The following is a 57,671-nucleotide window of genomic DNA, read 5'->3' on the forward strand; positions in this document are numbered from 1 at the left end:
GAACATCCTGCCCGCCTATCTGGATCGTTGCATATACGATATGGGAGTTCTGCAGCTGGGAGGCTATGTCTCCTCCGTATTTGGCATAGTATTTACCGGCCTCTTCCCTGAGTTCTTTTTCCAGAACTTCGGGAGGAGTGACCGTAAAGTTATTTAAGGGTTTGAATAGTTCACTATCGGGTATATCGGAATATTTCTGGCTAAGGGTGGAAAGTCCCTGCTGTATTTCCGAAGCGGCGGATTGGGCTTGGGAATAAGCCTCTTGGGCTTGTTGGGCGGCTTCGGATAAAGGAACGGCGGCTTCGGTAAGTTTCTGGTTTACCTTATCGGTGACTCCGCTGGCATCGGCTGCATTTTTGGCCAATTCGGATGCCTTGGGAGTCTGGAAGGAGTTTTTGTCCATCTGACTCATAATGTATTAATTTATAGATTACTACTAAAAATAGAAAACAGTATGAGGTAAATTTACTAATAAATTTTATACGATAACCTAAAGTAAAATAATTTTATATTTTTTTAACAAAAATAGTTAGTAATCAGCATGTATTTAAATAAAAAAGTCACTAAAATAATTAGTAACTTTTTTATTTAAATATGGAAAAAATCATTGCCCCCAGACTTCACGGGAAATATCTTGTATGAGTTTCAGTTTTTGCCATTGTTCTTCTTCGGTCAGGCAATTTCCTTCTTCCGTTGAAGCAAATCCACACTGCGGACTCAGGCTTAGACGGCTTAAATCCACATATTTACCGGCTTCATTTATTCTTTCAATAATTTCTTCTTTATTTTCTAATTGAGGTCTTTTACTGGTAACTAATCCTAAAACAACTTTTTTATCTTCAGGAACATATTGTAAAGGCTCAAAATCTCCGGAACGTTCATCGTCAAATTCCAGGAAAAAAGTATTTACATTTTCGCCTGCAAAGAGATGATCGGCAACCGCTGCATATCCTCCGGAAGCAGCCCAGGTGGAATGGTAATTACCCCGGCATACATGGGTGGATATTTCCAAATCAGAAGGCAAATCTTTTATAGCTTCATTATTTACCTGTAAATATATTTGTTTAAGATCGTCTACATTGTAGTTGCTTCCTGCCATGGTAGACCAGAAATTCTGATCGCACAACATACCCCAGGTACAGTCATCTAATTTTAAGTCCCTGCAACCCAATTCGTAAAAAGCTAAAATAGCCTCTCTGTATGCACGGGAAATATCCTGGTATAATTCTTCGCGTTGAGGATAGAACAGAGTAACCCTTTCTTCATTTTTTCCCCGTAAAAGTTCTGCAAGAAATTGTGCCGGTGCCGGAATACTTTGTCTGGCCTGATACCCTTCTCCTGCTGCTTGTTTTAAAAAACGGAATTCATGAAGGAAAGGATGTTCCGGTGTAAAACGAATTTTGCCGGTAAGGCGGGCCGAATCATCACGGGTTTCTTCTCCCTGAAAAAGATATCCCTGTCCTATATGATGATGCTCTACTCCTTCAAAACCCCAGAAAAAATCCAAATGCCAATAACTCCTTCTGAATTCTCCGTCACTGATATGGGTAAAACCGAGTTCTTTTTGTTTATTAATAATTTTCAGGATTTCTTCATCCTCCAGAGCCCGAAGTTCTTCCGGACTGATTTTTCCCTGGGCTAACTGTTCTCTCGCCTCTTTTAATCGTTGCGGACGTAAAAAACTTCCTACCGTATCACATTTGGGCAAATGATGAGCTTTATCTGTCATTTATTTAAGTATTTTATTCTTTACAAATTTATATATACTAATAAATAATATTACATAAATTATAAAAATTGAAATAATTATCTTAAAATATGTAAAAACACCAATTATTATACTTTTAATAAGTATATTTACCTTTTTAAAAAGAATATTTTTCTATGGAACATCTGGATTTAACGGATTTAAAGCTGCTAAGGATTTTACAAAACAATTCCAAACTCACCATTAAAGAGCTGGCAAAGGAAGTTAATCTGTCTCCTTCACCGGTTTTTGAAAGGATAAAAAGACTGGAACAGGAGGGGTATATAAAAAAATATATAGCTCTTCTGGATGCAGATAAGCTAAATAAAGGTTTTACTGTCTTTTGCCAAATAAAATTGAAACAACATGACCGTATTTTAGGAAATACTTTCGTAGAAGATATCAGTTTGATTGATGAGGTTACCGAATGTTACAACATATCCGGAGATTTTGATTTTTTACTGAAGGTACAGGTGCGAGACATGAAGCATTATCAGGATTTTGTATTTAATAAGCTCGGAGGGGTACATTCAATAGGAAGCACACACAGTACTTTTGTCATGGCAGAGATTAAAAATTCGTATGTCATAGATATTTAAGAATGTTTTTGTTTTCTTATCTGCCGGCAATCAACTCATTGGCATCCTCTGTTCCGTCATACCATTCTTTATGCCGTTGCCCCCATTGATCCAGCTGTTCTAAAATGGGAGTAAGCTCATGGCCGATATCGGTCAGCTCATACTCAACCCTGGGCGGAACTTCTGCGTATACTGTTCTTTTTACTAGTTTATTCGCTTCCATCTTTCGAAGCTGAAGAGTGAGCATGCGCTCGGTTATCTCTGGAATCGCCCTTCTGAGTTCACTGAAACGCATTTTACCTTCGGATAAAAAACAACAAATAGACAAAACCCAGCGACCTTCGATAAGGCTGATGGCATACATAGTAATACAGTTTTTTAACAATCTGCTTTTATTTTCATAGTTGGTTGAAGTTTGTTTAATTTTACCCATTACTTACATTTTTGTTAGTACCATACATTTAAACGCTAATATATAAAATAAGAGGAAGCTTTTCTATTTTTGAAAAAAATAAAAAATGAAAACACTTATTATAGTCGGACACCCGGATCTTAATCATTCCGTTATCAATACAAGATGGATAGAAGAATTAAAAAAATATCCGGAAGAGTTTACGGTACACAGTTTATATGAAGCTTATCCTAAGGGAACTGCCATTGAGGTTGAAAAAGAACAACAATTGATTGAAGAACACGGAACTCTCATTCTTCAATATCCGTTATATTGGTTTAATTGTCCTGCTTTGCTAAAAAAATGGATGGATGACGTATTTACCTATGGATGGGCTTATGGTTCCAAAGGAGATAAAATGAAAGGCCGAAAAATAGCATTGTCTATTTCAGCCGGAATGCGCACTGATGATTTTACGAAAAACGGAAAGTATGGTTACACCCTTGAGGATCTCATAGGACCGTTTAAAATGTCTGCGTTATATATGCATTCTGATTTTAAAGGCTTTCATTGTTTATACGGAGCAGAAGAGGCTGTGGAAAATACAACTCTGGAAGAAAACAGTAAGGAATATATTTCTTTTATTCGCTCGCTGTAATGAGTTATTGGTCCTAACAAAACATTCCCTGAACGGAGAATGTTTTGTTATATTTCTTATCAAAAAATCTATTTGAATATTTGATCGAGATTCATACCTCCATAATTTCCAGAACTCATCATTAAAAAGACACAATTGGATTTGTCCATTTCGCATAAATAGTTTTGCAAAGATGCAGACTCTGTAAAAACCATAAGATCTGGTCTGCCAAAAGATTCCCGGATAAATTCCGTTGAAATGGGCTGCATCCGTTTAATCTTCAAAGCTTCCTCACTGTAAAAAACTAGTGCCTGATCTGCTGCGTCTAACGAATTTTTATATTGCAATAAAAATTCCGGATTCAGAGAACTGTATGTGTGAAGCTCCAGACAGGCTACCAATTTTTTATTCGAATAATTTTCCTTTACTGCTTTCACAGTGGCTGAAACTTTAGAAGGTGCATGCGCAAAATCTTTGTAAACCAGATAATTCTGATTTTCATAAATTTTTTCCAGTCTTCTGGAAGCTCCTTTGAATGAAATAATTGCTTCATAAAATTCCTCGTCCCAAACTCCCAACTGATTACAAATTAAACGGGCTCCTTCCAAATTTAAGATGTTATGTCTTCCGAACACCGATAGCCTTACTTCGCCTTCATGAGTTTGCAGAAAAACCTGTTCATCACGGATGGTGTATTCGGGCGTGTGATAAGGAAACTTTTTTAAATAGTTTTCTGACTTCTCCACTACTTCAACCACCTCTTGATCTTCCTGATTGTATATAAGCGCTCCGCCCGGGCTGATACTGTTTACAAAGTCTGTAAACTGCTGCTTATAAGAATCAAAGGTAGGAAATACATTAATATGATCCCAGGCAATACCGCTAATTAAGGCTATGTTGGGTTGGTATAAGAGAAATTTGGATCTGCGATCTATTGGAGAAGAAAGGTATTCGTCTCCTTCCAAAATTATAAATTCATTATCATGAGTAAGTTTAACCATAGTATCAAAACCTTCAAGCTGAGCACCTACCATATAATCAACTTCTTTGTGGTGATAGTTCAACACATGAAGAATCATGGAAGTTATGGTGGTTTTTCCGTGAGAGCCCGCAATTACTACCCGGGTTTTGTTTTTGGATTGCTCATAAAGAAATTCTGGATAAGAATATATTTTTATTCCCAATTCCTGTGCTTTTATTAATTCAGTATTATCCTCATGTGCATGCATTCCTAAAATAACAGCGTCTAAATCCGAAGTTATTTTTTCCGGAAACCATCCCATTTTTTCAGGTAATATTCCATGATTTTCAAGTCTTGACCGGGACGGTTCGAAAATGGCATCGTCGGAACCGGTAATCTGATATCCTTTATTTACCAAAGCCAAGGCTAAATTGTGCATTGCACTTCCTCCTATGGCTATAAAATGTATTTTCATTTTCTTACTAAATTTAGGTTTTTATACTTTAATGCTTGCTTTTCAATTAAATTCCAGGATAAATATCCCAAGATGTAGGAGATAATGATGGTTAAAACAATTAATATTTCTACCTGAAGTATATTAAAAAAGTAAATTAAAGATTGTTGAACTAAGAAGGAATAGATATACACTCCATAAGAAATATCTGTTTTATTTAAAAATGAAAAGGCCGGAGTTAATAATGAGCCGAATGGAATAATAACTAATGGTAAAAATATATGGGACATCAATTTCAAATTGTCAATAAATAATGCTATTAAAAAGAAAGAAACACCTATACTAATTAATATATAATTCCTTTTTTTATTGGTAATATCTATGAAATTAAATAAAGCTCCCATAATAAAGAAAGAAAGAAATTCAATAAATTTGCCAACATTAAAAGCATGTATTTGTTTATGATAAAAGGATGGGTTTTTTATTAAAATAAAATATAATAGAATAAGTAACAAGGTAGTTAATATGTATAATAAAAACTTAGATCGCCTAAAAAAATAAAATGGCAATAAAATTAAATAACAGCCAAACTCATGAATTAAAGTCCATAAAGAACCGTTTACTGAACCAGGATATGGATTTGTTGAAAAAAAACCTGAAATATTAGTTTTTAAATAAATCAGGGATAGTCCATTCGGTACATAATATAATATTGTTCTGGAATGAAAATAAGGCTCTTCACCTTGATAAACAAAATATCCGAATAAAAAGGTGAGTATTAATACAACTGCTAGTGCAGGATATATTCTAAGTATTCGATTCCATAAATATCGAAAAACAGAATTACTTCTATTAAAACTTTTAAAAATTAAATATCCACTAATAATAAAAAAACCATTGAGCCCTATGTAAGATAATTCAACTCCTAAAATTTTATGAAAAATTTCAGGGATTTTTAATAAATTATAACTATGAGTAATTAATACTAGGCTAGCAAACAGAAGTCTAAGAAAATTAAAATTATTTTTATGCATTATTTCATATTAAAAAATTACATTTCAAAGAAAGGCCTTGTTTTTTCTTCTTCTCTTTGTGCTTCCAGCTCCTCAACGGTTTTAACTTTTAAAAATTTGGGATCCTGTTCTATAGCATTCATAATTTTATCCAAAATGACATTTGCATTCTCATTGTCGTAATCAACTTCCAAGGGTTCCTTAAAAGTCATTTTAGGCTCTACTCCTCTTTTCTTAACCAATAATCCTTTTTTATCAAAAGCTCTTCTAAATCCATCAATAACTACCGGGATTACAATTGGTTTATTCTTTTTTATAATTTTAGCGGCTCCTTTTCTTCCGGGAGACCAGGGAGTGGTCGTTCCCTGTGGAAAGGTAATTACCCAGCCACTATCCAATGCTTTTATAATATTATCAATTTCAGACATATCCACCATGCGGTTCACTGATTTACCTGCATCACGCCAGGTTCTCTTTACTGTAATAGCTCCTGCCAAAGCAAACAATTTCGCCAGCATTCCTTTGTTCATGGTTTCTTTAGCAGCTACATAATACAAATCAATCTTTGGATCCAAAAGATATACCGGATTCTTTATAGTGTCTTTGTATCCGTGTTTTACGGAACAAAATACATGATACATGGCAAAAACATCTGCAAAATAAGTCTGATGATTGGATACAAACAACACATTGGTATCTGGCAAATTCTCCAGATGTTCCGTTCCTTTAATTTTTAACTTATTAAATCCGTTAAACCTATTGTATGAAATAAGCCCGAAAGTAAATATTAAAAACCTTTTAAGAAAGAACCAATGCCCGAATGCGTCTCTAAAAATTCTTTTTCTCTTCTTTTTATTTTCTGTCTCCATTTTTCAAATTTAAAAACCTGTAAATATATCACTTTTTAACAAAACTCTAAACTCATTTAATATCATCGCTGTGGCTCCCCATATTTCAAGATTGTTATATATAAAAGCCGGAACGGTATTATTGTATTTGCTTTTCATTACTATAGAAGTATGATATAAAAACTGACTGATATCTATTTCGTATACTTGCTGCACTTCTTTTTTATCTGGTAAAAACTCTATTTTCTTTTCATGGTAGATTGCAATATAAGGGTGAACGTAAAAATTACTCGGGGGTATATACAATGGAGTCATTTTTTTTACAATTTCCATTTTTTCTTTGATAAGTCCAAGTTCTTCAAAGGTTTCACGAAGGGCAGCATCTGCCTGAGTTAAATCATCCTTCTCCCGTTTTCCTCCGGGAAGTCCTATCTGCCCGGAATGCACCCCTTCGTAAACTGTACGTAAAATTAACGGAAAATATAGTCGTTCACTTTTTTCATATACTACAATTAATACAGATGCACTGCGTGGATTTTCAGCCTCTATTTGAACAGGGGTATAACTCTTCCTGTACGGTGGTGAAAGTTCATTATGGGCTTTGCTACCGGGAAGAATATCTACAGCTTGTAATTTATCTTTAACTTTTAAAAAATTCATGTTTTCATTTGAGTGCGTTAAAATCAGGCTGAATCCCTAACCATTTCTCCAATGTATTGCTGAATTTTCTTTTTAAATCGTCATTCATTTTATTAATCCGTGCCGTTGCATGATCTGCACCCTTAATTTCCAGTAGTATTGAATTGGTTTTTGGCGACGGTATTACCTTGGTAGCACTCCAGGTATCTATTCCTCCATAAATGTAAATGATATTGTCTGCTTTTGTTTCCAGCCATTTCTTTAATCCTGTATTTATTTTTTCCGAATATACCAGTTTTCCGGCATTTTTAGGAGCAAAAACAGCTGACGGATTTGTCCTATATTGCCGTATAACTGATGCAAACGGTTGAATATTATATCCGTAATACCCCATTTCTGTAGCAGCCTGATAATAATGGGGCGCTAATTCTTCAATTTCTTTATCACTAAAAAAACTTATATTAGATTTTTTTAATAAATAATCCACAGCAATGGCTATATCCGGATTCTCTGGAATCTCAGCACATGAGGAACCCCACTGCCAAAAAGAAAAAGAATATTCTAAAACAGCTAATTCGTAGGCTTTCTCAATGGATCCAACGTAATCAAATTTAAGTCCTCTGACCTCTGCGTATACCTTAATATATTTAACTGCTTCCTCTTCATTTGAGAACATATAAGTCTGAAAATCTTTTATCTTCTGTCTGCATTCGGAAGTTCCCACTTCGTCGAGAAATTTATATATCCGTGGATCTTCCAATGAATAATTAATCGGAGCCACATAGGGAACAGATACATCAACGTCATCCGGGAAAAAATACCGGTAGTATATAGTTGTCTGCCCTCCCTTGCTTATTCCGGTACTTATCCATTTTCCTTTATACATTTTTTTGAAAATTTGATTAATATGATGCAGATCGTGAGTGGCATTGTATAAGTTAAGATATTTCCAGTCAAAATGCAGGGAATCAGGAACAGATTCACCAAAATAACGATGTTCAATGTTGATGTCATTGGAATGAGTAATCTGTTGCAACTCATTTTTTCTGTCATACATATCGTACCCTTGCGTTTCCATTACTACGGGATTATTAAAACCTGTATGGGTATAGATTACCTTCTGGTAAAAAGATCCTTTTCCCGGATTTTTCCAATCTAAAGGTTGTTTTATTTTTAATTCATACTTTATCGGATATTCATTTTCCATGCTCAATTTTTTAAAAGATACCTCCTGCTGTCCGGATAAGAATTCCTGTATTATTTTGTCATCAGTAGTCTGAGCCCCTACCATGTAGGTTATTAACCCTATTAAAACCAATACCCATTTACTTTTCATCTTTTTCATTTCAAAATTTAACAAGTTAAAATTAAGCGTATTATTTTGTTTATTAAAATTACATAATATTAAATATATCTAAATCTTAATTAAATTTTTTTTTATTGCTGATTAGGTTTCCTGAAAATTATTTTTCATAAACCTCTTAAATAAACTGAAGGTAAAAAGTAATTTACAGGTCTTTATCTATTAATTTCTTAAATGTCAATAAAATTTATAGTTTTGCAACTATTTATTAATTACCAATGAAAAAAATTCAATATTTACGGCCGTTGTTCGTTTTCGTTCTTTGTTCATTACTTATAACAACCCTCAGCAGGTTTATTTTGTTTATAATATTTAAGGATAGGGTTACCCAAACAGAAAATTACGGTTTGATTTTTCCCATCGGTATTCATATGGATCTGATTCTGATATCGTATTTATGTATGATTCCTGCACTCATTTTGTCTTTGTGCCCTACAAAATATCTTCATTATTTCAACAAATTTTTATCCGGTTATTTTTTGATTTTTCTATTTCTATTTTTTTTTATGGAAATAACCACTCCGGATTTTATAGAACAATATGATACCCGTCCCAACAAACTATTTTTAGATTACCTGATATATCCGCAAGAGGTAATAACCATGCTTATTAAAGGCCGGCTGATGACCGTAATTATAGTACTACTTTCCAGTATACTGCTACTATACCTTGGAATAAAAAAAGGTCGAAAATTGTTTGTTATACCAGAATCTTCTTATAAGATAAGAATTATTTTATTTCCTTTCCTTGTATTTTTTCTTGTGTGGGGAGCTCGTGGAAGTCTAACAAGTATAAGGCCTTTATCTCCGAGTAGTTCCGTTTTTTCCAACGACCAATTGACAAATACATTATCTCTTAATTCTTTATATACTGTGGTATATGCTGCTTATGGGCTTAAAAATGAAGCCAATGTGTTAAAAATGTATGGAAAAATGGAAGAAAAAGAAGCATATCAAAGAGTGAAAAAATACATGAATGCACCGGAATCTTCTTTCACGGATCCTAGACTTCCTTTTCTTCATAGTCAGGTATCTAGTGAGGTGGAAACTCCTCCATATAACCTGGTCATTTTTTTACAGGAAAGTCTGGGTGCTGAGTTTGTAGGCTGTTTAGGAGGAATGCCTCTGACACCTGAACTGGATAAACTTTCCCATGAAGGAATGCTTTTTACCCATTTATATAGTACAGGAACCCGAAGCGTAAGAGGTATAGAGGCTGTTGTAACAGGCTTTTTACCCTCACCGTCTGAAAGTGTTGTTAAACTTGGAAATTCTCAAAGGGACTTTTTTACCCTAGCCGATTTATTTGGCCGTAAGGGTTATGAAACCAGCTTTATTTATGGAGGTAAATCTGATTTTGATAATATGGCTTCTTTTTTTAACGGCAACGGATTTAAGACGATAATTGACGAACCAGTATTTGATAAAAACAAAAGTCGCTATGCTTTTAAAGGAACTTGGGGATATTCTGATGAAGACCTGATAAGTAAAGCCAACGAGTATTTTAAATCATTGGATAAAAAGCCTTTCTTTTCATTAATTTTTTCGAGTTCCAACCATGATCCTTTTGAATTTCCTGATGGAAGAATTCAATTATATGAAAAACCGAAAAATACAGTTCATAATGCTATTAAATATGCTGATTTTGCTATTGGTAAATTTTTTGAGCTGGCAAAAAAAGAAGAATATTACAAGAATACGGTTTTTGTGGTCATTGCCGATCATAACACCAGAACTTACGGCCCGAACCTTGTACCTATTCACAAATTTCATATTCCTGCCTTACTCATCGGTCCCAATGTTCCCAAGCATACTACCTATGATAAATTATGCAGCCAGATAGATATACCTCCTACTCTTCTGGATTATATAGGTATGGATGTTGTAAACCCAATGCCTGGAAGAAATTTGCGCAGTCTTCCGAAAGATATTCCTGGAAGAAGCATTATGCAATTTCATGATATAAATGCATTTCGGGTTGAAAACCAGGTAGTCATATTGCAACCCAATAAAGAACCTCTTCAATTTGAGATAAAAAATGATACTACTTTTATTCCTGTTGCTTTAAATAAAGATCTGGCAAAAGATGCGCTTGCTCACGTAGTATCCGCATATTATTTATATAAGGATAAAAAATACAGACTTCCTGAAGGAAAAAAATAAATCTGATAAATAAAAAACTCCGGATTTAATTTCCGGAGTTTTTTTTATAGATTATAGTTTTTTTATAATTCCAAAGCTTTTCTTACATTATTGTTCATCAATAATTCTTCAGGATTTTCAATCGCTTCTTTTACAGCAACTAAAAAGCCTACAGATTCTCTTCCGTCAATAATTCTGTGATCGTAAGATAAGGCAAGATACATCATAGGTGCAATAGTAATCTGTTTGTTTTTTACTACCGGTCTTTCTACAATATTGTGCATTCCTAATATGGCACTTTGCGGTGGGTTTAGTATCGGTGTAGACATCATAGATCCAAAAACTCCTCCGTTAGTAATGGTGAAAGTTCCGCCTGTCATTTCGTCTACGGTTATTTTTCCATCTCTTACTTTAATAGCCAAATCTTTGATGTTTTGCTCCACGCCTCTGAAAGTCATAGTTTCCGCGTTTCTTAAAACCGGAACCATTAACCCTTTAGGTCCTGAAACGGCTACACTGATATCCTGAAAATCATAGGATATTTTATAATCTCCGTCAATCATAGAATTTACATCCGGATACATTTGTAAAGCACGTACTACGGCAAGCGTAAAGAATGACATAAATCCAAGTCCTACTCCGTGTTTTGTTTTGAATTCATCTTTAAATTCATTTCTTAAGCGGAAAATTTCACTCATATCCACTTCATTAAAAGTGGTAAGCATAGCTGTTTCATTTTTTACATAAACCAAACGTTCTGCCACTTTTCTTCTCAAAACAGACAGTTTAGATGATTGAGAGGAACGAACTCCGCTTCCTGCAGGGGTTCCCATTGAAGGAACTGCTGCATTAATTGCATCTTCCTTAGTTATTCTTCCTTCTTTACCGGTTCCTGAAATAGATGCGGCAGGAATGTTTCTTTCTTCTAATATTTTTTTTGCTGCAGGAGAAGCCGTTCCTGTTGCATAAGTGGGCTGCGGTTTAGGTTCTGCCTGAGGTACCGGTTTTACAGGTTCTGGTACCGGAGTGGTTTGAGCAATTTCCTGTTTTGGCTGCTGAGGTTCCGAACTTGCCGGTTTTGCTGCATCCGTATCGATTAAACATACTACCTGACCTATCTGAACCGTGTCTCCTTCTTGTGCCTTTAAAGTAATAGTTCCGCTTGCTTCTGCCGGTAAATCCAACGTAGCTTTATCTGAATCAACTTCAGCAATAGCCTGATCTTTTTCCACATAATCTCCATCTTTTACTAACCAGGTAGCAATTTCGACTTCTGTTATCGATTCTCCCGGAGAGGGAACTTTCATTTCAAGTATCATAGAATACGTATTTTTTTGGTTTATTTTATATTTTCAAAAACTGTGTTTATCAATGCATGTTGAATTTTATCATATCTTTCGTGTGATCCCGGAGATGGAGAGCCACTAGCTGAAGGGCATACAACATCTATATCGAATTTTCGGAATTCTTTCAATATATACCACCAGGCTCCCATATTTTCAGGTTCTTCCTGAGCCCAGATAAATTCTTTTTTGTTTTCGTATTTATCTAAAATCTGGTAGATTTTTTCCCAATGCAATGGATATAATTGTTCCAGTCTAACCAATGCTACTCTTTCTTCGTTCAGTTCTTCTCTTTTTTTAAGTAATTCATAGTACAATTTACCTGAACAGAAGACTAATCGTGTTACTTTATCTGTTTGAGCCGTTGAATCATCAATTAATTCCTGGAAACTTCCCTGTGACAGTTCCTCAAGTGATGAAACCACTTTAGGATGTCTAAGAAGACTTTTTGGTGTAAAGACAATTAATGGCTTTCTGTAGTTTGTTTTCAATTGTCTTCTTATGGCATGGAAGAAGTTTGCCGGAGTGGTAGAATTTACCATATACATATTGCCATTGGCACATAATGGAAGAAATCTTTCAATTCTTGCTGAGGAATGTTCTGCTCCCTGCCCCTCAAATCCGTGAGGTAAAAGCATAACCAATCCGTTCTGCATTTTCCATTTATCTTCAGCAGCTGATATGTACTGATCTATTACAATCTGAGCTCCATTGACAAAATCACCAAACTGAGCTTCCCAAATAGTCAATGAATAAGGAGTAGTCATAGCATAACCATATTCGAATCCTAAAACTCCATATTCTGAAAGTAAGGAATTATAGGCATAAAATTTAGCTTTGGTGTCAAGCTGATTCAATGTTATGATTTCTTCTTCTGTATCTTCTGTTTTAATTACCGCATGGCGATGGGAAAAAGTTCCTCGTTCCACATCTTCTCCGGATAACCTGATTGTATGTCCTTCGGTTAAAAGTGTTCCATAAGCGAGTAATTCAGCCATACCCCAATCAATTGCATTGGTAACTTCCACCATATCTCTACGCTGTTTTAATAACCTTTGTATTTTATTGAACAGGTTTTTTCCCGGAGGTACTTCGGTTATGGTTCTGGCTATTTCTCTTAGCTTATCTTCTGGATAAGTGGTATCAACAGTTGTTAAAAGCTCATCTGCACCAACCCTGTCAAATGTTTTCCACTCCTGTTGCATGAATAATTCAACAGTAGCCTTATCTATTCCTTTAGAATCCTCAAGACTTCGATCCAATAAAACTCTGTATTCTTCATCACTTTCAGCAATCATTTGCGGAGTGATCACTTCTTCTTTTTCAAGCTGGGTCCTGTAAATTTCTCTGGGATTCGGATGTTTAGCTATCGTTTTGTAAAGTTGCGGCTGGGTAAATCTTGGTTCATCCCCTTCATTATGTCCGTATTTTCTATATCCCAACAAATCAATAAATACATCTTTATTGAATTTGTTTCTGTAATCGCAAGCAAACCTAACTGCATGAATTACAGCTTCTGCATCGTCTGCATTCACATGAAGCACCGGAGACAATACGGTTTTGGCTACATCGGTACAATAGGTACTTGAACGAGCATCCAGATAATTAGTTGTAAAGCCTACCTGATTATTTACTATGATATGAATGGTACCTCCGGTGGTATATCCGTCGAGACTCATCATCTGAAGTACCTCGTACACGATGCCCTGTCCTGCTATAGCGGCATCACCATGTATCAGAATAGGTAGTACTTTTCCGTAGTTTTCATTATAATCGTGGTCGGTCTTTGCCCTTGCAATTCCTTCAACCACAGCGTCTACTGTTTCAAGGTGCGAAGGATTAGGAGCCAGACTTATTTTTACAGTTTTTCCTTTTTTAGTATTGTAGTTATTGCATGAACCTAAATGATATTTTACATCTCCTGAAAAAATAGTTTCTATGTAATCTTTTCCTTCAAATTCTGTAAATATCTGAGAGTAGGATTTATTAAATATATTGGCCAATACATTAAGTCTTCCTCTGTGAGCCATTCCTATGACTATTTCTTCTACTCCCAACTCAGAAGAATGATTTATAATTTCATCGAGTGCCGGAATAAGACTTTCACCTCCTTCCAATGAAAATCTTTTCTGTCCTACAAATTTTGTGTGTAAAAAACTTTCAAAAGCAACTGCATGTGAAAGTTTTTTTAATATTCTTTTCTTTTCGTCAACATTTAGAATAGCATGGTTATAATTTTTTCTCAACCAATTTTCAATCCATGCCATCTCTTCCGGCTTACGGACATATGCATATTCAATTCCTATAGAATCACAATAGATTCTATTTAAAAAATCAATAACTTCCTGCAGAGTATAAACACCTTCCAGACCCAGTATTTTACCATTTACAGACATAGTTAAATCAGACTTTGAAAGTCCGAAATTTTCTATATCCAAAGTCGGTGTGTAAGATCTTCTTTGTCTTACGGGATTAGTCTTTGTAAAAAGATGTCCCCGGGTTCTATATCCGTTAACAAGATCTATGACTTTAAATTCTTTAATGATATTTTCTGAAATTCCTTCAGTATTTACCTGAGCTGAGCTTTTGTCTGTTTCGATTAGGGATTTGCCGTTGTAGGTTTGATTTGCAAAATCGAATCCTTGAAAAAAACTTCTCCAGCTGGGTTCTACACTATCTGGATATTTCAAATATTTTTGATACAATTCTTCAATATATTCGGAATGAATTGCATTTAAAAATGAAAATCGGTCCATTTTATTTTTTATTACTTTTAATGGTGTATTTTATTTTATGTCTAGCTTCAAATCTACTAATTTTGTAATAACCTGCAAAAGAAATCTGGAATATATTATAAGCAACACTCTAACAACTGCTTATACTATCAAAGCTGTTTATTTGTCTTCTGCAAAGCTTATAATAAGCAAAATTATTTCCTTCTATTTAATAATTATCTTTTACTTTGGATACATTTATGTGTTTTTTGTTATTATTTGGTTACGATTTTTTTTTGTTATTTTCATTTTGATCCGATTAGATATTTTGTTATCGAAATTTTTAATTGCTCACTTACAAGCAATAAGTTTACATTTATAAGCCTGGATATTGGTATTATTTAAAATATTCTGCTTAGCTTATGAACAGGTTTAAATAATGTAGATTTATTATTTAAAAAATATATAATATCTTTGGGGGCTTAAAAAAACTTCTTCTATGGGTATCAGATTTAAGAATACCAAAGCTTTTCTTAAGAAAATAAGAATTTCATCTTTCAATAATATTTCCCTGTTTGAAATATTGTCTATTTATTTTCATGGAATTACCAGGGGGTCACTGGGTGTACGTGCAGCGGCAGCTTCGTGGAGTATTTTTATGAGTATGTTTCCTTTTATGATTTTCTTTTTACTGTTTATCAGCTACTTACCTTATTATGAAGAAATACAGCATCTTATCTATGATTTTTTACTGAAAAAATTATTGCCTCCTCATATTTTTACTGTTGTTAATACTTATATGAACGATAGGTTCAACCTTGTTAATAATCAACTGAACAGACCTAATACTTTATTACTTGTCTTTTCCGTTTTATTGTTTATCTTTTTATCGTCCAATGGCATACGTTCATTAATCAGAGGCTTTAAATCCATTAATCATAAAGAGCCTATCGAGTTTAAAGGAGTTCGTTCTTTTGTATTGAGTATATTTATTGTACTTTTCTTTTCGGTGTTTTTATTTTTATCTTTACTTTTGATTTATGTAACTGAATTTGTATTTCGCCTTTTTCAACATTCCATTTCATTCAATGCATTCGAATATCGTATAATTATAAATCTGCTAAACTTTTTCTTATCCTTATTTATATTCTTTATTGGAATTTGTTTCCTGTATTACCTTGGAAGGACGACTAAAATAAGCTTTAGAGGAGTAATGCCCGGTGCTTTTTTAACTACTGTATTATTTACTTTGACGACTTACCTTTTTGGTTATTACATTGCCAATTTTACTCGCTTTAATGTTTTATACGGCTCAATAGGCTCTGTGCTTATGATTATGCTGTGGGTAAATATTTCAGTAACGTTTACTCTTGCAGGCTATGAATTAAACATAGCATTGCAAAAGGCTAAATACAAAAATTCTTCTCAAGCGGAAATTAAAAACTTATGAAACTAATATATTCAGGGCCTGAGGTAATATTGATATTTTCAGCTCCTGTGTATCCAGAGCCATATATTCTCCATCTAGTTGTATAAAACCATTACTTGATGTTTTAACATTTAAGTGATTTGTTTTGAAATAACTTTGTTTTTTGCTAAAATTTTTCTTCACTACAAAACCCAATCCTATGGATAAAAATTTAAACCATGAACATTTTTTAACTAAATTAACATCAAGCAAACCATCTTTAAGTGATGCTTGGGGTGCAATTGTAAAATCGTAACCCATACAATTACTATTTGAAATATTCAATAACATGGCTTTGCCTTCAAAATTGAATACGTCAGAATTTAAAATCAAATGAACTGGTTTAAACTGAAATATACTTAAAAAAACGCATTTAAGATATCCTATTAATTGCCTTTGTTTCTGATTTGAATAAACCTTAACTGCCTCAGCATCGAAACCTATTCCTGTATTACTGAAAAAGAAATATTCATTTAAACATCCCACGTCAATTTTTTCAATTATCATTTTGGAATTCAGAATAAGCTGCAATGCTTTTTCATAATTTAAAGGCAGTTTTAAATGCCTGGCCAAGCCATTTCCTGATCCGATGGGTACAATTGCCAATGGGATATCTTTGTTAACTAAAGCTGAGGCTACTTCGTTAAATGTTCCATCTCCTCCACAGCTAACAATCAGATCAGCTCCTTCATTATACGATTTTATGGCAAAATCGTGAGCATCATTTTTTTTCTCAGTTAATTTAATTTCAATATTATAGTCGTAAAAAAGTTTTCGAATACTTTTTTCTACTTCTTTTCCTTTTCCTCCTCCCGAAATGGGATTTACAATAAAATGAATTTTTTTAACTTTCATTTCTATATTTCAGTGGTAATTTTTAATTTTTTTATCATTTCCAGTGGATTTGTTGCATTAAATACTGCACTTCCTGCGACCAATACATCAGCTCCTGCTTCTGCCAGCTGATGTGCATTGTCTAAATTTACTCCTCCATCTACCTGTATCAGTGCTTTTGAATTTTTTTTGATAATTAATTCCTTTGTCAACGATATTTTATTATACGTATTCTGAATAAACTTTTGTCCTCCAAACCCGGGATTAACACTCATGACTAAAACCAAATCCAAATCTTCAATTATATCTTCCAGAAGATGCACATTTGTATGCGGATTTAATGCTACCCCTGCTTTCATACCTGCATTTTTTATTTCCTGAACTGTACGATGTAAATGAATACATGCTTCGTAATGTACGGTAAGGTAGTCTGCTCCCAGATTTTTAAAAGTTTCAATATAGGGATCGGGATTTACAATCATTAAATGTACATCCTTAATTTTTTCGGCTTTTTTGTTAACTGCATCAAGGATAGGAAATCCAAAAGATATGTTAGGAACGAAGACACCATCCATAACATCTATGTGAAACCATCCGGCATCACTTTTGTTAATCATTTCAATATCTTTATTCAGGTTTCCGAAATCTGCGGATAGTATAGAAGGTGCAATAATAGCCATAATTTTAGTTTTATTAAATTGTTAACAAAGTTAAGAATAATGTAATTTTTATCTTCTATTTAATTTAATGTTTTTATATTGACAAAGTTCATGTTGAATCTGGGCAAAAAATAAATTTTTAAATAAATGCATTGAGCATCGTAATTTCCTGATAGGAAATTAACTATATGAATTATTCAATGTTAATTAACTTATATATTTTTTATTTAAAAAAACTAAACGTAACAACATTTGTGCCATGAATTATTTTATATATAACTACATATCTTTAATCTTATTAAGGAATTTATACATCTTCAAAAGATAAAAAGTTAATATTTGTAAATTTGCATATAAGATTTTTGTTATGGAATTATTTATAAAAAATATGGTTTGTAACCGATGTATTCTGGTAGTTAAGAATTTAACAGAGGAATTAGATTTAGCAGTTCTCAAGGTTGAAATGGGTAAAATTACACTAAAAGAAAAACTGGACAAAAACAAAACTAGTCTATTAAAAAATCATCTTGAAGAACTAGGTTTTGAATTGTTGGATGACAATCAGCAAAAACTTATTGAAAAAATTAAAACTTTAATCATAAATCATATTCAAAATCTTAAAGATATAAATATAAATTTTTCTGAACTTATATCTCAAAGCCTTGCTAAGGATTATTCATATTTAAGTAAATTATTTTCTGCAACTGAAGGATTAACTATTGAACATTATACAATATTACAAAAAATAGAGAAGGTGAAAGAGTTACTTACTTATGATGAACTTACTTTATCTGAAATTTCTTATCAATTGGGATACAGCAGTGTTGCACATTTATCTTCACAATTCAAAAAAGTTACCGGACTTACTCCGTCTCAATTTAAATCTCAGGGTATTAAACTGAGAAAACCCTTAGATAAAATCTAGTTTTCCATAGACTTCCTTATATTTTAATTTTATAACATCAGGCATTATTTAGTTTAAAAAAGTAAATAAGGTAAGACAAACTGTAATTCGTATAAAATATTTAGTTGGATTATAGTGACCTTTGCTTTATAAATAAAAAACAATATAATGAAGGATTCTAAAGATATTATAGTACTTACAGGTGCCGGGCAATTGGGAATGGCTATTGTAAGAAGAATGGGATATGGTTATAAAATATTTATAGCCGACTGGAAATTTGAGAATGCAGTATCTATATCTCAAATTTTAACAGAAGCAGGATTTGATGCTGTTCCTTTTAAAACAGATATTTCTTCGAGAAAATCTATTTCCGAACTTATCTCTGCTGCTCAGAAAGAAGGAAATATTGCCATGCTCATAAATGCTGCAGGTGTATCTCCAAGCCAATCCACTATTGAGCATATATTAGAGGTTGATTTATACGGAACAGCTGTACTACTGGAGGAATTTGGTAAAGTTATAAAAAAAGGAGGATCTGCTATTACTATTTCTAGTCAGTCCGGATACAGAATGCCTGCCTTAACCGCTGAAGAAGATAAATTATTAGCAACTACTCCTGCAGAAAGTTTATTTACCCTAGAACTTCTACAAACTAAAAATATAAAAAATACTCTACACGCCTATCAAATAGCTAAAAGGTGTAACGTAAAAAGAGTAGCAGCTGAAGCAGTAATATGGGGGAAACGTGGAGCCCGGATAAATTCAATATCACCAGGCATCATTGTAACACCTTTGGCTTTGGATGAATTTAACGGGCCCAGAGGAGACTTTTATAAAAATATGTTTGCGCAATCACCGGCAGGTCGTCCCGGAACAGCTGATGAGGTAGCCAACGTTGCTGAATTGCTTTTAAGCAGTAAAGGTGCTTTTATTACAGGTGCTGATTTTTTAATAGACGGAGGTGCTACGGCTTCTTATTTCTATGGTTCTCTTCAAACTGATAATCTTTGATATGAATTTATTGAAAACATTTCATTATGCTTATGTTATTATCTTTTGCTGCTGCATGATTATGGGTGTTATCATTGGACTGGTAATGAGCTGCGCGGGTATTTATTATGTTCCTGTAAGTAACGAACTAGGTGTGTCCAAGGCTGATTTTGGTTTATATATGACTTTTGTATATGCATTTTCTTTCTTTATGCTTTCTGTAGCAGGCCGGATGATGGATAGATTTAGTGTGAGATGGATTTTAACTTTGAGTTCCGCTATGATAGGCCTGACTTACCTGGCAATGTCTCAATTTAACCATATCTGGCAATTTTATATTTCAGGTGGTGTATTAGGTATTGCCTTATCTTTTTTGCTATATTTAAGTTATCCTGTGTTAATTAATCGATGGTTTATATCAGGAATCAGTTTTTATATAGGTTTGTGCAGTGCTGCCTCCGGAATCGGAGGAGTACTCTTTAACTTACTTATCGGTCATTATATTGAAATTTATGGCTGGAGAACAGCTTATTTAATATCCGGACTACTCATATTAGTAGTGGTTACTCCCCTATTAGGTTTCTTATTAAGAGATTATCCTGCGGATAAAGGCCTAAACCCTTATGGGAAAACTAATATTATTAACAAAAAACCTGAAACAGGAATTATGTATCATACAGCCATACAATCAAAGGCTTTTTACCTTATATTTTTGTTTGCATTTTTAATGATTGCCGTATCCTCTCTTAATTTATTTATTCCTGCTTATGTAATTTCCATCGGCTATTCTTTGAAGCAGTCTACACAGGCTGCATCCTCTATTATGTTAGGAGTAACTCTTGGGAAAATAATATTAGGGTATTTAAACGATAAAAGTGTTATTCTGGGTATATTTTTATCCATAAGCCTGGGTATTCTAGGTTTAGTTATATTAATTCTTAGCAAAGACATTGTGGAAATGATGCTAACCGGAGCTTTCTTATTCGGCTGGGCGTATGCAGGCGTCACTGTTGAAACTGCTATTTTAGTTCGCTCTGTTTTCGGATCGAAAGAGTATGCCAAAATATTTTCACATATATCTATTTCTTTAGCATTAGGCGGAACTATCATGTCAGGAGCCTGGGGTTATCTTGCCGAAACAATAGGGTTTAAAATATTATTGGGTGTTGGAATATCCTGTTTACTATTGTCCGGAATACTCGGTTGGCACGCTCTGAGTTATAAAAAATTCTAAATCAACAGATTCATAAAACTTAACTGTAAAAATAAAAATCCTGATTATTTTATTATTAAATTTTATCATATTTTAATCTTGGTATTAACATGCAATTAAACATAAAAAATAAAAATATTCAGCTGGAAGAAGCTATTAAACAATCTATAAGACAGCTTATACACTCAATGGTTCAAAATGATTTAAACACTATAGATAAGCTGTTGGATAAAGATTTTACCTTAACACACATAACAGGATATGTTCAGTCTAAATCGGAATGGTTAGATAATATGAGAAGCGAAAAAATGAAATATTACTCGTCTAAAGAAACGGAACTTTATCTTAAAATAAATTATAATAAGGCGATTGTTCTTATACGAAATTATATTGATGCTAATATTGGGGGAAGTAGAAAAAACTGGCGTTTACAACAAAAATTTGAGTTAGATAATCATGATACCTCATGGATTATCACAAAATCCGTAGCATCATTATTTTAAAAAACTATAGTAATATTTCCAGTTTATGTTGTCGTACTTCCCGCAAATAGTAATCAATTTAGATACTTTTTAAAATATGCTGTCCTTCCTCCCATACTCCGTACCCTGAAGCTACATTAATATGCCCTGCGTTTCCTACGGATCGTAGTTCACTTCCCCAGCATTTAGCAAAATAAGAAGCTCGTTCTACACTTACCCAAGGATCGTCTGTACTATAGACCACAACTGTCTTAAAATTAATTTTTTCTAACGGCATAGGTGTAAAGCCATTAGCAGGAAAAGTATATGCCGGATTTTCAATATCACTGGGTGCCACCAACAATGCTCCTTTAATAGTTTTCTTAAATCTTTTAGCCCAATGTGCAATCGTTGCACATCCTAGACTATGTCCTATCAAAACTATTTCGTGCTTATCATAATAAGGTTGCAGTTTTTTTTCAATAGTATTGATCCAATCTTCACATTCCGGGCTATCCCAATCCTTTTGTTCAATCCTTATCATAGACTCAGAAGATTTTTCAAAATATGTTTGCCAGTGTTCCGTATCAGATCCGCCTAATCCAGGAATATTAAAATAAATGATCATGATTGTATTTTTGGTAAATCTACATATAAATTTGTAAAAATTAGTTTATTTTTATTCGAGCGTTTTAGAGATTTTATCCAGATTAAGGCTTCGAGCCATAGAATCAAATATATCCTTATATGTTCCTCCATGTGCATAAACCTCTTCATGTGTTCCCTTCTCCACTACTTTTCCACCTTTCATTACATAAATACAGTCTGAATCAATAATCTGTGACAAGCTATGAGAAATTATAATCACGGTCCTGTTTTTCTTTATAGCATCTAAACTATTTTTTATTTGTTCGGTAGAAATAGCATCTAAACTGGCGGTAGGTTCATCTAAAAAAATTATAGGCGGATTTTTTAAAAACATACGTGCAATGGCAATTCTTTGCTGCTGCCCCCCTGACAGAGACAATGCTGGTGAATCGTAACCTTGAGGAAGTTCCGTTATCTGATCATGAATATATGCTTTCTTTGCGGCATTAACCATATCTTCCTGCCCTGCATCCGGATTACCATATAAAATATTTTCGGCTATAGTTCCATTAAAAATATGATTTTTCTGAAGCACAAGTCCTATATTATCTCTTAAAAAGGCAGTGTCGTATTCTTCTAATGGTATGCCATCTAATAAAATTTTACCTTTAGTCGGTTCATAGAATTTATCGAGTAAATTTATTACCGTACTTTTACCGGCTCCCGATAGTCCTACCAATGCCGTAATTTTATTAGGATAAATTTCCATATTTACTGTATGTAATGCCGGTGTTCCATCAGGATATTTAAAACTTACATTGACAAGCTCGAACTTTCCAGTAATTTTTTCAGGTTTATAGGTTCCACTTTTTTCTATCTGATCATCCGCTTTTAATATTTCAAAAAAACCTTCAGAATAAATTAATGCATCATTCATTTCATCATATATACGGTGTAACTGTCTTATTGGTGCTGATACATTGTTAAAAAGCAAAATATGAAACATGATAGCACCAATGGTCATATCACCATTCAGCACCAGATAGGCTGTCAGAATAATGATAAGAACTATTCCAATTTGTTCTACAAAACTTTTTAAACCATCAAAAATGAAACTGATTTTCCGTGTTTTTAATTGAGCACCTGTTAAATCATTTTGAAGAATCAACTGCTTGTCAGCTTCTTTATTTTCTCTTACAAATGATTTAATTACGGATATGGATTCAAATATGCTTAAAATACCCTGGCTTTTATTTTCCCTGAATTTTCTAATACTTCTTCTTGCACCACTCAACTTCTGAGCCTGCCTGCGTGTTACAAAAAAATACACCGGAATAATACTCAACCCCACCAGCCCTACATAAAAATTTGCGTTAAACATCATTAGCAAAGCCACTAATGAACTGGCAAAGAGTGGTAGTATATCAATAAAAAAATTCTGAATCATCCGGGTTAGGCTTTCAATTCCCCTATCGATACGAATTTGTAATTTTCCGGATTCATTTCCTCCAGATGAAAAAAAAGCAAGTTTGTAAGTTAGTACCTTTTCCACCACAGTTTGAGCCAGATCTTTAGATACATATATCCTTAATTTTTCACCATAATATTTTTGACCAAACTGAATAAGTGTATTGAGTATCTCTTTACTTAATAAGATTAATGAAATTAATGCTAAAAGTTGTACTCCTTCTTTAACTCCTTTGTGCTGATCTACTAAACTATTTATATGATCTACGGTATACCGCAATACCCAGGCATTTACCTGTGCTGTCAGAGAACCTGCTAATGTAAGAATCAAAGTAAATACAACGAGCCAGCGATAAGGATAAACAAAAGGTCGTATATTTTTGAAAAGTTCTGTTAGTGTCATTTATTTAGTTTTTATCCCAATTTCCGATTACAAGAACAAAATTCTTGTAATTGCAAATAATTTTATTATAAAAACAAATAATATACCAGTACACTAATTGGTATATAAAATATTTCTGACACTGTTTTTTTTTACATTATTCTGATTTATAGCTCTGTAGTAGATATAGTAACTGCTTTCAGCACATTTTTATCCATGCTGTTTTTATAAAAATATAAATAATTAAATGTATTTTCATTTAGGAATATAAGAATATAATATTCAATACCTCCAACATTTTCCTTAACCCACTCAGGTTTATATTGTACTAACTTTTCCTGACATTCCTGAAACGTAGACTGATTTAATATTAATCCGTAAGATAACCCTCCTACCGGGTCTTCTACTTCGTTGGGTGCAACTATACCTACATATTGTTGTTCTTCCGGAAGGGGTACAAAAACTAATATCACACCGGAATCAAAAATCCAACGAAAAAAATAATTCTTATCTTCTTCGGAATATATCTTTTCATATTGTTCGCCATATTTAGCGGAAAGATTTTGCAAAGTGGTGGGAAAATCTATGCCTTTCTGTTGTTTTTCGGTGTTTTTACTTTCTGAAGAAGCATTTTGTGCTTGTGTAGTTGTTATTCCCAGAAAAAAAACTATAAGTAAAATAAATTTATTTTTCATAATATATGTAAATCATCAATAAGCAACAAAGCTACTTAAATCTGATTTACTTATACCTATTATTTTAAATTTGTTTATGGTAATTGAAAGTTTGATGAATGTTCCTTACCAGCCAAAAAAGATCATTCCTACCGCACAAAGTGTTACTACGGCTCCTCCTATTGCTGATGAATATCTTTCGAGAAAATCTGTCTGCAACAATGAATATCCATATAATCCTAAAAATACGATAACAAGCATTGTTAAAACTGTGGTAAATGTAAATACAGTAATGATCCAAACTATTTCATAAACAGAATGTGAAACTCCGGAATAAAAGAGTAAAGGTATAATTGGTTCACTCGGCCCCATCACAAAAATAGCAAACAAAATCCATGGAGTTACTTTAATTCTTTTGCCTGGCACTACTGTTTCTCCGTGCTTATGAGTATAGACGTATATATCGTCCCCCTCATATACATCAAAATGTTTATGTGGACGGTTAGTGTATGCTTTGTAAAGTCCCCAGATTAAATAAAATACTCCTAATATCAATAGTCCCCAGGAAGCGATTGATCCTCTTATTTCCTGAAATCCATCCAAACGGGAAATCTGCCATCCTAAAATAACACCAAGAAGTCCGATGAGGACAGAACTCAAAACATGCCCTAATCCACATAATACTGTCCAAAAGGCTGTTTTATATAAACTCCAGTTCCTGGCTTTTGACAATACGATGAAGGGTAAATAATGATCTGGACCTGAAGCTGTGTGTACCAGGCTTATCGTTATTGTTGTTACTAATAGGGAGAGTAAATCCGGACTCATATTAATGTGTTTGTTTTTTATGACTATTGATTTTCTATGTAATGTTCTAGTTTTTTGAATAAAGTATAAATTAACTCTGCTTCATTTCCTAAAATTCTGATAACAAAACCCCAATCTCCGGGTTCGGTTATACCCAATACTATTTCTTTCTCATCTTCCAGCATTTGCCGAACATGATTCATTTTTGTTTTGTTATTTTCTGAACCCGTATGTATATGCATCCAAGTGGCCTGATGGGTATAGTGTTCTAACATACCTAATGAATCTAGCTGCATAACTTCCGGCTCCATATAAAGGTTATCTTTCAAAATCAATTTGTTTTGAAAATAAATTTCAGTAAGATTTCTGAATTTTCTAAACTGAAATATTTCTCCGGAATATTTTCTTCCACAGGTTATGATTTCACTGTAGGTGAAGGTTGTATCCTGTTCTAAAAATACTCTGGTAAATGATTCATAAACTGAATTTTTATGAGGAACTACCGGATGTGGTATATAGCTAAATTGAGCTCCTGTATCCAAACAAACATCAACGGTCTGTTTAGCTCCGTTAATCATTTGAAACAATCGTTGATATGACTGTGTTTCTAAACGTAATCTGGCTTTTTTCTCCAGGTTTATTTTTATCTGATAATTATCCTGATCCAAAATTCCCGGAGAGGAACTCATCATCATAAGGGAAAGAATATTCCGTGCTTGATATCTGCTTAAATCCGCAATTTTAAACGGAGGTGTAAAGTACATATCTTTCAGATAGGACTTTCCGGCTTCGTTTCCTACCGTTATTTCTAGCTCGTTAATCATCAACAACAGGAAACTTTAATGTAATAAAGGAGGTTCGTCACTATCTTCCAGTAATGCATATTTTTTTATCCAGCCAATTACGGAATCCAGACCTTCACAGCTCATCAGATTAGTAAATACAAAAGGGGCCCCATTTCTCATTTTTCGTGAATCTCTTTCCATAACACCTAGATCTGCATGAACATATGGAGCTAAATCTATTTTATTAATGACCAGCAAATCTGACCGTGTAATGCCAGGTCCTCCTTTTCTTGGAATTTTATCCCCTTCGGCAACATCTATAACGAAAATACTAACATCCGCTAAATCGGGACTGAAAGTTGCGGACAAATTATCTCCACCGCTTTCAATAAAGATAATCTCTAAATCCGGAAAACGTTCCAGCAATTCTTCAATCGCCTCCAGATTCATACTGGCATCTTCCCGAATTGCGGTATGAGGACAGCCTCCGGTTTCTACACCAATAATCCTCTCTTTTACAAGAAGGCTGTTATGGGTTAAAAATTCTGCATCTTCCTGAGTGTAGATATCATTGGTTATCACCCCTATGCTGTAAATATCTGCCAGTTGACGAGTCAATCTCTCTAATAATGCTGTTTTCCCTGATCCCACAGGACCTGCTATTCCTATTTTAATGTATTTTCTTGGTTCCATTTTTTTAATTTACTGAATTGAGAGCTGTCAACTATTTTAAGACATATACAACCGTGAATATAAATTTTCATGCTGCATACAGCGAATATCAAGTCCTGCGTTGCAGATACCTAATAAAGATTTGTCTAAATGCAATACTTTTTCCTTCGTTTTTTCTATTATTTCCTGAAGTTTGAAAAGAATTTCCTGACCTGCCAGCTGACTTAAGGGTACTAATTTGACTGTATTTGTAATCATAGATGAGGTAGTACTGTATAAAAAAGCATGTAATGCTTCCTGAACAGGTATATTGAATTCATTAGCATATAAAGCAAAAACTACAGGGTATTGACCATCAGCCAGTTTTTTATTAATAGCTTCTCGATAGGCATTTAACAGGTCTGAACTTACTAATGGTTCGAAAACCTTAAGTGTCCGAATTCCTAATTTACGACCTGCCTGACGTATTTCCCGAGGAGTTTTAAAGGCCGTACATTCCTGATCCAGTCTAAGAATTTCCTCAAAATTATTATTTTCAGCTGCTTCGTATACCAGCCTTACAAAAAAAAGATCATTATAGAGCCAGTTATGTTCAATCATGCTTTTGATAAATTCATAGGCTGAAGTATTATCTTTTACTATATTCTGTTGAACGTATGTTTCCAGACCATTTGAATGTGAATATCCACCTATAGGCAAGGTAGGATCACACAATTGTAAAAGAATACCCAGGTATGAATTCATTTATTATTTATTTGACGACAAGTTTATTATTTTTGATAGAATGGATGTTCCTATTCCTCCTGAATGGCTATGGGGCTGCACAGTGGAGTTAAGTATACAGGTAAGTTTTTCCTTTGTTTTTTCAGGACGATATTCTTTTACCTGTAACCATCTGAATATGGGTTCTTCATAAGGTATTAGTACAGATTCTTGCTGAATAAACAGGGGAAGATGTTTATTTCCTATTTCGTAGCAAACACTCCCCATCTCTAAGAGGGTCTTTGGGACTATTTTAATTGCATCGCAAGGTAAAATATTCACGATAACAGCATTTTCAGAATCTATTTTTAAAATATCTCCTTCTTTTAATCTTAGTCCTTCTTTCAACAATCGCAGAGATATTTCTCTTCCCTGCTCGGTTTTTTTCCTAAGAATTTTCTTACCTGCTTCAAACCATTCAATATTAAAAAAATCTATATTTTTAGTATGGATATCTATATCATTACTGTTTCCTATTATTTTATCTATTATAACCATTTATATATAGAATAAGTGTTTAAAATAAAAAATAACGTTGTCCGAGTGCTACTTCTTTTAATGGTTCACAGGTAATTAGCCGACCTTCTACTTTTACTTCATAGTTTTCCGGATTTACCTCTATCTCAGGAGTTTTATCATTATGAATTAAATCCTTTTTTGAAATTGACCGGCAGTTTTTGACAGGTAGTACCATTTTTTGAAGACCGTATTTTTTAATAATTCCGTTTTCAGTGGATGCCTGAGATACAAAGGTTATGGAAGTCCGGGTCAATGCTTTTCCGTAGGCGCCAAACATATTCCTGTATAATACAGGTTGTGGTGTGGGAATGGATGCATTGGGGTCGCCCATTCTTGCAGCCACTATGCAGCCTCCTTTTATAATAATTTCGGGCTTAACTCCAAAAAAAGCAGGTTTCCATAAAACCAAATCTGCAAATTTACCCGTTTCCACGGAACCTATATATTCGGATATTCCTTGCGCTATTGCAGGATTTATCGTGTATTTAGCAATATATCTTTTGGCTCTGAAATTATCATTTCCATTTTTTTCATCTTCTGGTAAAAAACTTCTTTGTTTTTTCATCTTATCTGCTGTCTGCCAGGTTCTTATTATTACTTCTCCTACTCTCCCCATAGCCTGTGCATCCGAACTCATGATACTGAAGACCCCCATATCGTGAAGTATGTCTTCTGCAGCGATAGTTTCCGGTCTTATGCGTGAATCTGCAAATGCGACATCTTCGGGTATTTTTTTACTTAAGTGATGGCATACCATGAGCATATCTAAATGTTCATCAATGGTATTCACCGTATAAGGCCTCGTAGGATTAGTTGATGCCGGTAAAACGTTAGGATACATGGCTATTTTAATTATATCGGGAGCATGTCCACCTCCTGCTCCTTCGGTATGAAAGGTATGAATAACTCTGCCTGCTATTGCATTGACCGTATCCTCCAGAAATCCTGTTTCATTAAGTGTGTCTGTATGAATGGCTACTTGTACATCGTATTTATCTGCAACTTTTAGTGCTGCATCTATAACTGCCGGAGTAGCTCCCCAGTCTTCATGTATCTTTAAGCCTAAAGCTCCGGCTTTAACCTGCTCTTCCAACGGTTCTTCGGAAGAGCAATTACCTTTTCCGAAGAAACCTAAATTCATAGGGAAAGCTTCTGCTGACTGCAACATTTTCTCAAGATTCCATTGCCCGGGAGTAGCGGTTGTTGCATTAGTACCATCAGCCGGACCGGTTCCTCCTCCAATCATCGTTGTTACTCCGCTGTATAGCGCATGTTCAATTTGTTGAGGGCATATAAAATGTATGTGGGTATCTATTCCTCCTGCCGTAACAATCAAACCTTCTCCACCATGAACTTCTGTAGAAGCTCCTATTACCATATCCGGATGTACACCATCCATAATATCCGGATTTCCGGCCTTACCTATTGCTTTAATTTTTCCGTCTTTAATTCCTAAATCTGCTTTATAAATACCTGAATGATCTAATATGATCACATTGGTAATTAACAAATCTAAAACATGTGCTTCTCTTGTAGCGTTTGCAGACTGAGCCATACCGTCTCGAACCGTCTTCCCTCCTCCAAATTTGTTCTCGTCACCATATACAGTATAGTCTTTTTCAATTTCTATAATTAAATCCGTATCAGCCAACCGTATTTTATCTCCAACTGTCGGACCAAACATATCTGCATATTTGGCTTTGTTTATTTTTAAGCTCATTCTCGGCTGTTTTTAAATTTTTCTTCTTCCATCTTATGCATACTTTTCTTTTTTTGAGAATCTGTTGTTGTATCACCATCCACCAGATTGTTATGTCCAAAGGCATATTTACGTCCGCCATATTCTACCAGCTCAACCTTTTTTCCTTCTCCCGGTTCAAAACGTACAGCAGTCCCCGCAGCTATATTCAGACGTTTACCGAAGGCTTTTTCTCTATCAAAACTCAGGGCTTTGTTAGTTTCAAAAAAATGACAATGCGAGCCTACCTGTACCGGCCTGTCTCCGGTATTTATAATTTTCAGAATTACGGTTTCTCTGTTTTTATTACATTCAATATCACCGTCTTTAATAAAATATTCTCCTGGTATCATAATTGGATATTAATTTCTGATGGGTAAATGCACGGTCACTAATTTGGTTCCATCCGGAAAAGTTGCTTCGATCTGAATTTCAGTAATCATTTCTGCAATTCCTTCCATTACATCTTCTTTTTTTAAAAGTGTTGCTCCATATTGCATTAGTTCGGCTACGGATTTTCCGTCTCTAGCTGCTTCCAGCAAATGACTAGAAATATAAGCCACCGACTCCGGATAATTAAGTTTTAAACCTCTACTTTTTCTCTTATATGCCAATTCTCCTGCCAGATGCAACAGTAATTTTTCTGTTTCTTTGCTTGTAAGCCGCATATTAATTTATATTATTATTACAAACAAATTTAAACATTATTCCCAAATTGTAAAATAAAAAAAATTAGAATTTTATTAAAAATAATTTTTAACCCCTAAAAAAATAAGGGTAGTCATTATTTATTTAATTAAAAAAATAAATATCAATACTATTTTTATAAAAAACAAATATTGATATTTATTAATATGATTAAAAAAAGACAACTATTTAAGCAAATAACAATTTAACTAACTTTTACATTTTTAATAATTATTCTATTAAAATTGATATTTTTTCTTGCCATATTTGGTTATGCTTCTTATTACTATATTTTATATTTTAATTACCTATTTTAAATATCAGTACCTGAGTAGATTTTTGCATTAATGACATTCCGGTTCCTGAACAATTTCCGGACTGCCCCCTCCCTAGTTGTACCATCCATGTTACATTAGCATTTATCTGAGATGCATAGATAATACTTCCTCCGTGATTTGATAAATTTCCTTGATTATGAGAAGCTGTACTATGTATTCTAGTGGTGGTACTTTCCGAAGGAAAGTCTACGAAATAAGAGCTGATAGTACAGTTAGTACTATTATGAACAGCTTCATAGGTAAAAATAATCTGATATGTACCGGCAGGAAAGGTTACTGTATAGGTTGATGCATCATAAGTCATACCAGGAATCGTATTTTTAATTATCGACATAGGAACCGTCTGCTTACTTCCGGAAGTTGCCGTACTTAAAAAGTCATTTTGAGTTGTTTCAAGCCGTAAGATTGCCGGCGAAGGAATGGAAAGATCTGCTATTGTTCCTATGTTTTTAACATTTCCGGAAGTGTCAATGGTTAATAACTGATTCGTAGTTACATCGCCTTTCTGAACCCCTGTAAGCCTCAATGGATTGGAAGTTGCAGTAACGTGTAAAGCATTAGCCGGACTTGCTGTCCCTATTCCTACCCGTTTGTTTGCTGCATCTATCGAAAATGTGGTTCCGTTTACCGAAAAAGCGTTGGTCGTTGTACCTCCTGCAAAAGCTAATGTGTTACTTCCTAATGTTACTGTCCTGCTAGCTGAAAGAGAGCCATCCGTATTGTAAATATTCTGCCCCAAGCTGTTATTATTGGTAGGATTGTATAATTTCACCCAAGCCGTTCCATTGTAATAATAGTAGCCTACAGCATCTATGTTAGCTGCTAATCCGGTCTGTGTTCCTGTAGAAACGCTGTTAATATAAACCATGGTTGAAACCGGAGGATTTGACATACTCTGCGCACGCAGCCTGTCTATACGCGGAACTAAGAGTCCATCTACTCCCGTACTACTACCTGAAACATTTTTTGCGACAATATCAAGAGTAGATGCTGGCGTCTGTGTATTCACTCCTACTTGTGATGCTAAAGGATTATTAGTCGTCAACAACCCGATACAAAGCACACCTGTTAGTTGTTTATTCATTTTTATCAGTTTTATGTGTTAATTATAATACAAATATAATATTCGAAATTAAATAATAAATAAAAACATAAAATAAATTATTTAAATATATTAATGTTTATTATTAATATTATTTAATTATTATTAGGGATAATATAATCTTATATATTTATTTTAAATCAGATAAAATGAAGGGATTATAGTAATAATTTGTAAGTATGTATTTAAATTTTATTTTTTTATACCTAATTGCAATGTGCTGAATGCTATTGTAAAAAATTAAGCTGGGTTTTAAATCCGAGCCGAAATTAAGTTCAATTATAATCTGCAATTTCTAATATTGAATATTTTATTGCTTTGTATTGAATAAATTATATTACAGGTTTTAATGATCATGTAAAATTGATTCTCATTACTTATAAATCATTTACTTGTTTTCTTAAAAATTGATTATCATATTTTCTTGGAAAAGGAATAGGTTACCATTTTTCTTTCCAGCCGCCCAGCAATCTATAACTATTAAATCCTAAGGCTGAAAACAAAATCTCTGCATGCTTTATCAACTCTAAACTTACTTGTTTCTGATGTAAAATAATCAGATCATTTTGTCGGTATTTTTTTTCAGGCAACACCATTGAGACTATAATTATTTTTTATGATGTGCGATACATTAATGCTGTTTTACACAATACATCAATTTCTAGTTACGGCTGACTATGAATAATAAGAAAATATTTAAAAAGAGCATAATTAGTTCCAGGATTTCCCAATTGATAAGGCAATTGTACATTTATCTTTTCTTTGCCCAAATATTTGTTGTGCCCACTCCTTTTTCCAGTATGTAAATTGTATCATAATAAAATGGTGATGAGTAACAAGGAAAATAATTTCCTGAAAGTATTCGGGCTAATAGAGTTTTTTTATCTTTAAATATAAGAAGACAATCTGTTAATTCTCCATAAAAACCCCAAGGGAAATATATCAACAATTAGCGTTTAAGAAACTATATAAAAATATACTTAAAAAGAGAATATTGAATGAGATTTACGAATCTTTACAAAGGCTCACAATCGGTAATTAATCGCACCATTTGTAAGCCTGTTTTGTAGCAAAAAAGAAAAATAGTTTTATGATTTTTGTTTACGCTTTTTACGCTCTTCTTTCTTTTTTTGTTTTTTTTCTCTTTCTATCTGGTTTTGCTTCTCTATTTCAGATACTCTATCTTGAAATAGCTTTTTTTCTTTATTTAAAGCCTCCAATTTTGAATTCAGGGAAGTAATTTTGTTATTAATTTTATCAATTTTAACCTCATTTACAGGATTATTTTCCTCTTTCAGCTCCTTTAACCGTTTTTCTTGTGTCTCAATTTTAGCATTCGTTGTTTTGATTTTCATATCAACCTTGTAAACTTTATTTTTAAAAATTTCTAAACTGGAAATTGATTGATTCCGATAATAATTTATACGGTTCATATTCGTGTTCATAAAATTTCTGTGCTGACTTACGGCCATTTGATGCATACGCATAGAAGAACTCATGGCTCCTATCTGAGAGTATACCGGTAGGGTAGACAAAATAAGAAGTAAAATTGATAACGTTTTTTTCATAGTAATTTTTATAATTAGTTAAAAATATTGAGTGTACTTAGATAAAATTTTGGCAAAAATATTAAATTAATCTATAGTAAGATTAAATTATTCTCAAACATTTATTAAGTCTCATTATGAATTACTAACAACGAATTTTAAAGCTTAGATTACTCATTTATGTTTAATTGTTCGCTCTGCTTAAACTTTATAAATCAATCAATACCTAAATCTCTTACTATTTGATACTCCAATTCTATTTCATGAATATCAATATACATTTTATCAGCTATAATACCACAAATAACCCTTTCCACTTCGTATCGGTCAGAAATTTTAGATAAATCAATTAGTTTCTTATAATTAAGAGAAATAATATAATTTATAAGAGTATGAAGAGTATAATTTCTTATTCTCTTATTCTTCTTGTACACTACTTTGCCAAAAATCTTTACTTTAACATCCTCTTCTGTAACAGGTATATAGTTTAGTATAGTGTTTTCAGGTAATTTCAGTTGTAATTTGTCTTTAATATGCTCCCAATATTCATCTAATTTTTCCTTAGGTATCAAAGATATAATTTCACTATTAATGGTTACATATTCCTCTTTCAAACCCAAGGAAACAAAAATATCTTTAAGTTTTAGAAATAGTTGTTTATATATAAAAGTATTTTCTGGGTACATGGAAAGTTTTAACCCAACTACATTTACAATGTCATTCACAGTTAACATACACATGGCTTCATTATCTGTGATTGTAATATCAAACTGTTTTTCTATATCACATATAAGTTCTATACCATCTAGTCCCATAAAAGAATTTTAAAAATTATTTCCACAAAATTAACTAAAAACTTAGGCAATCGAACTAAATTGAAATCTATGAACTGGTAAGTATAAAGCTATATGTAAAACTGGTAACTCAGAATAAAGTCTATGAGTATTTATTGATTTCTCCTAGCTGTTACGAACACTTTAATTTTAAAATAAAGAGTTGTATTAATAAGAATTATAATTTCCAAAATTCATTTGTACTTACAAATAAAATAAAATTAGTAATTAAAAAATTTTTTAATTTAAAACAAACTAAAACACAGATTTTAATCAATCATTCCATTTATTTGTTTTCCAAGATTTTGTTTTACTACTATAAATATCTGTAGATAAAAAACTACTATTGAATTCCAAGTGATATTGTTCATTACTAATTGATGAATATATTATGCCAGATTTATTTAAATTTACAGGATAAAAACCATTTATTTTTTTATAATTTTCTATCTCCTGAATCGTATGTTGACATCTATATTTTTGAATATTTTCAACTACGTTTAATGATACGATTTGAGAGATTATAAAAACAAAAATAGGAACTAAAGATTTAATGTAGAATAAACTATATTTTCTGAATTGTTTGACTATAATACAGATAAATAAAACAACAACCAAATAAATAGGTAAAATAGGTAGTAAAAAAAAGAATTCAATTATAACCAATTCATCTATAAATGGGAAAATTGTTCCTAAAATAAAAAAACAAACATTTAATAAAATAAATACTTTGTTTACTATCACTAAAGTAAATTTTTAACTTTTCTTAGACAGCTTTTCAATCAATTCTTCCCTATCTTTAAGCATTCGCTCATAAAGTTCAACAACTTTGTCAAGAGGATTAAAAGTGCAGTTATAATTAGTATTAATTCCATGATTAACAGCACTATCATTAAAAGTATTGATGTAATTTACCGTTGCTTCATCAGTCATGTTTTTAATGGCTTCTACAGGAACTTTTAAGGCTGAAGAAACTTTTTCTAGTATCTTATCATCAAGATCTTCTTTTTGTTCATAATCCGATACAGTTGCCTGACTAACACCTAAATCAAAAGCTAACGATTCTTGTTTAATTCCAAGCATTTCTCTTAGTCTTTTAATATTTCTTCCCTGGTGTACTTTCTTTGGTGCTGTATCTGTATTCATAACAAAAATGTTTTAGCAAAAATAAAAAAATAATCTGATAAAACAGACCTGTATTTTATCAATGCCTCTTATATAATAAAGGCTTCATTAGTAGCTTATAGGACAATTATGCATTCACTTTGCTAAAAAATAAACCTAGTATGAAAAAGAAAAATCCGGAATTCTGGAAAGAAGCAAAAGAATCTATGGAAACTATCCGTAAGAACAGGTATGATAAATATTACTTAACGGTAGAAATGGAAAGCTATACAGACTTAGGTTGCTTGCTTTCTGCATTAATCCGTATCTCTAAACAATCTCTCTTTTTGAAAGAAACATTGGTTGATGAAGAGATACGAACAGATATTTATAATCTTTTAGATTTTGCTAATAAGCTTATCCCCTTTCCTGAGTTAGAGTTGATGGATGAGATTAAAAATATATCAGGATAAAAATTTATATTTGTTATACCTAAGTTTTATTGAAACATGAAAGCATATAAATATCGAGAAATAGAAAGTAATTGCTTAGAAAAAGATATTAATACATTTAATCATAATCAGTTCTTCGCTCTAAAATTTAAATATTTAATTACAATTTTTTTGTTATTTTAATGTTAATTTCAATTGGTAAAAATATATTTAAAAATATGTGGCTTGAATAAAACTATTAGAATTTAGTAAAAATGAAAAGACAAATTGAATTTAAGCTAAAAAAAATTGTTGATGTATGGAATCATTTTATTTTAGAGTACAAATTTTGTAATCAAAAAATAAATTTTAATAATGAAGTTAAAACAAATTATTTGGGAGATATTTTTGGGTACTTTTTTGACACACTCCCTATTGTTTTTGAAAAAAAACAAACCAACTCTTATTCTGACACATTTTCAAATCATATAAGCTTACTTCAAAGTATTTATGTTCAACAGGATTTTATTGAAGAACTTTTGAGGATTTTCAGATGTGGAATAACAAAAGGAGATTTAAAATCTGATATAAATTATTCTTTAAACAGAGGAATAAGAAATGAATTGGTTGGACATCCAATAAGGAGATTTGAAGGAAAGCTTATTTCTTCATGTTTATTTGGTTATGGAACAGATAATGAGAAAATTTTATATCTAAAATATCATAAAGATAATAATTATAAATTTGAAAAAATGGAATATATAATTTCTGACATAATTTCAAGACATTATAACTTTTTAAACACCTACTTCGATAAAATTTTAAACAAGCTAAATCGTATATTAAAAAGTTACGATAAAGAACTTGAAAATTTGAAAGGTCTAATTGAAAAAAAAACATTTAATGATTTAATTAGAATAATTTCAATATTCTATGAATCAATATTTAAAGTTAATTTTTTATATGATAAAGAAAGTTTAGAAATTATATATGACCGAAAACATGAGCATAATAGATACATAAACTTTATAAATACTTTTTATTCTGATTTAATATGTGGAATTAAATATACACAAAATTATATACAAAATCTCTTAGAACCAAAGTCTATGATAGAAGAAAATAATATTATAGAACCTACAATTAAAATTGAAGTTATATCAACAGAACAAAATAATAGAAATGAAATTTTACCAGACTCATACCATTACGAATTAGGTAAACTAGCTACAAAACGTAATTCTGATGATTTTGCTTTTTTTAGTAGTTGTTTAAGAAAAAAGTGTTTAAACAACCCTCTAGTTATAAGCGAGTTAAATCACATGAAAAATAACTTTTATAATGATATTGAATATTACACAGCATATGAATTAATATGTACAGAACTTAATGAAAACTAAAAATTATATATAACAATCAATTCTGTTAAAAGTATTTAATGTTTTAGGTGAAAAATCTTTTTAAATTTGCGCTATGAACAAAACTATACTGATATTGCTATTTTTTGCCTTTAGCCTTTTTTCATTTTCACAGACTACTAAAACAATAGTTGATCTTGAAAAATTATCTGAGCAGGAACTCGGCAATATTTCCCAAAGTGTTTCACAAAAAGGCTGGGTTTACTGAAAGATAAGAATCATAATTATATATTGAATTGCTCCAATAAAGATTATCATTTATTTTTTTCCATTACTTGTGAAAAAGCAACTGATAGACCCGGATTTCATATTGAATTTTCTAATAACTACAGAGACGGAAGCTACGGAGGCATAGATTTTTTGAGCTCTAATGACGACCGGGAGGTACAACTACTGGTAGATGGTAAAAGTTTCCAAAATCCATTTAAAAACTATGAAGAAACACAATTTAAAAAATTTACTGAAGCTTTAAGAAATGCAAAAATTCTTACTATCCAAGTTTACGATCATGATGATTTCACTCAGGAACTTAAATTGAATCGCTCTATTGATTTTAAGCTTGAAAATGGAGATTTATTAGACTATCCGGTACAATGTAATGAATGAAATGGAAAGCAGTTTTTATAAATCAATTTAAAGTCAGATTAATTAAAAATATAATTTCAGTTTTTTGTTAACTCAGACAAGCAATCGATATTTTAATCTGTACCTATAAAACAGAAAAGCCTTAGATATACAAACTTTTCTAATATGTTTAAACAATTTAATTACACTATTCTTTCTTCAAAAACAATGGTCAATTTCTTTTTTTCATTCTCTAAAGATTTAGATAAGACTATTTTATAAGGAATTTTGTTATTAAAAACAGCTGAACATTCTAATATTCTAAACCTGTATAATTTGCCTTTTTCCAACGTAAATATCTCAGAAACTTTTTGAGTTTTATTTTCAAAACTATATCGGTTGTAAGCCCCTCCTCCAGTCAGATATTTAAAACTACATGTAATCCTGTACTTTCCTTCCTTAAGAGCATAGGCTTTGTCGTTCCAACTTGATCGAACCTGATTGATATCGTCCAATATGTATCCTTCAATATCTATATCTAAAACATCAATACATTCAATAACTGCAAATTCTTTAATATTTATTTCTGTAAAAAAATCAAAATACATTCTGATTTCTTTAAATTCTCTTGATTTAATACGAAAGAATTTTACTAACCATAAAGGGAGTAGTAATATTATAAATAAAAAAGTATAGAAAACAAGAGCCTGCATTTATAATCTATAACTAACGGTTAATTTAAAGAATAAGTTTCTGGATCAGTTAAGCTAAATTTAAATTATTTTACGGATATTTATTAACAAATGACAAAGAGATTACTAAACCGTTTTTCTTATATGAGGCGTAAAGAAAGCTTAAATCGAAGACATTCAGGTTATAATTCTCTATTTTTTATTTGAAAAGAATTGTTCTTTTTACTTGTAACCTATATGGTAATTATACGTATATTTACTGTAAATATTACAGGTATGTTACAACAAGATAAAATACGAAAAGAGGTTTCTCTGGATAATCAAACTTTAGCTCTGCTTCAAATTCAGGCTGAAAAAGAAGGAAGAAAACTAAAGAATTATCTTGAACATATACTTAAACAAAAAGCAAATGAGTTTGAGCTTAGTGATGAATATAAAACTTTAATGGATGAAATATTAGCTAAGCATGAGAAAGGAGAAGTAAACTATACTTCATGGGATAGTTTCAAGAAAAGTCTGTAAAAACTAATGAAAAAATCCTATGTAATTCACCTATCAGAACAAGCTCAAACAAACATTAATAAATTTTCTAAATATTATCAGGATATTTCTGAATCTCTGAAAACACGATTTATTAATGAATTAGTAAAATGTATTGATTTGCTTAAAGAAAATCCTTTACATCATCAAATCAGATACAGGAATATCCGCATTGCTTTTACCTCTACTTTCCCTTATGGGATTCATTTTATTATTGAAAATAAGAATATTTATATTTTGGATATTCTGCATACTAGACAGTTCTTTCAATAATTTTTACGCTTATTTTTAGTTTTACATGAAAAATAATTATTGCAGGTGAATACTTAAACTTACTAATACATTCTTTGTTATTTAATATAAACTCTTTAAACCTACTATAAGCTATTATTAGAAACAAAGAAAAATATTTTTTTGTAAAAAGTAGCCCATAAAAAAAGAGAATCAATTTCTTGATTCTCTTACTTGGTAGCGGGAACAGGACTCGAACCTGTGACCTTCGGGTTATGAGCCCGACGAGCTACCTACTGCTCCATCCCGCGTTGTTATTTCGATTGCAAATATACGACTATTTTCTAACCATGCAAATAAATTATCACTTTTTTTTCGGTGGATGTGCTTTTATATACTCCAAAACCTCTTCAGGATGGTCGGTAAGAAAAAGTAAATTCTTATATTCCATACCTTTAGCTAGCTGATGCAAGGTTGAATAAAGAGAAGTATCTTCTACGTATCTTTTTTTACCAAAAAAGACCATGGGGCTATAATAGCCATAAGTTCCGTAATGATTCTGGGTGGCTTCCTGAAAAATTTCCTGAGTAGTTCCGGCACTACCCGGTGCATATACCACACCGTACAAACATACCGCCAAAAGAATATCTTCCCGTATACTATTAGAAAAATATTTGGCAATATGTGAAGCAAATACATTGCTGGGCTCATGCCCGTAAAACCAGGTAGGAATAGCCAGGTTTCCGTTTCCTTCAGGATATAGCTCTAAAACTCTAAGTGCTTGTTCCAGATAATTTTCTGCCAGATATTCCGGCTGTTCAGGGTTTGTTTTCTTTACATCCGAAAGAATAGCCAAAGCCTTATAAAAATCGGCTTCGGGATAATTAGCCATATAAGCTCCGAAATTTGCAGCTTCCATAATTCCGGGACCTCCTCCGGTAACGATATAATAACCGCTTTCTGCAAGCAGGCGGGCTGCTTTAACAGTCTTAATATAAAATTCGGAAGTACGGTCCATACTATGCCCTCCCATGAAGCCTACGGCCTTCTTTTCAGTCATTCCCTCATCATCAAACAATAAAAGCTCTCTGAGGCTGCTGTCTATACTATAATCATGAATTCTTTGCGCCAATGCGTCATCCATTGGCGGGTTAAAACGGGTAGTATTAAAATGGATATAAATTTTTTCATCGCAGGTCAAAGTTTCTTCGTCTTCTTTAGCCATCAGTTCTTTCCATGTATATAGCGACCGACGGGCCGGTTTATATGGCAACGACTTAAACTTCGGGTAAACAAAAACTCCCTGCATTACCAAAAACACAAAATCTTCCTGCGGCAGTTCACAATTTATAAAAATGGTATTTTTGAAAGTATAGATTTTCCAGTCAACCGGAAAGTTGACAAAATTTATATTCTGAACAACTATATCTTTAAAATAGATACTTTTAGAAATGTAATTCTTAAATTCACCTTCTGACTTTATAAAGTTTTTAAACCTTTTGATACTCATAGCAGTCTTATATATTTATGATAAAAAAATCAGTCGATAGGACTGATTTTATATAACTTTATAACTATTTATTTATTTTTTTCTGACTTTCTCTTTCAAAGCATTAAAATCGTCCCATCGTTTCTCATAGGCAAGTAAAGCCTGTTCGGGCCAGGAAGACGGATCATGTATTTTATATGATGCACCTCCATATAAGGTAAGAACGTTTCGTAAATCTTCCTCCTTAGCTTCTGAGAGCTGTTTCCAGGTATATATACCGCTTTCATTAAGAAAAAATTCAATTCTCTCTCCTACTCCCTCAATAATTTTTAAATCATCTCTGACTACCTGTTCATTTCTGATAAACTTTTCCTGAGCAACATGCTGAGACGTTTCTGATTCCTTTATTGTCCTGGGCTTTCTTTCAATTTTACCTCCGGTGTAAAGTACCTTCATGGTTTCAATTTTGTTGATATGCTGAGCCAGTTCATTTTTCAGCGTTTCATTTTCTTCTTCTACCTTCATTAAAATTTCCTCTGCTTTCTTACCAAAAAACAAACCTATGAAATAAAACAACAATGCGGTAACCAGCAAAGGAAGAATTACCAATAACAAAGCTTTAAAAAATGCACGGGTATTAGCATCCGTACTATTAAAATTTTCATCCCACCGAATAGAGGTTAAATCCAGATTTTCAATCCGCAGGTACCAATAGCTAACGCCGGTTATCCAGCCGATACCGATAATTAAAAAAATCCAAAATAATATTTTTTTACTCATAAAGAAGTAATTAATGTTTAAAGTTAAAAAAAACAGATGAAATAAGAAAATATCTTATCCGTTTGTCTTACGGTTCAGAAAATCAAACACCAAAGCATTAAATTCCTCCGGTCTGTCCAGCTCTATATTAATAGGCAGATAAAACAGATTATTTTTAAGCTGTTGGAAATGCTTTAATCGCATATAGTCTTTTTCTGTGGTTAGTATGATGCTATCACCTTTTATATTCTGATAGGCATTTTCAATATCTTCAATATCCGATTCGGAAAAATTATGATGATCTTTATATTGAAGATGTTTTACATAAGCAAATTGAGAATGTGAAAATTCCAGAATTTCTTCATATTTGGCTATCCCCGTTACCAGAAGAACCTTGTAATGAGAAATCTCATCAATATTAAGTGTAAAACTGAAAGATTTTACTTTCTGTTCATACACAATCTTAGAAAAGAATAACGACTGATAGGGCTGAAGTTTCAGCTTTCGCTCAATCACTTTTTTATCTTCCTCGGTAACTACTTCCGGACATTTGGTTACTACCACGATATGTGCGCGCTTTGCTCCGTATTTACCTTCGCGAAGCCTGCCCACCGGTAAGATTTTATCCTCATAATAAGGTTTAAAATAATCCGTAAGCAAGATATACAAATCAGCTTTTACATATCTATGCTGAAACGCATCGTCAAGAATAAACATCTCCGGATTAAAATCATTAATCAGGTGGTCAATACCTTCCGCTCTTTTCTCATCAACCCCCACTACAATTTTGTTACGGAAGCGTTCGAAAAACTGCATAGGCTCATCACCAATATCTTCAAAACCGGTTTCGTAATTTGCAAATTGATAGCCTTTGGTTTTTCTGCCGTACCCCCTGCTCATTATCCCGATAAGATACTTATCCTTGAGCAGATCGATAAGGTAAATCACAAAAGGCGATTTACCGGTTCCTCCTACACTTAGGTTGCCTACTGCAATAACAGGCTTCCTGTAGGTTTTGGAACGATAAATACCCCAGTCAAAGAATTTGTTTCTGATATAGGTTACTAACCAGTATAAACCGGAAAAAGGATATAAAAATATTTTCATATTCACGGCAAAATTATAAATTATATGATAATATTTACCTCTCTTTGTAAATGAATATTAAAAATTTTATTAACATCCCTGATTATGTTTTCTGAGAGATTGTATATTTCCATTCCCCCGGCATTTCCATAGTTAACCAGTACTAATGCCTGTTTGTCATGTACCCCGGCGTTGCCTACTCTTTTACCTTTCCATCCGGCTTTTTCAATTAACCATCCGGCCGGAACTTTCACCTGATTTTCAGGTGCTTCGTAATGGGGCATCTCAGGATATATTTCTTTTAAGCTGTTAAACTGCTGAACTGGCAACAGGGGGTTTTTAAAAAAACTACCTGCATTACCGGTAACTTTAGGATTCGGAAGTTTACTATTACGGATAGCAATTACAGCCTCACTTACTTCTTTAATAGAAGGTTCGGATATGCCTTGTTTCAGCAATTCTTCTTTTATGGAACCGTAATCTGTTACAATATGATGATTTTCACTGGTAAGACGATACGTGACTTCCAGAATTACATAACGGTTTTTTCCTTCATTTTTAAAATAAGAATCTCTGTAACCAAACCTGCAGTCTTCGTTTGAAAAAGTTTCTATAGCACAGGTTTGAATATTTAAGGCTTTTAATGAATAAAAATGATCTTTAATTTCTACTCCGTAAGCTCCTATATTCTGCATAGGAGAAGTACCTGCATTTCCAGGAATCAGGGAAAGGTTTTCTAATCCTCCGTAGTTATTATTTATACAATATTGTACGAAAGAGTGCCAATTTTCACCGGCGCTGGCCGTAACTAAAACCTGATGGTTATCGTCCGGTTTTTCTTCACGTATTCCCTTTAAGGCTATATGAATGGCCAATCCCTCCCAGGATTTAGCAAAAAGAATATTGCTACCGCCCCCTACCATGAGAATAGGTAATTCTTTTTCTTGTGCAAAAACTAAAGCTTCTTCCAACTCCTGCATCGAGGTAATTTCACAGAAAAAACGACAGTAAGCCGGAACTCCGAAAGTAGTCAGTTCTTTTATATCTTTATTTTCCTCGATATGAATCATCTGGCTGAATTGTAAACTTCTATCCCCTTCTTCATAATTTCAACCGCGCTTTTAATATCTTCCTTATTGATTACGTAGGCCATTCTGATTTGTTTTTTGCCCAATTCATGATTGGAATAAAAACCCTGAGCCGGTGCCAGCATCACTGTTCCATTATTATACTGATATTCTTTCAATAGCCATAGACAAAAATCTTCGGCATCTTCTACGGGAAACTCAGCGGTACAATAAAATGCTCCCTTAGGCGTTGGACAAAACACTCCCGGAATTTCATTAAGCAGCTGGACCAGCAGGTCTCTTCGTTCAGAATATTCTTTTCTGACCTGATCAATATAATCGCGAGATTCGTAATGAGCCGCATTGGCTACAATCTGTCCGATAAGCACAGGACTGAGACGTGCCTGAGCAAATTTAAGCGCCGTTTGTAAAAATTCACGGTTACGGGTAACCAGAAATCCACAACGTATTCCGCATAAGCTATATCTTTTTGATTCCGAATCTACGACAATTGCGTTTTCACTCAATTCCGGAAAATCCAATACTGAATGATGGGTCAGTCCGTCATAAACATATTCACGGTAAACCTCATCCGATATAAGAAATATATCTTTCTTTAAAACTATATCTCTTAACTTTTCAAGTTCTTCTTTAGAATATAGATATCCGGTTGGATTACTGGGATTGGTAATAAGTATCGCTTTAGTTTTAGGACCGATAAGTTCTTCAAACTTTTCAATATCCGGAAGGGCAAAACCTGTTTCTATTGTGGACACAATAGGTACAATTTTTACTCCTAACGCTTCAGCAAAACTATAATAGTTGGCATAAAAAGGTTCGGGAACAATAATTTCGTCACCTTCATCGCACAAACATCCTATGGTAAATGACAGGGCTTCCGAGCCACCGTTGGTAATTATAAAATTATCAATTGATAAATCGGTAAAACCCAGCGAATGGTAATAATCGGTTAATGTTTTTCTATAATCGAAATTCCCTTCAGAAGGAGCATATTCAAAAATATCCAGGTTGATGTCTTTTAATGCCTTAACGGCCGCCTTTGGAGATTTAATATCGGGTTGGCCGATATTTAAATGATATACTTTAAGACCTTTTTCTTTTGCTTTTCGAGCATAAGGTGCTAACTTTCGTATTGGAGACTCCGGCATATTTATCCCCCGCGAAGAGAATTTTGGCATAATTTTTTATATTGTTTTGGTATTGACAAATTTATTGAGTAAATTTGTTTGTGACAAGAAAAAACGAAAATAAAAATCTAAAATTCTATTAATCATTTAATACTTATTTATTATGGGAAGTAAAAATACTCAAAATGTTTTGGCCGGTATGATATTAGGGGCTGCCGCAGGTCTTTTAGCCGGAGTTCTTATGGCACCGGATAAAGGTAGAAATACCAGAAAAAAAATTAAAAGAAAAGCCGAAGATTTAAGCGATAATTTTAAAGATACGTATTCCAAATATAAAGAAGATTTAAAAGATGGTTACGAGAAATACAAAAAAGATTTCCAAAAAAAGAAAGAAGAAGTTGTAGATAACCTAACCAGTGAGTACAACGACTTAACCAAAAAATAATTTTCTAAACTCGAAAAAAGAGTCAAATTGGTTTGACTCTTTTTTATTTCAAATCTGCTAGAAATATGGTTGGCATTATAAAAAAATACGTCAATAAAAGAATTGAGCTGTTGAAGATTGAATTAACAGAGACAATTTCCAGTATGATAAGTATTCTTATCTATATTTTTATTGTACTTACACTGGCTATGATGTTTTTAATTCTATTTAGTCTTGCCATCGGATTTCTTATAGGAGCATTACTAAACAACTGGGGATTAGGCATCCTTATTTTTTCACTGGTATATTTGTTGGCTTTTATTATACTTATTTTTAATTATAATAAAATCAGAAAATATATAATGCACAAAATTATTGAAATACAACTAAATGCAAAAGATGAAGAAGAAGATGACCAAGACTAACGAACGGTATACCTACGAAGATTTAATGCTGAGAAAACGTATTCTTAAACTGGAAATCAAAGAAATCGAAAGTATGGCCTCTTTGGAAAATCTGCCTCAGACTTTAGGTGCTATCGGAGGAAGTATCAAAAATAAAACTCTGGATTTAATTCAGAACCCTAATGCGATGAGTATGCTTATTGATGCGGGAGTTGGATTGGGGGCTGAAAAGATTATTTCACGTTTTGTTAATAAAAAGAGCATTGCCGGAAAAGCAATTATACTGGCATCAACTTATCTGATACCTGTGGCTGTACGCCAAACTAAAAACCTGATTGTAAATTTATCTAAAAGGAAAAATAAAGACGCTTTATATACTTCGCCAAATGTTGAGACTATTGACATGGATGATGATGAAGAAAAATAACTTTATTTGATACAAAAAGGTAATAATACTGAAAATATATTATCATCAATTAAAAAGGGATATCATTATGATATCCCTTTTTATCTTCTTTAAACTTTCTTTTTAGTTTACAGCAGATGACAATTCAGCTCCTGCTTTGAATTTAGCTACTTTTTTAGCAGGGATTTTGATTTTAGCTTTAGTTTGAGGATTGATACCTTCTCTTGCACTTCTTTTAGATACAGAGAAAGTTCCGAATCCAACTAGAGTTACTTTATCACCTTTTTTTAAAGATGTTGTAACGTTAGCTAAAAAAGAGTCTAAAGCTTTTTTTGCTGCTGCTTTTGTGATTTCAGCGTCAGCTGCAATTGCATCGATTAATTCTGATTTGTTCATGACGATTTAATTTATTTAAGGTTATTTATCTTAATATGACAAAGGTAAGATTTTGTTTCATATATACAAGTAAAATTAGTCATTTTTTCGTTCTAACAAAGAATTTGTAAAGATTTTTAATCACTTTTTTTTCAAATTCTCAATTCTTTTTTAAAAAAGCACTTTATCTAAAATAATATTACCGTTTTCCGTGTATTTTACCAAATCATTTTTTATGAAACTCGAAATCAAACCTTTTTCTTTTTCGGGGTATAACAGATGCAGATTAGCACCGGCATCTAAGGTGAAAAATAAGTGGGTTTTAGTTTCTTTTCTGAATTTCCATATTTTTTCAATAGCCGCTACAGTTCCTGTTTTCATTAAGATAAAGGCAGGTTGTGAGGTCATCATCATGGCATGCAGTGTGAGTGCTTCATGCTCAACCAGGCGACCAAATGCATCAAGATCTCCATTCTGTAATATCACAGACAACTCAGAAAGGTTTTTTACGGCTTCTGTAAATCTGGCTTCGGCATACGGATGGTTGTTCATTAATCCGTGTCCGACGGTACTGCTGACTTCTTTAACCCCCTCATGAATTAGCAAAACAGTATCCTGAAAAGTAGTGAAATCGGGATGAACCTCAAATGGATAGGGAACGGCATATAAATCGGAACTTTCAGGAATTTCCGGATGCCTGCCCCAAACTGCTAATCCTTTATATAAAGATCTGCATGCACTTCCGGAACCTAATCTTGCCAGAAATGAAGCCTTCTGAATCTTATACTCCTCCGTCATTGTTTCTCCAAGCTTTTCACTTATTTCCATCATGCATTGGGCTATAGCACCGAATCCTGAGGCTGAAGATGCAATTCCACTGCTATGGGGAAAGGAATTATGCGTATGAATGGTATATTCATAATTTTCAACAAAAGGTATATATTTCTGAATAGAGGAAAGATATTTCTTAATTTTTTTTGAAAATTCTTCCTGTTCAACACTTTCTAAAAAAACATGTACCGCAAATTCATGCGTTTTTTTAAAATGAACTGTGGTTTGCGTGTAGCTGTCGGTAAGCGTGTAGCTTATGGAAGGATTCGCCGGAAGCTGGGGTTCATATTTTCCCCAGTATTTTATAAGGGCTATATTAGAGCTGCATTGAGCTTTTACTTCTCCTTCTTCCAAAAGAGCATAAGGTTGAGTTGAAATAAAATCAGATTCAGTCATTCTTATTATTTTTATATTTTACAAAATTTTGAGCATGTATTTTAAGCGATTCCTCAACCGGAATAAATGAATATGCCAGTTCATTTACAATTTTTTTGTTTGAATATTCGGTTTTCGACGTTAATGCATCTACTACAGATTTACTCATTACCCTATTCAAGGTGATCATCCTGATAATAAGTGCTATGGTTCCCAGCCAAAAATCAGAAATTTTGAATGGTTTACTTTTATTAAAATAATTTCGTAAAAGAGTAAACACTTTTTTATAAGATACATTTTCCGATATCAGAATATATCTTTGATTATATATCGGACTATTCATAAGTCTTATACAAATTGCAGCTACATCCCAGGCATCTACATAGGCAGTTTTACCACTAGTATATAATAGTTGTTTTTTAGAAACCATTTCATATAAAACACCACTACTTCTCTTCCAGTTTCGGGAGCCTAATATCACTCCGGGATGTACAATTACAACTTTTAACCCTTCCTGTGACCCTCTCCAAACTTCCATTTCAGCTCCATATTTTGAACAGGCATAGGAAGAATGATGAACTTTGAAATTCCACTCTGACTCTTCATCAATCTGAGTTTTTCCTAACATTGGGTCTAAAGTGGCAATGGAACTGATAAAACAAAATTTATCAATGTTATTTTCAATGGATAAATTAACCATATTTTTAGTTCCTTCTACATTAACTTTGTATAATTCAGCACGATCATGTTCATTAAAAGAAACTTTACCCGCTATATGATAAACCTGAGATACCCCCTGCAGTGCTTTTTCTACAGAAGACAGGTTTAATACATCCCCTTCTGTCCATTCTATTTTATTGAACAAGCAGTTATAGCTTTCAGGTTCATAAAGCTTAAATAATTCCAAAATTTCGTTTTTAGAAGCTTCGGCACGAACCAAAACCCTGATTCGTGAATTATTTATTTTTGCTAACTGCAATAAAATATAACTGCCTAAAAGCCCTGTTCCTCCTGTTACTAATATCATATAAGATGCTAAATTACATTTTTTGTGTTTATAAAAAAAACATTACTCATATTCTGTTGAGTAGCCATAGAAAAAGATCTGATAATTCGGTTTCTACTAAAATCAGACCTGTGTTAATCGGCTATAAACGGCTTTTCATATAGAGAAAAAAGCTTTACATCGATTTACAAAAATTTTCATCTTTTTTGGAATTAATTTTGTTCCTGTTAAAACAATATGAATCATTATTTTAAATATCAATGAAAAGAAGATTAATACTAATTATGAGCATATATTTTGCTTCTTTAAGCATGTTTTATGCTCAAAATAAATCCTTGCCTTCCGTTTGGAACCTGGAACAGTGTCTTCAATATGCAGTCAGTAATAATATAACTGTAAAAAAAGCAGAACTATCCAAAAATACATCGGAACTGAATTACAAGCAATCTAAAAATAACCGATTGCCAAGTCTGAGTGCCAATCTAAGCGGCTCTATGACCAATGGAACTAGTATAGACCCTATTACCGGATCGTTTCAGGATGAGTTTTATACTTCTTCCAATGCCAGTATAAACTCCAACATTACATTATATAATGGAAGCAAGGTGAACAATACCATTATTCAGAACAAATTATTGGTTTCACAAAATGATCTGTATGTTCAACAGGCTGCCAACAATATAATATTAAGCATTACTGAAGCTTATGTACAGGCATTATACTACCAGGAAGGTATTGAAATCGCTAAAAATTCGGCAAAGTCCACCGAAGAGCTATTAAAACAGGGAGAAGTTAAATTTAAAAACGGGGCTTTATCAAGAAGCGAGCTTGCAGATCTGGAATCTCAGAATGCAACAAACCAATATAACATTGTCACAGCCCAAACGCAATACAGTCAGCAGATATTGGTATTAAAACAACTTCTGGAGTTGGAACCTGAGGATGACTTTCAAATTGAAATACCCCACTCTTCTGATGTAGGTAATTATCTGATACCTGATAAACAATCCATTTATAGTAAGGCTATTGATAAACTTCCGGATACTAAAATATATGATGTGGCTAAAGAAATCAATGAAAAAGATTTGGATATAGCTAAAGCAGGTTTTCTTCCTACAGTAAGCCTATCCGCAGGATTAAGCACCGGTTTTTCGAGTACTCGTGAAAATATAAATTTTGGAAGACAACTAGATGGAAATAAAAGTGAACAACTATCTTTGTCCGTGAGCATTCCTATATTTTCCAAATTCCAGAATAAAACAAATATGGCGTTGGCTAAAATTAAAATTCAGGAAAGTGAACTTGATAAATTACAGGCTAATAAAGACTTGTATAAAAAAGTGGAAACTGCATGGCTTAATGCGGTAACTAACCAAAACGAAAATGTTGCATCAAAAACTTTACGGGACACATCAAGGCTTTCGTACGACCTTGCCATAAAAAAATATGAATTTGGTGGTTCTACAACTACTGATCTTCTCGTAAGCCAAACCAATTATTTAAATGCAGAACAAAAATATTTACAAACCAAATATATGGGTATTTTATACCAACAATTATTACAGTACTATCAAGGAAATCCAATAAAAATTCAATAACCATGAAAACAAATAAAACAAAAATAATTATCTTCACTCTCATACTTCTTGCTGGTATCTTTATTATATATAAATTTTTCTTTGCTAAAGATTCTTCTCCGGTAGTCGTTGAAACGGTTAAAATAAATAAAGGAGACGTAATTACGTCCGTTACTGCAACGGGAACCATAAACCCGGTAAATGAAGTTACTGTAGGTACTCAGGTATCCGGGATTATTGAAAAAATTTATGTGGATTATAATAGTCAGGTGACCAAAGGACAATTGTTGGCAGAGTTAGATAAAACTAATCTTATGGCTACTTTAACAGATGCTCAATCTTCCTATTCATCGGCAATCAATCAATTAAACTACCAACAGCAAAATTATAACCGTCAAAAAAATATGTATAATGCTCAGGTAATCAGTAAATCTGATTATGAAACAGCACAATACTCATTAACTAATGCCCGGGAGGCAGTTACACAAGCCCGTTCTGTATTACAAAAAGCACAAACTAATCTGGGATATGCTAATATTTATTCTCCTATAGACGGTGTAATTATCTCTAAAGAAGTTGAGGAAGGACAAACAGTTGCAGCTTCCATGAGTACTCCTACCCTTTTCACTATTGCTCAGGATTTAACTAAAATGCAGGTAGAAGCTAATGTTGACGAAGCTGATATTGGTGAAGTAAAAAACGGACAAAGAGTTACTTTTACTGTAGATGCCTACCCGGGAATAATTTTTAACGGTACGGTAAATCAGGTAAGGTTAGGAGCTACAACATCTTCCAACGTGGTTACCTATACTGTAGTTATTGTAACAGATAATACGGATTTAAAATTGAAACCCGGGCTTACAGCAACCGTAACTATTTTTACCAAAGAGTTAAAAGATATTCTTACCATACAGGCTAAAGCTCTCAATTTTGAAATGGATGAAGCTACATTGCAGAAATATTACAAAGAAAATAGCCTTTCGTCAGGGAAAACACAAATTAAAACAAGTAACGAGAAAACTAAATATGTATGGATTAAAAATAAAGATGGCCGTCTTGAACAAAAACCAGTATCCGTAGGTGAAAACGATGGTGTAAACATCCAGGTTCTAAGCGGGCTGAAAGAAGGAGAAGAAGTAGTATACAGCATGAAATCTGCTACAGTAGCTAACACTTCAGATTCAAGCAATAATCAAAGCCCATTTATGCCTAAACGTAAAAATTCTGATAGCAAAACGAAAGTAAAAATGGGAGGCCCAAATTAATAGTACTAAATCATGAGTAAACCTATTATACATATTGAAAATCTGAAACGTGAGTTCAAAATGGGAACTGAAACGGTTAAAGCATTAAAAGGAATAGACCTGACAGTAAATGAAGGTGAATTTATAACCATAATGGGTTCCAGCGGTTCAGGAAAATCGACACTTTTAAATATACTGGGATGTTTGGATCAACCCTCAGATGGTATTTATGAGCTAGACGGAGTACGGGTGAAAAATCTGAGTAAAGATGAGTTAGCGAAAATAAGAAATGAAAAAATTGGTTTTGTTTTTCAGGCTTATAACTTATTGGCAAGAACTACCTGTGTAGATAATGCAGAATTACCACTTATGTACAATCCGAAGGTTTCGTCGGAAGAAAGAAAAAACAGAGCCATATCTGCATTGAAAAAAGTGGGTTTGGGAGAACGTTTACAACATGTTCCCAGCCAATTATCTGGAGGTCAACAGCAAAGGGTGGCCATAGCCAGAGCTTTGGTAAATGAACCGGTAATTTTATTAGCAGATGAGGCGACTGGAAATCTGGACACCCGGACTTCCTATGAGGTAATGGCATTATTTCAGGAACTTAACCGAAACGGAATAACTATAGCTTTTGTTACCCATGAACCGGATATTGCTCAATTCAGTCATAGAACTATTACTTTAAAAGACGGACATATAGTTAAAGATGAAAAGGTAACGAATCCACTTAGTGCCGCTGAAGAATTAGCTAATTTACCTGTAGAAAATTAAATCATGAATTTAAACAATTTATTTAAAATATCATTCAGAGCTATCCTCTTAAATAAAATGAGGACTTTGCTGACCATGCTGGGAATTATCATCGGTGTAGCATCTGTTATTGCAATGCTGGCCATTGGTGAAGGATCTAAAAAAAGTATTCAAGATAACTTATCCAGTATGGGTTCGAATATAATCACCATTCGACCAGGAGCTGGTAAACAAGGCGGAGTACGAATGGATATGAGTTCATCTCAGACGCTGACTTTAAAAGACATGAACTATCTAAAAAATAAGGCTACCCTTATTACAGATATATCCCCGGTCGTTAATGGTAGTGGACAGTCTATTAATGGTTCTAACAACTGGCCTACTTCTATTTATGGAGTATCTCCGGATTATCTTGATATTCGAAATCTTGATATCAACGATGGAAGTATGTTTACACAAGATGAAGTAAATTCATATGCTAAAGTTTGTGTTATAGGTAAAACCATTGTAGATAATCTTTTTCCCAACGGAGAAGATCCGATTGGCAAAATTATAAGATTTAATAAAATTCCTTTCAAGGTCATAGGAGTATTAAGCGAAAAAGGAGAAAATACTTTCGGGCAAGATCAGGATGATATTATTCTGGCTCCTTATACCGCAGTTCAAAAAAGAGTTCTTGCCATTACCTATCTTAATTCTATAGTTGCTTCCGCAGTAAGTGAAGATAAAGCAGAAGATGCTGTAACCGAATTAACTGAACTGATGAGACAATCTCATAGTCTACGCGAGAATGATGAAGATAATTTTAATACTTTTTCACAACAGGAAATTATATCCACTATGAGTTCCACCAGTGAAATGCTAACCATTTTGCTGGTAGCGATAGCCAGTATTTCACTGGTAGTTGGAGGAATCGGAATCATGAACATTATGTACGTTTCTGTAAAGGAAAGAACCCGGGAAATAGGTTTGCGTATGGCTGTGGGTGCCCGTGGTAAAGATATTCTTATGCAGTTTTTGATTGAGGCTATCCTGATTAGTTTTACCGGCGGAGCCTTCGGTGTATTGATAGGTCTGACTTCTACTTATTTTATAAGTACCTTTGCCGGATGGCCGGTAAGTGTAACTTTTTATTCCATTCTTGTTTCATTTGTAGTATGTACAATTACCGGAGTATTTTTTGGCTGGTATCCTGCCAAAAAAGCATCCGATCTGGATCCAATAGATGCTTTACGTTATGAATAGTACCAAATATTTTTATAATAAATACTTAATTATACTTTTACATATAGGTGTATGGGGATTGTTATTCATTTCCCCATATCTCTTTATTTCCGGGCAAACCAGTCTATCCAATATTACGGAACATTCCTGGATTCCTTTATTATTTTACATCATCATATTTTATCTAAATTATTTGTTACTGATAAACAAATTTATTTTTACAAAGAGAATTTTCCTTTTTATTTTAATTAATATTATTGTTATTGGATTGTTTGTGTGGATAAAACATGAATATATTCTTAAAATGTTTGTTGATAACCGTCCGAAATTTTCTCATCCTATAAGACCGTCCCGATCTTTTTTCATATATATAGACAGCCTTTCCATGATTATTCCTATTGCTTTTGTTGTCGCTTTAAAAATTGGTGAAAGATGGCTGAAAACCGAAGCTGAAAAAAAGGAAATTGAAAATATAAAGTTACATTCTGAACTGGAACATCTAAAATATCAAATACAACCACATTTCTTCTTTAATTCGTTAAACAATATATATTCTCTGGTGGACATAGCTCCGGAAAAAGCAAAAGAAACCTTACACAGTCTTAGTAAACTAATGAGGTATCTTTTATATGAATCAAATTCAGATAAAGTTCAGTTAAACAAAGAAATTGACTTTATGAATAAGTATATTGAATTAATGAAGCTCAGACTAACCGATAAAACACATGTACATTCTTTTCTACCTAAAGTAGATAATTCAATTACAGTGCCTCCTTTATTATTTATTTCTATCATTGAAAATGCTTTTAAGCATGGCGTTTCAGCTACACAGGAATCTGAAATTGATTTTCAGATGGAAGTAAATAAAAATGTAATCCGTTTTGTATCAAAAAATATAAATTTCCCTAAAACTAATTCTGATAAAAGTGGTTCGGGGATTGGAATGGAAAATCTTAATAAAAGACTTGATTTATTGTATCCAAATGAATACATTTATACATCAAAAATTATCCAGGATCAATATATTGTTATTCTGGAATTTAAATTAAATTAATCGTTTATATTTATTGATGGCTGAAAACAAAATTACCTGTATTATCGTTGATGACGAACCTATGGCTTTAAATCTTATTGAAAGTTATGTTATCAAAACCCCGTTTCTTGAATTAAAAGGCAAATTTTCAAATGCTATTGATGCATTAGCTTTTCTTAATAAGGAAAAAATTAATTTATTATTTCTGGATATACAAATGCCGGAACTTACAGGCATGGAACTTGCCGAAACTCTTACGGATGATAGCCGGGTTGTATTTACTACTGCTTTTGATCAGTATGCTTTGGACGGTTATAAAGTTAAGGCCCTTGACTATTTGCTTAAACCTTTTGATTATAAAGAATTTTTATTAGCTGCCAATAAAGCAAAGGAATGGTTTTCATTGTTAAATCATCATTCCCTTATGCCACAGATTACTCCAGTTTCTACTGCTTCTTACTTTTTTATTCGTTCAGAATATAAACAAATAAAAATAATTTTTGATACCATTTTATATATTGAAGGTTTGAAAGATTACGTTAAAATATGGCTGGTTAATGAGCCTAAGCCCATTCTTACCTTAATGAGCTTAAAAAAACTTGAAGAAGAGCTTCCTAAAAATAACTTCATGCGAATTCATAGATCATTTATTATTGCTTTAGATAAAATACAATCGGTAGAAAAAAATCAAGTAGTCATAAATCAACAGCATATAACCATATCTGATCAATATAAAGATAACTTTCAACAGTTTTTACAAACCAATTCCGCTAACTAATTTTAAGGTTTTGATAAATGAATCGATCTATACTATTTACCTATTCTCTGATTAGTTTTCTTTTTCAAAACTATTTTCGTATATCCCTTAAGATTTAGTAAATTTGTAAAAATTTAAGTGTATCACACTTTTTAAATTAAAAGATGATTAGTAAAGAAGAAATTAAAAGCTTTTTAAAAGAGATAGAGGTTGATGACCTGGTAAGAAATATACAAATTATGGGAAGTACTGTTATGATTGACATGCTTTCCCACTCACCGGCTATGCATGAAAAGAAAAGAATGGAGGTTGCCATGCATACTGCTTTTGAAGAGAAATTCGGAAAAGAAATACAGTTAAAATTAAATATACTGGTTGAAGTACCTGAAAAAGAGACGTCTAAAGGAAAATCGATTCCCGGTGTAAAAAATATTATTGCCATAGCTTCCGGTAAAGGAGGTGTTGGAAAGTCTACTATAGCTTCTAATCTGGCAGTTTCTTTACAAAAAATGGGATTCAAAGTAGGTTTGCTGGATGCTGATATCTACGGTCCTTCAGTACCTGTAATGTTCGATGTGGTTGATGAAAAACCTTTATCTGAAAATAATAAAATTATTCCTGTTGAAAGTTACGGTGTGAAGTTACTTTCATTAGGTTTTTTTGCGGGATCCAATCAGGCAGTAGTTTGGCGTGGTGCCATGGCTTCCAAAGCTATTCATCAGCTATTACACGATGCTGATTGGGGTGAACTTGATTTCCTTCTCATTGATTTACCTCCGGGTACGGGTGACATACATTTATCTATTGTACAGGAAGTTCCTGTTACGGGTTCTGTCATTGTAAGTACTCCTCAACATGTTGCACTTGCTGATGTTAAAAAAGGGGTTGCTATGTTCCAAATGCCTGAAATCAATGTTCCCGTATTGGGATTAGTTGAAAATATGGCATATTTTACTCCTAAAGAACTTCCGGAAAATAAATATTATATATTCGGCAAAAAAGGTGTTCAGAAACTGGCTGAAACTTTAGACGTTCCATTGTTAGGGGAAGTACCTATTGTACAATCTATCAGAGAAGCTTCTGATTACGGGCGTCCTGCTGCTTTGCAGGAAGATGAGTTTATTTCCGATATTTACCGAAACATTTCTAAAAATATGATCCAAAGTCTGGTTAACAGAAACGAGTCACTTCCACCTACTGAAGCTGTACGAATTACTACCATGGCAGGATGTTCAACCAAATAATTTTTTTTATGAGTAATACCACATTAGCAGACAAAATTCACGAAGCTTTAGATGAAATTCGCCCATTTCTTATTTCAGATGGAGGAGATATTGAACTTATCGAAATTAAAGATAACAAAGTCAAAATTAAATTTATAGGAGCCTGCTCAGATTGTTCTATCAATCAAAGTACGTTAAAACTTGGTGTTGAAACGACTATCAAAAAACATGTTCCCGAAATTGAAGAAGTAATCAGCGTTACTGAATAATTATACCTGATTTTTCTTATGGCTTAATAATTTTGGCAATAAGTTTGATTAGTTTTTTATAATTTTAACAAATTAAGTTTATTTGTTTTAAACTGAAATAATTTGTTCATAAAAACTAAGATCCATGAAAAAAAAGTTATCTGTTTTTTTAGTTGTTATAGTTTCTTTCTTTTATATTTCTGCCGATTCGGTATCTAATTCATCTCAGTTTAAGGATGGAGAATATTTACGATACAGACTTCATTACGGACTTTTGAATGCTGGTTATGCTACTTTGACTACCAGTGAGACTACTTTTAATGGTAAACCTCACTACCACGTAATTGGTGAAGGGTATTCTACCGGAGCTGTTAAAGTTTTTTTTAAAGTGGAAGACAGATATGAAACCTATATGGATAAATCAAATCTTCTTTCTTCCAAATTTATTCGAAAAATTAAAGAAGGTAGTTATGTAAGAGATCAAACTATGGTAATTGATCATAAGAATAAAAAACTGACTTATACAGATAATAGAAATAATACTTCTAAAAATTATAATTTCACGGGACAAATTCATGATATGCTTTCCGCATTTTATTATTTGAGAAATATGGATACGGATAATTATAAAACCGGTGATTTTATTACTTTAGATATTTTTTTGGACAATGAAGTTTTAAATTTTAAACTAAAAATTCTGGGCAGGGAAAACATGAAAACCAGTTTTGGCACAGTTAAATGTTTAAAAATAAGACCTTATGTTTTATCTGGAAGAGTTTTTAAAGAAAAAGAAAGTGTTACCATGTGGGTAACTGACGATTCTAATCATGTTCCTGTACAAATTAAGGCAGAATTAGCTGTAGGTTCTCTTAAAGCAGATTTGAGCAGCTATAAAAACCTGCAAAATCCAATAAATTTTACAAAAAAATAAATATTATCTTTTAAATATAATTTCACCTTTCTTTCCGGCAGTCCAAAGTGAACCTTTTTTAATAGCTTTAAT

64 protein-coding genes and 1 tRNA gene (1 of these 65 running past the window's edge) are annotated in these 57,671 nt (G+C 32.9%); 26 read left to right on the forward strand and 39 right to left on the reverse strand.

What is annotated here, in order from left to right:
* A partial coding sequence (locus EQ921_RS03990; protein ID WP_164875575.1) for a hypothetical protein occupies positions 1–412 on the reverse strand: 412 nt, incomplete at its 3' end.
* Positions 413–604: 192 nt separating this feature from the next.
* Entirely contained in the window at positions 605–1,729 is a 1,125-nt protein-coding gene (locus EQ921_RS03995) for a 5-methyltetrahydropteroyltriglutamate--homocysteine S-methyltransferase (protein ID WP_128330682.1), read from the reverse strand.
* A gap of 155 nt (positions 1,730–1,884) precedes the next feature.
* Between EQ921_RS03995 and EQ921_RS04000 the strand changes: the two genes are divergently transcribed.
* A complete protein-coding gene (locus EQ921_RS04000) occupies positions 1,885–2,346 on the forward strand; it encodes an Lrp/AsnC family transcriptional regulator (protein WP_128330683.1) in 462 nt (153 codons plus the stop codon).
* A gap of 16 nt (positions 2,347–2,362) precedes the next feature.
* On the opposite strand, the gene EQ921_RS04005 is transcribed toward EQ921_RS04000, so the two are convergent.
* The gene (locus tag EQ921_RS04005; protein ID WP_128330684.1) at positions 2,363–2,758 is read right to left on the reverse strand and encodes a helix-turn-helix domain-containing protein; all 396 of its coding nucleotides are present in this window, start codon (positions 2,756–2,758) and stop codon (positions 2,363–2,365) included.
* 85 nt (positions 2,759–2,843) lie between these two features.
* Here EQ921_RS04005 and EQ921_RS04010 point away from each other — a divergent pair, with 85 nt between their 5' ends.
* Positions 2,844–3,374 carry an NAD(P)H-dependent oxidoreductase gene (locus EQ921_RS04010; protein WP_128152899.1) on the forward strand — a complete coding sequence of 177 codons (531 nt, stop codon included), beginning with the start codon at positions 2,844–2,846 and terminating at the stop codon, positions 3,372–3,374.
* Positions 3,375–3,442: 68 nt separating this feature from the next.
* On the opposite strand, the gene murC is transcribed toward EQ921_RS04010, so the two are convergent.
* The 5 genes from murC to EQ921_RS04035 are packed head-to-tail and all read right to left on the reverse strand — an operon-like array spanning position 3,443 to position 8,613.
* Positions 3,443–4,789, reverse strand: a complete 1,347-nt coding sequence (gene murC / locus EQ921_RS04015) for a UDP-N-acetylmuramate--L-alanine ligase (protein WP_128330685.1) — start codon at positions 4,787–4,789, stop codon at positions 3,443–3,445.
* On the reverse strand, positions 4,786–5,802 hold the full coding sequence (locus tag EQ921_RS04020; RefSeq protein WP_128330686.1) for an acyltransferase: 1,017 nt from the start codon (positions 5,800–5,802) through the stop codon (positions 4,786–4,788). The genes murC and EQ921_RS04020 overlap by 4 nt, the downstream gene beginning before the upstream one ends.
* A 17-nt stretch (positions 5,803–5,819) precedes the next feature.
* Positions 5,820–6,650: a 1-acyl-sn-glycerol-3-phosphate acyltransferase gene (locus EQ921_RS04025; protein WP_128152901.1), complete on the reverse strand. Its 831-nt coding sequence runs from the start codon at positions 6,648–6,650 to the stop codon at positions 5,820–5,822.
* Between the two features lie 9 nt (positions 6,651–6,659).
* Entirely contained in the window at positions 6,660–7,289 is a 630-nt protein-coding gene (locus EQ921_RS04030; RefSeq protein WP_128152902.1) for a CoA pyrophosphatase, read from the reverse strand.
* 4 nt (positions 7,290–7,293) lie between these two features.
* The gene (locus EQ921_RS04035; protein WP_128330687.1) at positions 7,294–8,613 is read right to left on the reverse strand and encodes a S28 family serine protease; all 1,320 of its coding nucleotides are present in this window, start codon (positions 8,611–8,613) and stop codon (positions 7,294–7,296) included.
* Positions 8,614–9,137: 524 nt separating this feature from the next.
* On the opposite strand from EQ921_RS04035, the gene EQ921_RS04040 reads away from it, so the two are divergent.
* The gene (locus tag EQ921_RS04040; RefSeq protein WP_228427632.1) at positions 9,138–10,793 is read left to right on the forward strand and encodes an LTA synthase family protein; all 1,656 of its coding nucleotides are present in this window, start codon (positions 9,138–9,140) and stop codon (positions 10,791–10,793) included.
* Between the two features lie 62 nt (positions 10,794–10,855).
* On the opposite strand, the gene odhB is transcribed toward EQ921_RS04040, so the two are convergent.
* On the reverse strand, positions 10,856–12,091 hold the full coding sequence (gene odhB / locus EQ921_RS04045) for a 2-oxoglutarate dehydrogenase complex dihydrolipoyllysine-residue succinyltransferase (protein WP_128330689.1): 1,236 nt from the start codon (positions 12,089–12,091) through the stop codon (positions 10,856–10,858).
* 20 nt (positions 12,092–12,111) lie between these two features.
* Positions 12,112–14,871, reverse strand: a complete 2,760-nt coding sequence (locus EQ921_RS04050) for a 2-oxoglutarate dehydrogenase E1 component (RefSeq protein ID WP_128330690.1) — start codon at positions 14,869–14,871, stop codon at positions 12,112–12,114.
* A 457-nt stretch (positions 14,872–15,328) separates the two neighbouring features.
* On the opposite strand from EQ921_RS04050, the gene EQ921_RS04055 reads away from it, so the two are divergent.
* A complete protein-coding gene (locus EQ921_RS04055; protein WP_128152907.1) occupies positions 15,329–16,279 on the forward strand; it encodes a YihY/virulence factor BrkB family protein in 951 nt (316 codons plus the stop codon).
* On the opposite strand, the gene EQ921_RS04060 is transcribed toward EQ921_RS04055, so the two are convergent.
* Positions 16,274–17,152 carry a diacylglycerol kinase family protein gene (locus tag EQ921_RS04060; RefSeq protein WP_128330691.1) on the reverse strand — a complete coding sequence of 293 codons (879 nt, stop codon included), beginning with the start codon at positions 17,150–17,152 and terminating at the stop codon, positions 16,274–16,276. The two genes, EQ921_RS04055 and EQ921_RS04060, sit on opposite strands and share 6 nt — an antisense overlap.
* 2 nt (positions 17,153–17,154) lie before the next feature.
* Positions 17,155–17,811 carry a ribulose-phosphate 3-epimerase gene (gene rpe / locus EQ921_RS04065; protein WP_128330692.1) on the reverse strand — a complete coding sequence of 219 codons (657 nt, stop codon included), beginning with the start codon at positions 17,809–17,811 and terminating at the stop codon, positions 17,155–17,157.
* Between the two features lie 346 nt (positions 17,812–18,157).
* Between rpe and EQ921_RS04070 the strand changes: the two genes are divergently transcribed.
* From EQ921_RS04070 to EQ921_RS04085, 4 genes are all read left to right on the forward strand, one after another.
* Complete coding sequence (locus EQ921_RS04070; RefSeq protein ID WP_181951002.1) at positions 18,158–18,715, forward strand: AraC family transcriptional regulator; 558 nt, start codon at positions 18,158–18,160, stop codon at positions 18,713–18,715.
* Between the two features lie 147 nt (positions 18,716–18,862).
* Complete coding sequence (locus EQ921_RS04075) at positions 18,863–19,705, forward strand: SDR family oxidoreductase (protein ID WP_128330693.1); 843 nt, start codon at positions 18,863–18,865, stop codon at positions 19,703–19,705.
* Position 19,706: 1 nt separating this feature from the next.
* On the forward strand, positions 19,707–20,918 hold the full coding sequence (locus tag EQ921_RS04080; RefSeq protein WP_164875576.1) for an MFS transporter: 1,212 nt from the start codon (positions 19,707–19,709) through the stop codon (positions 20,916–20,918).
* An 89-nt stretch (positions 20,919–21,007) separates the two neighbouring features.
* Positions 21,008–21,400 (forward strand): nuclear transport factor 2 family protein, encoded by a 393-nt coding sequence (locus tag EQ921_RS04085; protein WP_128330695.1) that lies wholly within the window; start codon positions 21,008–21,010, stop codon positions 21,398–21,400.
* A 58-nt stretch (positions 21,401–21,458) separates the two neighbouring features.
* Here EQ921_RS04085 and EQ921_RS04090 read toward each other — a convergent pair whose 3' ends face one another.
* The 16 genes from EQ921_RS04090 to EQ921_RS04160 form a co-directional block, all read right to left on the reverse strand.
* Positions 21,459–21,986: an alpha/beta hydrolase gene (locus EQ921_RS04090; RefSeq protein ID WP_128330696.1), complete on the reverse strand. Its 528-nt coding sequence runs from the start codon at positions 21,984–21,986 to the stop codon at positions 21,459–21,461.
* 51 nt (positions 21,987–22,037) lie between these two features.
* Positions 22,038–23,816, reverse strand: a complete 1,779-nt coding sequence (locus tag EQ921_RS04095) for an ABC transporter ATP-binding protein (RefSeq protein WP_128330697.1) — start codon at positions 23,814–23,816, stop codon at positions 22,038–22,040.
* 146 nt (positions 23,817–23,962) lie between these two features.
* Positions 23,963–24,490, reverse strand: a complete 528-nt coding sequence (locus EQ921_RS04100; RefSeq protein ID WP_128330698.1) for a hypothetical protein — start codon at positions 24,488–24,490, stop codon at positions 23,963–23,965.
* Positions 24,491–24,595: 105 nt separating this feature from the next.
* A complete protein-coding gene (locus tag EQ921_RS04105) occupies positions 24,596–25,297 on the reverse strand; it encodes a hypothetical protein (protein ID WP_128152917.1) in 702 nt (233 codons plus the stop codon).
* A gap of 23 nt (positions 25,298–25,320) precedes the next feature.
* A complete protein-coding gene (locus EQ921_RS04110) occupies positions 25,321–26,100 on the reverse strand; it encodes an urease accessory protein UreD (RefSeq protein WP_128330699.1) in 780 nt (259 codons plus the stop codon).
* Between the two features lie 15 nt (positions 26,101–26,115).
* Positions 26,116–26,754, reverse strand: a complete 639-nt coding sequence (gene ureG, locus EQ921_RS04115) for an urease accessory protein UreG (RefSeq protein ID WP_128330700.1) — start codon at positions 26,752–26,754, stop codon at positions 26,116–26,118.
* Between the two features lie 36 nt (positions 26,755–26,790).
* Positions 26,791–27,477, reverse strand: a complete 687-nt coding sequence (locus tag EQ921_RS04120; protein ID WP_128330701.1) for an urease accessory protein UreF — start codon at positions 27,475–27,477, stop codon at positions 26,791–26,793.
* A gap of 3 nt (positions 27,478–27,480) precedes the next feature.
* A complete protein-coding gene (ureE, locus tag EQ921_RS04125) occupies positions 27,481–27,993 on the reverse strand; it encodes an urease accessory protein UreE (RefSeq protein WP_128330702.1) in 513 nt (170 codons plus the stop codon).
* Between the two features lie 19 nt (positions 27,994–28,012).
* Complete coding sequence (gene ureC, locus EQ921_RS04130) at positions 28,013–29,734, reverse strand: urease subunit alpha (RefSeq protein ID WP_128330703.1); 1,722 nt, start codon at positions 29,732–29,734, stop codon at positions 28,013–28,015.
* Positions 29,731–30,105: an urease subunit beta gene (gene ureB / locus EQ921_RS14895; protein WP_128152923.1), complete on the reverse strand. Its 375-nt coding sequence runs from the start codon at positions 30,103–30,105 to the stop codon at positions 29,731–29,733. The genes ureC and ureB overlap by 4 nt, the downstream gene beginning before the upstream one ends.
* A 9-nt stretch (positions 30,106–30,114) precedes the next feature.
* Positions 30,115–30,420, reverse strand: a complete 306-nt coding sequence (gene ureA, locus EQ921_RS14900; RefSeq protein ID WP_128152924.1) for an urease subunit gamma — start codon at positions 30,418–30,420, stop codon at positions 30,115–30,117.
* Positions 30,421–30,739: 319 nt separating this feature from the next.
* The gene (locus EQ921_RS04145; RefSeq protein WP_128330704.1) at positions 30,740–31,861 is read right to left on the reverse strand and encodes a hypothetical protein; all 1,122 of its coding nucleotides are present in this window, start codon (positions 31,859–31,861) and stop codon (positions 30,740–30,742) included.
* Positions 31,862–32,319: 458 nt separating this feature from the next.
* Positions 32,320–32,475, reverse strand: coding sequence for a hypothetical protein (locus tag EQ921_RS14720; RefSeq protein ID WP_164875577.1), 156 nt, complete (start codon positions 32,473–32,475; stop codon positions 32,320–32,322).
* Positions 32,476–32,967: 492 nt separating this feature from the next.
* A complete protein-coding gene (locus EQ921_RS04150; protein WP_128330705.1) occupies positions 32,968–33,447 on the reverse strand; it encodes a hypothetical protein in 480 nt (159 codons plus the stop codon).
* 194 nt (positions 33,448–33,641) lie between these two features.
* A complete protein-coding gene (locus tag EQ921_RS04155) occupies positions 33,642–34,241 on the reverse strand; it encodes an acyl carrier protein (RefSeq protein WP_128330706.1) in 600 nt (199 codons plus the stop codon).
* Positions 34,242–35,015: 774 nt separating this feature from the next.
* Positions 35,016–35,405 carry a helix-turn-helix domain-containing protein gene (locus EQ921_RS04160; protein WP_128330707.1) on the reverse strand — a complete coding sequence of 130 codons (390 nt, stop codon included), beginning with the start codon at positions 35,403–35,405 and terminating at the stop codon, positions 35,016–35,018.
* A gap of 140 nt (positions 35,406–35,545) precedes the next feature.
* Between EQ921_RS04160 and EQ921_RS04165 the strand changes: the two genes are divergently transcribed.
* From EQ921_RS04165 to EQ921_RS04175, 4 genes are all read left to right on the forward strand, one after another.
* Positions 35,546–35,836, forward strand: a complete 291-nt coding sequence (locus EQ921_RS04165) for a hypothetical protein (protein WP_128330708.1) — start codon at positions 35,546–35,548, stop codon at positions 35,834–35,836.
* 233 nt (positions 35,837–36,069) lie between these two features.
* Positions 36,070–37,194 (forward strand): hypothetical protein, encoded by a 1,125-nt coding sequence (locus EQ921_RS04170; protein ID WP_128330709.1) that lies wholly within the window; start codon positions 36,070–36,072, stop codon positions 37,192–37,194.
* A 73-nt stretch (positions 37,195–37,267) separates the two neighbouring features.
* Positions 37,268–37,420 carry a hypothetical protein gene (locus tag EQ921_RS14725; RefSeq protein WP_164875578.1) on the forward strand — a complete coding sequence of 51 codons (153 nt, stop codon included), beginning with the start codon at positions 37,268–37,270 and terminating at the stop codon, positions 37,418–37,420.
* 23 nt (positions 37,421–37,443) lie between these two features.
* Positions 37,444–37,818: a hypothetical protein gene (locus EQ921_RS04175; RefSeq protein ID WP_128330710.1), complete on the forward strand. Its 375-nt coding sequence runs from the start codon at positions 37,444–37,446 to the stop codon at positions 37,816–37,818.
* Positions 37,819–37,979: 161 nt separating this feature from the next.
* Here the strand turns inward: EQ921_RS04175 and EQ921_RS04180 are convergent, their stop codons facing one another.
* The gene (locus EQ921_RS04180) at positions 37,980–38,384 is read right to left on the reverse strand and encodes a hypothetical protein (RefSeq protein WP_128330711.1); all 405 of its coding nucleotides are present in this window, start codon (positions 38,382–38,384) and stop codon (positions 37,980–37,982) included.
* A gap of 360 nt (positions 38,385–38,744) precedes the next feature.
* On the opposite strand from EQ921_RS04180, the gene EQ921_RS04185 reads away from it, so the two are divergent.
* Together EQ921_RS04185 and EQ921_RS04190 are read left to right on the forward strand one after the other, a co-directional pair.
* On the forward strand, positions 38,745–38,990 hold the full coding sequence (locus EQ921_RS04185; RefSeq protein WP_128330712.1) for a hypothetical protein: 246 nt from the start codon (positions 38,745–38,747) through the stop codon (positions 38,988–38,990).
* A gap of 6 nt (positions 38,991–38,996) precedes the next feature.
* A complete protein-coding gene (locus EQ921_RS04190) occupies positions 38,997–39,281 on the forward strand; it encodes a type II toxin-antitoxin system RelE/ParE family toxin (RefSeq protein ID WP_128330713.1) in 285 nt (94 codons plus the stop codon).
* 193 nt (positions 39,282–39,474) lie between these two features.
* On the opposite strand, the gene EQ921_RS04195 is transcribed toward EQ921_RS04190, so the two are convergent.
* The 6 genes from EQ921_RS04195 to EQ921_RS04220 all read right to left on the reverse strand — a co-directional run bounded on the left by EQ921_RS04195 (position 39,475) and on the right by EQ921_RS04220 (position 44,839).
* Positions 39,475–39,550 (reverse strand) — tRNA-Met (locus EQ921_RS04195).
* Between the two features lie 53 nt (positions 39,551–39,603).
* Positions 39,604–40,749 (reverse strand): LOG family protein, encoded by a 1,146-nt coding sequence (locus EQ921_RS04200; protein ID WP_128330714.1) that lies wholly within the window; start codon positions 40,747–40,749, stop codon positions 39,604–39,606.
* 72 nt (positions 40,750–40,821) lie between these two features.
* Positions 40,822–41,508, reverse strand: coding sequence for a hypothetical protein (locus tag EQ921_RS04205; protein ID WP_128330715.1), 687 nt, complete (start codon positions 41,506–41,508; stop codon positions 40,822–40,824).
* A 54-nt stretch (positions 41,509–41,562) separates the two neighbouring features.
* On the reverse strand, positions 41,563–42,594 hold the full coding sequence (gene lpxK / locus EQ921_RS04210; RefSeq protein WP_255424431.1) for a tetraacyldisaccharide 4'-kinase: 1,032 nt from the start codon (positions 42,592–42,594) through the stop codon (positions 41,563–41,565).
* A 20-nt stretch (positions 42,595–42,614) separates the two neighbouring features.
* Positions 42,615–43,640, reverse strand: a complete 1,026-nt coding sequence (murB, locus tag EQ921_RS04215) for a UDP-N-acetylmuramate dehydrogenase (protein WP_370449504.1) — start codon at positions 43,638–43,640, stop codon at positions 42,615–42,617.
* A complete protein-coding gene (locus tag EQ921_RS04220; RefSeq protein WP_128152945.1) occupies positions 43,640–44,839 on the reverse strand; it encodes a pyridoxal phosphate-dependent aminotransferase in 1,200 nt (399 codons plus the stop codon). The genes murB and EQ921_RS04220 overlap by 1 nt, the downstream gene beginning before the upstream one ends.
* 112 nt (positions 44,840–44,951) lie before the next feature.
* Between EQ921_RS04220 and EQ921_RS04225 the strand changes: the two genes are divergently transcribed.
* The 3 genes from EQ921_RS04225 (at position 44,952) to EQ921_RS04235 (ending at position 46,043) form a co-directional block, all read left to right on the forward strand.
* Complete coding sequence (locus EQ921_RS04225; protein ID WP_128152946.1) at positions 44,952–45,233, forward strand: YtxH domain-containing protein; 282 nt, start codon at positions 44,952–44,954, stop codon at positions 45,231–45,233.
* A 65-nt stretch (positions 45,234–45,298) separates the two neighbouring features.
* A complete protein-coding gene (locus EQ921_RS04230; RefSeq protein ID WP_128152947.1) occupies positions 45,299–45,637 on the forward strand; it encodes a phage holin family protein in 339 nt (112 codons plus the stop codon).
* Positions 45,612–46,043: a hypothetical protein gene (locus tag EQ921_RS04235; RefSeq protein WP_128330718.1), complete on the forward strand. Its 432-nt coding sequence runs from the start codon at positions 45,612–45,614 to the stop codon at positions 46,041–46,043. Before EQ921_RS04230 ends, EQ921_RS04235 begins: the two co-directional genes overlap by 26 nt.
* Positions 46,044–46,145: 102 nt before the next feature.
* Here EQ921_RS04235 and EQ921_RS04240 read toward each other — a convergent pair whose 3' ends face one another.
* The 3 genes from EQ921_RS04240 to EQ921_RS04250 all read right to left on the reverse strand — a co-directional run bounded on the left by EQ921_RS04240 (position 46,146) and on the right by EQ921_RS04250 (position 48,630).
* Positions 46,146–46,418, reverse strand: a complete 273-nt coding sequence (locus EQ921_RS04240; RefSeq protein ID WP_128330719.1) for an HU family DNA-binding protein — start codon at positions 46,416–46,418, stop codon at positions 46,146–46,148.
* 150 nt (positions 46,419–46,568) lie between these two features.
* A complete protein-coding gene (locus EQ921_RS04245; protein ID WP_128330720.1) occupies positions 46,569–47,624 on the reverse strand; it encodes a diphosphomevalonate/mevalonate 3,5-bisphosphate decarboxylase family protein in 1,056 nt (351 codons plus the stop codon).
* On the reverse strand, positions 47,617–48,630 hold the full coding sequence (locus tag EQ921_RS04250) for an SDR family oxidoreductase (protein ID WP_128330721.1): 1,014 nt from the start codon (positions 48,628–48,630) through the stop codon (positions 47,617–47,619). The genes EQ921_RS04245 and EQ921_RS04250 overlap by 8 nt, the downstream gene beginning before the upstream one ends.
* Before the next feature lie 239 nt (positions 48,631–48,869).
* Between EQ921_RS04250 and EQ921_RS04255 the strand changes: the two genes are divergently transcribed.
* The 9 genes from EQ921_RS04255 (at position 48,870) to EQ921_RS04295 (ending at position 57,599) form a co-directional block, all read left to right on the forward strand.
* Positions 48,870–50,207, forward strand: coding sequence for a TolC family protein (locus EQ921_RS04255; protein ID WP_128330722.1), 1,338 nt, complete (start codon positions 48,870–48,872; stop codon positions 50,205–50,207).
* A 2-nt stretch (positions 50,208–50,209) separates the two neighbouring features.
* Positions 50,210–51,451, forward strand: a complete 1,242-nt coding sequence (locus EQ921_RS04260) for an efflux RND transporter periplasmic adaptor subunit (protein ID WP_128330723.1) — start codon at positions 50,210–50,212, stop codon at positions 51,449–51,451.
* Between the two features lie 12 nt (positions 51,452–51,463).
* A complete protein-coding gene (locus EQ921_RS04265; protein WP_128330724.1) occupies positions 51,464–52,204 on the forward strand; it encodes an ABC transporter ATP-binding protein in 741 nt (246 codons plus the stop codon).
* Between the two features lie 3 nt (positions 52,205–52,207).
* Complete coding sequence (locus EQ921_RS04270) at positions 52,208–53,428, forward strand: ABC transporter permease (RefSeq protein WP_128330725.1); 1,221 nt, start codon at positions 52,208–52,210, stop codon at positions 53,426–53,428.
* Entirely contained in the window at positions 53,421–54,461 is a 1,041-nt protein-coding gene (locus EQ921_RS04275; RefSeq protein WP_128330726.1) for a sensor histidine kinase, read from the forward strand. The genes EQ921_RS04270 and EQ921_RS04275 overlap by 8 nt, the downstream gene beginning before the upstream one ends.
* A 16-nt stretch (positions 54,462–54,477) precedes the next feature.
* Positions 54,478–55,218, forward strand: coding sequence for a LytTR family DNA-binding domain-containing protein (locus EQ921_RS04280; protein WP_128330727.1), 741 nt, complete (start codon positions 54,478–54,480; stop codon positions 55,216–55,218).
* A gap of 143 nt (positions 55,219–55,361) precedes the next feature.
* Positions 55,362–56,441 carry an Mrp/NBP35 family ATP-binding protein gene (locus EQ921_RS04285; protein WP_128152958.1) on the forward strand — a complete coding sequence of 360 codons (1,080 nt, stop codon included), beginning with the start codon at positions 55,362–55,364 and terminating at the stop codon, positions 56,439–56,441.
* An 8-nt stretch (positions 56,442–56,449) separates the two neighbouring features.
* Positions 56,450–56,689, forward strand: coding sequence for a NifU family protein (locus tag EQ921_RS04290; protein WP_128152959.1), 240 nt, complete (start codon positions 56,450–56,452; stop codon positions 56,687–56,689).
* A 124-nt stretch (positions 56,690–56,813) separates the two neighbouring features.
* Positions 56,814–57,599 carry a DUF3108 domain-containing protein gene (locus tag EQ921_RS04295; protein ID WP_128330728.1) on the forward strand — a complete coding sequence of 262 codons (786 nt, stop codon included), beginning with the start codon at positions 56,814–56,816 and terminating at the stop codon, positions 57,597–57,599.
* 3 nt (positions 57,600–57,602) lie between these two features.
* On the opposite strand, the gene EQ921_RS04300 is transcribed toward EQ921_RS04295, so the two are convergent.
* Positions 57,603–57,671: the 3' end of a hypothetical protein gene (locus EQ921_RS04300; RefSeq protein WP_128330729.1), read on the reverse strand. It continues 984 nt past the right edge of the window; the window shows 69 of its 1,053 coding nt (coding positions 985–1,053); the start codon falls outside the window, past its right edge; its stop codon occupies positions 57,603–57,605.

Source organism: Apibacter sp. HY039 (genome assembly GCF_004023655.1).
In the GTDB taxonomy this organism is placed as follows: domain Bacteria; phylum Bacteroidota; class Bacteroidia; order Flavobacteriales; family Weeksellaceae; genus Apibacter; species Apibacter raozihei.

Bases quoted from the DNA above. Each gene is read 5' to 3' on its own strand.
- EQ921_RS04285 (WP_128152958.1), top strand. From the start codon at position 55,362: ATGATTAGTAAAGAAGAAATTAAAAGCTTTTTAAAAGAGATAGAGGTT.
- EQ921_RS04190 (WP_128330713.1), top strand. From the start codon at position 38,997: ATGAAAAAATCCTATGTAATTCACCTATCAGAACAAGCTCAAACAAAC.
- EQ921_RS04100 (WP_128330698.1), bottom strand. From the start codon at position 24,490: ATGAAAAATAAATTTATTTTACTTATAGTTTTTTTTCTGGGAATAACA.
- ureA (WP_128152924.1), bottom strand. From the start codon at position 30,420: ATGCGGCTTACAAGCAAAGAAACAGAAAAATTACTGTTGCATCTGGCA.
- EQ921_RS04165 (WP_128330708.1), top strand. From the start codon at position 35,546: ATGAAAAAGAAAAATCCGGAATTCTGGAAAGAAGCAAAAGAATCTATG.
- EQ921_RS04035 (WP_128330687.1), bottom strand. From the start codon at position 8,613: ATGAAAAAGATGAAAAGTAAATGGGTATTGGTTTTAATAGGGTTAATA.
- EQ921_RS04030 (WP_128152902.1), bottom strand. From the start codon at position 7,289: ATGAATTTTTTAAAAGTTAAAGATAAATTACAAGCTGTAGATATTCTT.
- EQ921_RS04025 (WP_128152901.1), bottom strand. From the start codon at position 6,650: ATGGAGACAGAAAATAAAAAGAAGAGAAAAAGAATTTTTAGAGACGCA.
- EQ921_RS04155 (WP_128330706.1), bottom strand. From the start codon at position 34,241: ATGGGACTAGATGGTATAGAACTTATATGTGATATAGAAAAACAGTTT.
- EQ921_RS04240 (WP_128330719.1), bottom strand. From the start codon at position 46,418: ATGAACAAATCAGAATTAATCGATGCAATTGCAGCTGACGCTGAAATC.
- EQ921_RS04055 (WP_128152907.1), top strand. From the start codon at position 15,329: ATGGGTATCAGATTTAAGAATACCAAAGCTTTTCTTAAGAAAATAAGA.
- EQ921_RS04265 (WP_128330724.1), top strand. From the start codon at position 51,464: ATGAGTAAACCTATTATACATATTGAAAATCTGAAACGTGAGTTCAAA.
- EQ921_RS04180 (WP_128330711.1), bottom strand. From the start codon at position 38,384: ATGTATTTTGATTTTTTTACAGAAATAAATATTAAAGAATTTGCAGTT.
- EQ921_RS04000 (WP_128330683.1), top strand. From the start codon at position 1,885: ATGGAACATCTGGATTTAACGGATTTAAAGCTGCTAAGGATTTTACAA.
- odhB (WP_128330689.1), bottom strand. From the start codon at position 12,091: ATGATACTTGAAATGAAAGTTCCCTCTCCGGGAGAATCGATAACAGAA.
- EQ921_RS04295 (WP_128330728.1), top strand. From the start codon at position 56,814: ATGAAAAAAAAGTTATCTGTTTTTTTAGTTGTTATAGTTTCTTTCTTT.
- EQ921_RS04060 (WP_128330691.1), bottom strand. From the start codon at position 17,152: ATGAAAGTTAAAAAAATTCATTTTATTGTAAATCCCATTTCGGGAGGA.
- EQ921_RS04200 (WP_128330714.1), bottom strand. From the start codon at position 40,749: ATGAGTATCAAAAGGTTTAAAAACTTTATAAAGTCAGAAGGTGAATTT.
- EQ921_RS04120 (WP_128330701.1), bottom strand. From the start codon at position 27,477: ATGAATTCATACCTGGGTATTCTTTTACAATTGTGTGATCCTACCTTG.
- EQ921_RS04110 (WP_128330699.1), bottom strand. From the start codon at position 26,100: ATGATTAACGAGCTAGAAATAACGGTAGGAAACGAAGCCGGAAAGTCC.
- EQ921_RS04255 (WP_128330722.1), top strand. From the start codon at position 48,870: ATGAAAAGAAGATTAATACTAATTATGAGCATATATTTTGCTTCTTTA.
- lpxK (WP_255424431.1), bottom strand. From the start codon at position 42,594: ATGAAAATATTTTTATATCCTTTTTCCGGTTTATACTGGTTAGTAACC.
- EQ921_RS04290 (WP_128152959.1), top strand. From the start codon at position 56,450: ATGAGTAATACCACATTAGCAGACAAAATTCACGAAGCTTTAGATGAA.
- EQ921_RS04170 (WP_128330709.1), top strand. From the start codon at position 36,070: ATGAAAAGACAAATTGAATTTAAGCTAAAAAAAATTGTTGATGTATGG.
- EQ921_RS04160 (WP_128330707.1), bottom strand. From the start codon at position 35,405: ATGAATACAGATACAGCACCAAAGAAAGTACACCAGGGAAGAAATATT.
- EQ921_RS04050 (WP_128330690.1), bottom strand. From the start codon at position 14,871: ATGGACCGATTTTCATTTTTAAATGCAATTCATTCCGAATATATTGAA.
- rpe (WP_128330692.1), bottom strand. From the start codon at position 17,811: ATGGCTATTATTGCACCTTCTATACTATCCGCAGATTTCGGAAACCTG.
- EQ921_RS04230 (WP_128152947.1), top strand. From the start codon at position 45,299: ATGGTTGGCATTATAAAAAAATACGTCAATAAAAGAATTGAGCTGTTG.
- ureE (WP_128330702.1), bottom strand. From the start codon at position 27,993: ATGGTTATAATAGATAAAATAATAGGAAACAGTAATGATATAGATATC.
- EQ921_RS04245 (WP_128330720.1), bottom strand. From the start codon at position 47,624: ATGACTGAATCTGATTTTATTTCAACTCAACCTTATGCTCTTTTGGAA.
- EQ921_RS04040 (WP_228427632.1), top strand. From the start codon at position 9,138: ATGGAAATAACCACTCCGGATTTTATAGAACAATATGATACCCGTCCC.
- EQ921_RS14725 (WP_164875578.1), top strand. From the start codon at position 37,268: ATGAACAAAACTATACTGATATTGCTATTTTTTGCCTTTAGCCTTTTT.
- EQ921_RS04150 (WP_128330705.1), bottom strand. From the start codon at position 33,447: ATGAAAAAAACGTTATCAATTTTACTTCTTATTTTGTCTACCCTACCG.
- ureB (WP_128152923.1), bottom strand. From the start codon at position 30,105: ATGATACCAGGAGAATATTTTATTAAAGACGGTGATATTGAATGTAAT.
- EQ921_RS04080 (WP_164875576.1), top strand. From the start codon at position 19,707: ATGAATTTATTGAAAACATTTCATTATGCTTATGTTATTATCTTTTGC.
- EQ921_RS04220 (WP_128152945.1), bottom strand. From the start codon at position 44,839: ATGCCAAAATTCTCTTCGCGGGGGATAAATATGCCGGAGTCTCCAATA.
- EQ921_RS04270 (WP_128330725.1), top strand. From the start codon at position 52,208: ATGAATTTAAACAATTTATTTAAAATATCATTCAGAGCTATCCTCTTA.
- murC (WP_128330685.1), bottom strand. From the start codon at position 4,789: ATGAAAATACATTTTATAGCCATAGGAGGAAGTGCAATGCACAATTTA.
- EQ921_RS03995 (WP_128330682.1), bottom strand. From the start codon at position 1,729: ATGACAGATAAAGCTCATCATTTGCCCAAATGTGATACGGTAGGAAGT.
- EQ921_RS04145 (WP_128330704.1), bottom strand. From the start codon at position 31,861: ATGAATAAACAACTAACAGGTGTGCTTTGTATCGGGTTGTTGACGACT.
- EQ921_RS04005 (WP_128330684.1), bottom strand. From the start codon at position 2,758: ATGGGTAAAATTAAACAAACTTCAACCAACTATGAAAATAAAAGCAGA.
- EQ921_RS04260 (WP_128330723.1), top strand. From the start codon at position 50,210: ATGAAAACAAATAAAACAAAAATAATTATCTTCACTCTCATACTTCTT.
- EQ921_RS04075 (WP_128330693.1), top strand. From the start codon at position 18,863: ATGAAGGATTCTAAAGATATTATAGTACTTACAGGTGCCGGGCAATTG.
- EQ921_RS04105 (WP_128152917.1), bottom strand. From the start codon at position 25,297: ATGAGTCCGGATTTACTCTCCCTATTAGTAACAACAATAACGATAAGC.
- EQ921_RS04010 (WP_128152899.1), top strand. From the start codon at position 2,844: ATGAAAACACTTATTATAGTCGGACACCCGGATCTTAATCATTCCGTT.
- EQ921_RS04235 (WP_128330718.1), top strand. From the start codon at position 45,612: ATGAAGAAGAAGATGACCAAGACTAACGAACGGTATACCTACGAAGAT.
- EQ921_RS04185 (WP_128330712.1), top strand. From the start codon at position 38,745: ATGTTACAACAAGATAAAATACGAAAAGAGGTTTCTCTGGATAATCAA.
- EQ921_RS04090 (WP_128330696.1), bottom strand. From the start codon at position 21,986: ATGATCATTTATTTTAATATTCCTGGATTAGGCGGATCTGATACGGAA.
- EQ921_RS04085 (WP_128330695.1), top strand. From the start codon at position 21,008: ATGCAATTAAACATAAAAAATAAAAATATTCAGCTGGAAGAAGCTATT.
- ureG (WP_128330700.1), bottom strand. From the start codon at position 26,754: ATGGAACCAAGAAAATACATTAAAATAGGAATAGCAGGTCCTGTGGGA.
- EQ921_RS04205 (WP_128330715.1), bottom strand. From the start codon at position 41,508: ATGAGTAAAAAAATATTATTTTGGATTTTTTTAATTATCGGTATCGGC.
- EQ921_RS04095 (WP_128330697.1), bottom strand. From the start codon at position 23,816: ATGACACTAACAGAACTTTTCAAAAATATACGACCTTTTGTTTATCCT.
- EQ921_RS04280 (WP_128330727.1), top strand. From the start codon at position 54,478: ATGGCTGAAAACAAAATTACCTGTATTATCGTTGATGACGAACCTATG.
- EQ921_RS04070 (WP_181951002.1), top strand. From the start codon at position 18,158: ATGGAATTATTTATAAAAAATATGGTTTGTAACCGATGTATTCTGGTA.
- EQ921_RS04275 (WP_128330726.1), top strand. From the start codon at position 53,421: ATGAATAGTACCAAATATTTTTATAATAAATACTTAATTATACTTTTA.
- EQ921_RS04225 (WP_128152946.1), top strand. From the start codon at position 44,952: ATGGGAAGTAAAAATACTCAAAATGTTTTGGCCGGTATGATATTAGGG.
- EQ921_RS14720 (WP_164875577.1), bottom strand. From the start codon at position 32,475: ATGGTGTTGCCTGAAAAAAAATACCGACAAAATGATCTGATTATTTTA.
- EQ921_RS04250 (WP_128330721.1), bottom strand. From the start codon at position 48,630: ATGATATTAGTAACAGGAGGAACAGGGCTTTTAGGCAGTTATATTTTA.
- EQ921_RS04020 (WP_128330686.1), bottom strand. From the start codon at position 5,802: ATGCATAAAAATAATTTTAATTTTCTTAGACTTCTGTTTGCTAGCCTA.
- ureC (WP_128330703.1), bottom strand. From the start codon at position 29,734: ATGAGCTTAAAAATAAACAAAGCCAAATATGCAGATATGTTTGGTCCG.